The 55,039-nt window shown below is 69.0% G+C and carries 53 protein-coding genes, 1 tRNA gene and 1 pseudogene (1 of these 55 cut by a window edge); 19 read left to right on the forward strand and 36 right to left on the reverse strand.

Annotation, left to right across the window (positions count from 1 at the left end; translation table 11 throughout):
- The 3 genes and pseudogenes from ON759_RS03690 to ON759_RS03700 all read left to right on the forward strand — a co-directional run.
- Positions 1-394, forward strand: a pseudogene (locus ON759_RS03690) (hypothetical protein); the annotation flags it as partial.
- 31 nt (positions 395-425) lie between these two features.
- The gene (locus ON759_RS03695) at positions 426-2,192 is read left to right on the forward strand and encodes an ABC transporter transmembrane domain-containing protein (protein WP_271679024.1); all 1,767 of its coding nucleotides are present in this window, start codon (positions 426-428) and stop codon (positions 2,190-2,192) included.
- A gap of 5 nt (positions 2,193-2,197) precedes the next feature.
- Positions 2,198-3,226 (forward strand): NAD-dependent epimerase/dehydratase family protein, encoded by a 1,029-nt coding sequence (locus tag ON759_RS03700; protein ID WP_271679025.1) that lies wholly within the window; start codon positions 2,198-2,200, stop codon positions 3,224-3,226.
- Positions 3,227-3,292: 66 nt separating this feature from the next.
- Here ON759_RS03700 and ON759_RS03705 read toward each other — a convergent pair whose 3' ends face one another.
- From ON759_RS03705 to ON759_RS03740, 8 genes are all read right to left on the reverse strand, one after another.
- Complete coding sequence (locus ON759_RS03705; RefSeq protein WP_271679026.1) at positions 3,293-3,499, reverse strand: cold-shock protein; 207 nt, start codon at positions 3,497-3,499, stop codon at positions 3,293-3,295.
- A gap of 98 nt (positions 3,500-3,597) precedes the next feature.
- On the reverse strand, positions 3,598-4,347 hold the full coding sequence (locus ON759_RS03710) for an S-methyl-5'-thioinosine phosphorylase (RefSeq protein ID WP_271679027.1): 750 nt from the start codon (positions 4,345-4,347) through the stop codon (positions 3,598-3,600).
- A 152-nt stretch (positions 4,348-4,499) separates the two neighbouring features.
- Positions 4,500-5,057, reverse strand: coding sequence for a hypoxanthine-guanine phosphoribosyltransferase (locus ON759_RS03715; RefSeq protein ID WP_271679028.1), 558 nt, complete (start codon positions 5,055-5,057; stop codon positions 4,500-4,502).
- Positions 5,054-6,121 carry a beta-N-acetylhexosaminidase gene (gene nagZ, locus ON759_RS03720; RefSeq protein WP_271679029.1) on the reverse strand — a complete coding sequence of 356 codons (1,068 nt, stop codon included), beginning with the start codon at positions 6,119-6,121 and terminating at the stop codon, positions 5,054-5,056. Before nagZ ends, ON759_RS03715 begins: the two co-directional genes overlap by 4 nt.
- A complete protein-coding gene (locus ON759_RS03725; protein WP_271679030.1) occupies positions 6,115-6,648 on the reverse strand; it encodes a CYTH domain-containing protein in 534 nt (177 codons plus the stop codon). Before ON759_RS03725 ends, nagZ begins: the two co-directional genes overlap by 7 nt.
- A 2-nt stretch (positions 6,649-6,650) precedes the next feature.
- Positions 6,651-7,997: a 23S rRNA (uracil(1939)-C(5))-methyltransferase RlmD gene (gene rlmD, locus ON759_RS03730; protein WP_271679031.1), complete on the reverse strand. Its 1,347-nt coding sequence runs from the start codon at positions 7,995-7,997 to the stop codon at positions 6,651-6,653.
- Positions 7,998-8,090: 93 nt separating this feature from the next.
- Complete coding sequence (locus tag ON759_RS03735; protein WP_271679032.1) at positions 8,091-8,696, reverse strand: YdbL family probable chaperone protein; 606 nt, start codon at positions 8,694-8,696, stop codon at positions 8,091-8,093.
- Positions 8,697-8,710: 14 nt separating this feature from the next.
- On the reverse strand, positions 8,711-10,741 hold the full coding sequence (locus ON759_RS03740) for an intermembrane phospholipid transport YdbH family protein (RefSeq protein WP_271679033.1): 2,031 nt from the start codon (positions 10,739-10,741) through the stop codon (positions 8,711-8,713).
- Between the two features lie 33 nt (positions 10,742-10,774).
- Here ON759_RS03740 and ON759_RS03745 point away from each other — a divergent pair, with 33 nt between their 5' ends.
- Entirely contained in the window at positions 10,775-11,449 is a 675-nt protein-coding gene (locus ON759_RS03745; protein ID WP_271679034.1) for a response regulator, read from the forward strand.
- Here ON759_RS03745 and recO read toward each other — a convergent pair.
- The 9 genes from recO to rpoE form a co-directional block, all read right to left on the reverse strand.
- Positions 11,446-12,180, reverse strand: a complete 735-nt coding sequence (gene recO / locus ON759_RS03750) for a DNA repair protein RecO (protein ID WP_271679035.1) — start codon at positions 12,178-12,180, stop codon at positions 11,446-11,448. The genes ON759_RS03745 and recO overlap by 4 nt on opposite strands.
- Positions 12,181-12,334: 154 nt before the next feature.
- Positions 12,335-13,273: a GTPase Era gene (gene era, locus ON759_RS03755; protein WP_271679036.1), complete on the reverse strand. Its 939-nt coding sequence runs from the start codon at positions 13,271-13,273 to the stop codon at positions 12,335-12,337.
- Positions 13,270-13,950 (reverse strand): ribonuclease III, encoded by a 681-nt coding sequence (gene rnc / locus ON759_RS03760; protein ID WP_271679037.1) that lies wholly within the window; start codon positions 13,948-13,950, stop codon positions 13,270-13,272. Before rnc ends, era begins: the two co-directional genes overlap by 4 nt.
- Complete coding sequence (locus ON759_RS03765; protein WP_271679038.1) at positions 13,934-14,314, reverse strand: DUF4845 domain-containing protein; 381 nt, start codon at positions 14,312-14,314, stop codon at positions 13,934-13,936. Before ON759_RS03765 ends, rnc begins: the two co-directional genes overlap by 17 nt.
- Before the next feature lie 34 nt (positions 14,315-14,348).
- Positions 14,349-15,152, reverse strand: a complete 804-nt coding sequence (gene lepB, locus ON759_RS03770; protein WP_271679558.1) for a signal peptidase I — start codon at positions 15,150-15,152, stop codon at positions 14,349-14,351.
- Positions 15,153-15,306: 154 nt separating this feature from the next.
- Positions 15,307-17,100, reverse strand: coding sequence for a translation elongation factor 4 (lepA, locus tag ON759_RS03775; protein ID WP_271679559.1), 1,794 nt, complete (start codon positions 17,098-17,100; stop codon positions 15,307-15,309).
- A gap of 142 nt (positions 17,101-17,242) precedes the next feature.
- Positions 17,243-18,781: a Do family serine endopeptidase gene (locus ON759_RS03780; RefSeq protein WP_345780542.1), complete on the reverse strand. Its 1,539-nt coding sequence runs from the start codon at positions 18,779-18,781 to the stop codon at positions 17,243-17,245.
- A gap of 48 nt (positions 18,782-18,829) precedes the next feature.
- Positions 18,830-19,711, reverse strand: coding sequence for an RseA family anti-sigma factor (locus ON759_RS03785; protein ID WP_271679039.1), 882 nt, complete (start codon positions 19,709-19,711; stop codon positions 18,830-18,832).
- On the reverse strand, positions 19,708-20,328 hold the full coding sequence (gene rpoE / locus ON759_RS03790; protein ID WP_271679040.1) for an RNA polymerase sigma factor RpoE: 621 nt from the start codon (positions 20,326-20,328) through the stop codon (positions 19,708-19,710). The genes ON759_RS03785 and rpoE overlap by 4 nt, the downstream gene beginning before the upstream one ends.
- 160 nt (positions 20,329-20,488) lie before the next feature.
- On the opposite strand from rpoE, the gene ON759_RS03795 reads away from it, so the two are divergent.
- Complete coding sequence (locus ON759_RS03795; RefSeq protein ID WP_271679041.1) at positions 20,489-22,564, forward strand: 3-hydroxyacyl-CoA dehydrogenase NAD-binding domain-containing protein; 2,076 nt, start codon at positions 20,489-20,491, stop codon at positions 22,562-22,564.
- A gap of 43 nt (positions 22,565-22,607) precedes the next feature.
- On the opposite strand, the gene ON759_RS03800 is transcribed toward ON759_RS03795, so the two are convergent.
- The 13 genes from ON759_RS03800 to ON759_RS03860 form a co-directional block, all read right to left on the reverse strand.
- The gene (locus ON759_RS03800) at positions 22,608-22,964 is read right to left on the reverse strand and encodes a PilZ domain-containing protein (RefSeq protein WP_271679042.1); all 357 of its coding nucleotides are present in this window, start codon (positions 22,962-22,964) and stop codon (positions 22,608-22,610) included.
- A gap of 13 nt (positions 22,965-22,977) precedes the next feature.
- Positions 22,978-23,976: a DNA polymerase III subunit delta' gene (locus tag ON759_RS03805; protein ID WP_374379029.1), complete on the reverse strand. Its 999-nt coding sequence runs from the start codon at positions 23,974-23,976 to the stop codon at positions 22,978-22,980.
- A 2-nt stretch (positions 23,977-23,978) separates the two neighbouring features.
- Complete coding sequence (gene tmk, locus ON759_RS03810) at positions 23,979-24,638, reverse strand: dTMP kinase (protein WP_271679044.1); 660 nt, start codon at positions 24,636-24,638, stop codon at positions 23,979-23,981.
- Positions 24,635-25,708 carry an endolytic transglycosylase MltG gene (gene mltG, locus ON759_RS03815; protein WP_271679045.1) on the reverse strand — a complete coding sequence of 358 codons (1,074 nt, stop codon included), beginning with the start codon at positions 25,706-25,708 and terminating at the stop codon, positions 24,635-24,637. The genes tmk and mltG overlap by 4 nt, the downstream gene beginning before the upstream one ends.
- Positions 25,705-26,535 carry an aminodeoxychorismate lyase gene (gene pabC, locus ON759_RS03820; RefSeq protein WP_271679046.1) on the reverse strand — a complete coding sequence of 277 codons (831 nt, stop codon included), beginning with the start codon at positions 26,533-26,535 and terminating at the stop codon, positions 25,705-25,707. Before pabC ends, mltG begins: the two co-directional genes overlap by 4 nt.
- A gap of 100 nt (positions 26,536-26,635) precedes the next feature.
- Entirely contained in the window at positions 26,636-27,985 is a 1,350-nt protein-coding gene (locus ON759_RS03825; protein ID WP_271679047.1) for an aminodeoxychorismate synthase component I, read from the reverse strand.
- 55 nt (positions 27,986-28,040) lie between these two features.
- On the reverse strand, positions 28,041-29,279 hold the full coding sequence (gene fabF / locus ON759_RS03830; protein ID WP_271679048.1) for a beta-ketoacyl-ACP synthase II: 1,239 nt from the start codon (positions 29,277-29,279) through the stop codon (positions 28,041-28,043).
- A gap of 91 nt (positions 29,280-29,370) precedes the next feature.
- Positions 29,371-29,610 carry an acyl carrier protein gene (acpP, locus tag ON759_RS03835; protein ID WP_271679049.1) on the reverse strand — a complete coding sequence of 80 codons (240 nt, stop codon included), beginning with the start codon at positions 29,608-29,610 and terminating at the stop codon, positions 29,371-29,373.
- Between the two features lie 224 nt (positions 29,611-29,834).
- A complete protein-coding gene (fabG, locus tag ON759_RS03840; protein WP_271679050.1) occupies positions 29,835-30,596 on the reverse strand; it encodes a 3-oxoacyl-ACP reductase FabG in 762 nt (253 codons plus the stop codon).
- Positions 30,593-31,543 carry an ACP S-malonyltransferase gene (gene fabD, locus ON759_RS03845; RefSeq protein WP_271679051.1) on the reverse strand — a complete coding sequence of 317 codons (951 nt, stop codon included), beginning with the start codon at positions 31,541-31,543 and terminating at the stop codon, positions 30,593-30,595. Before fabD ends, fabG begins: the two co-directional genes overlap by 4 nt.
- Before the next feature lie 252 nt (positions 31,544-31,795).
- Complete coding sequence (locus ON759_RS03850) at positions 31,796-32,785, reverse strand: beta-ketoacyl-ACP synthase III (protein WP_271679052.1); 990 nt, start codon at positions 32,783-32,785, stop codon at positions 31,796-31,798.
- Positions 32,786-32,964: 179 nt separating this feature from the next.
- The gene (gene rpmF, locus ON759_RS03855) at positions 32,965-33,159 is read right to left on the reverse strand and encodes a 50S ribosomal protein L32 (protein ID WP_139715308.1); all 195 of its coding nucleotides are present in this window, start codon (positions 33,157-33,159) and stop codon (positions 32,965-32,967) included.
- A 59-nt stretch (positions 33,160-33,218) separates the two neighbouring features.
- Positions 33,219-33,746, reverse strand: a complete 528-nt coding sequence (locus ON759_RS03860; protein WP_271679053.1) for a YceD family protein — start codon at positions 33,744-33,746, stop codon at positions 33,219-33,221.
- Between the two features lie 101 nt (positions 33,747-33,847).
- Between ON759_RS03860 and ON759_RS03865 the strand changes: the two genes are divergently transcribed.
- Both ON759_RS03865 and ON759_RS03870 read left to right on the forward strand, forming a co-directional pair.
- Positions 33,848-34,213 (forward strand): hypothetical protein, encoded by a 366-nt coding sequence (locus ON759_RS03865; RefSeq protein ID WP_271679054.1) that lies wholly within the window; start codon positions 33,848-33,850, stop codon positions 34,211-34,213.
- Between the two features lie 3 nt (positions 34,214-34,216).
- A complete protein-coding gene (locus tag ON759_RS03870; protein ID WP_271679055.1) occupies positions 34,217-34,795 on the forward strand; it encodes a Maf family protein in 579 nt (192 codons plus the stop codon).
- Here ON759_RS03870 and ON759_RS03875 read toward each other — a convergent pair whose 3' ends face one another.
- Positions 34,796-36,637, reverse strand: coding sequence for a glycosyltransferase family 39 protein (locus ON759_RS03875; RefSeq protein ID WP_271679056.1), 1,842 nt, complete (start codon positions 36,635-36,637; stop codon positions 34,796-34,798).
- A 58-nt stretch (positions 36,638-36,695) separates the two neighbouring features.
- Here ON759_RS03875 and ON759_RS03880 point away from each other — a divergent pair, with 58 nt between their 5' ends.
- The 4 genes from ON759_RS03880 to ON759_RS03895 are packed head-to-tail and all read left to right on the forward strand — an operon-like array spanning position 36,696 to position 41,103.
- Complete coding sequence (locus ON759_RS03880; RefSeq protein ID WP_271679057.1) at positions 36,696-37,646, forward strand: AAA family ATPase; 951 nt, start codon at positions 36,696-36,698, stop codon at positions 37,644-37,646.
- 3 nt (positions 37,647-37,649) lie between these two features.
- Positions 37,650-38,603, forward strand: coding sequence for a DUF58 domain-containing protein (locus ON759_RS03885; protein WP_271679058.1), 954 nt, complete (start codon positions 37,650-37,652; stop codon positions 38,601-38,603).
- Positions 38,600-40,561: a transglutaminase TgpA family protein gene (locus tag ON759_RS03890; protein ID WP_271679059.1), complete on the forward strand. Its 1,962-nt coding sequence runs from the start codon at positions 38,600-38,602 to the stop codon at positions 40,559-40,561. The genes ON759_RS03885 and ON759_RS03890 overlap by 4 nt, the downstream gene beginning before the upstream one ends.
- A 56-nt stretch (positions 40,562-40,617) precedes the next feature.
- Positions 40,618-41,103 (forward strand): Slp family lipoprotein, encoded by a 486-nt coding sequence (locus ON759_RS03895; RefSeq protein WP_271679060.1) that lies wholly within the window; start codon positions 40,618-40,620, stop codon positions 41,101-41,103.
- A 7-nt stretch (positions 41,104-41,110) separates the two neighbouring features.
- Here the strand turns inward: ON759_RS03895 and ON759_RS03900 are convergent, their stop codons facing one another.
- Genes ON759_RS03900 through dnaX form a run of 4 tightly spaced genes read right to left on the reverse strand, consistent with a single transcriptional unit; the run spans position 41,111 to position 44,217 of the window.
- Complete coding sequence (locus tag ON759_RS03900) at positions 41,111-41,461, reverse strand: histidine triad nucleotide-binding protein (RefSeq protein WP_271679061.1); 351 nt, start codon at positions 41,459-41,461, stop codon at positions 41,111-41,113.
- Positions 41,462-41,487: 26 nt separating this feature from the next.
- A complete protein-coding gene (recR, locus tag ON759_RS03905) occupies positions 41,488-42,087 on the reverse strand; it encodes a recombination mediator RecR (protein ID WP_271679062.1) in 600 nt (199 codons plus the stop codon).
- Between the two features lie 46 nt (positions 42,088-42,133).
- Positions 42,134-42,454, reverse strand: a complete 321-nt coding sequence (locus ON759_RS03910) for a YbaB/EbfC family nucleoid-associated protein (protein WP_271679063.1) — start codon at positions 42,452-42,454, stop codon at positions 42,134-42,136.
- A gap of 35 nt (positions 42,455-42,489) precedes the next feature.
- Positions 42,490-44,217: a DNA polymerase III subunit gamma/tau gene (dnaX, locus tag ON759_RS03915; RefSeq protein ID WP_271679064.1), complete on the reverse strand. Its 1,728-nt coding sequence runs from the start codon at positions 44,215-44,217 to the stop codon at positions 42,490-42,492.
- A gap of 123 nt (positions 44,218-44,340) precedes the next feature.
- Here dnaX and ON759_RS03920 point away from each other — a divergent pair.
- The 4 genes from ON759_RS03920 to ON759_RS03935 all read left to right on the forward strand — a co-directional run bounded on the left by ON759_RS03920 (position 44,341) and on the right by ON759_RS03935 (position 49,773).
- A tRNA-Ser gene (locus ON759_RS03920) sits at positions 44,341-44,433 on the forward strand.
- Between the two features lie 188 nt (positions 44,434-44,621).
- A complete protein-coding gene (locus ON759_RS03925; RefSeq protein ID WP_271679065.1) occupies positions 44,622-45,596 on the forward strand; it encodes an ADP-ribosylglycohydrolase family protein in 975 nt (324 codons plus the stop codon).
- A 46-nt stretch (positions 45,597-45,642) separates the two neighbouring features.
- Positions 45,643-48,519 (forward strand): hypothetical protein, encoded by a 2,877-nt coding sequence (locus ON759_RS03930; protein WP_271679066.1) that lies wholly within the window; start codon positions 45,643-45,645, stop codon positions 48,517-48,519.
- A gap of 84 nt (positions 48,520-48,603) precedes the next feature.
- The gene (locus ON759_RS03935) at positions 48,604-49,773 is read left to right on the forward strand and encodes a hypothetical protein (RefSeq protein WP_271679067.1); all 1,170 of its coding nucleotides are present in this window, start codon (positions 48,604-48,606) and stop codon (positions 49,771-49,773) included.
- 103 nt (positions 49,774-49,876) lie between these two features.
- Here the strand turns inward: ON759_RS03935 and ON759_RS03940 are convergent, their stop codons facing one another.
- A complete protein-coding gene (locus ON759_RS03940) occupies positions 49,877-50,533 on the reverse strand; it encodes an EcsC family protein (protein WP_271679068.1) in 657 nt (218 codons plus the stop codon).
- A 479-nt stretch (positions 50,534-51,012) separates the two neighbouring features.
- Between ON759_RS03940 and ON759_RS03945 the strand changes: the two genes are divergently transcribed.
- The 4 genes from ON759_RS03945 to ON759_RS03960 form a co-directional block, all read left to right on the forward strand.
- Positions 51,013-51,363: a hypothetical protein gene (locus ON759_RS03945; RefSeq protein WP_271679069.1), complete on the forward strand. Its 351-nt coding sequence runs from the start codon at positions 51,013-51,015 to the stop codon at positions 51,361-51,363.
- Positions 51,364-51,530: 167 nt separating this feature from the next.
- Positions 51,531-52,199, forward strand: a complete 669-nt coding sequence (locus tag ON759_RS03950; protein WP_271679070.1) for a vWA domain-containing protein — start codon at positions 51,531-51,533, stop codon at positions 52,197-52,199.
- On the forward strand, positions 52,196-52,963 hold the full coding sequence (locus ON759_RS03955; RefSeq protein WP_271679071.1) for a PP2C family serine/threonine-protein phosphatase: 768 nt from the start codon (positions 52,196-52,198) through the stop codon (positions 52,961-52,963). Before ON759_RS03950 ends, ON759_RS03955 begins: the two co-directional genes overlap by 4 nt.
- 3 nt (positions 52,964-52,966) lie before the next feature.
- On the forward strand, positions 52,967-55,039 hold the 5' portion of the coding sequence (locus ON759_RS03960; RefSeq protein ID WP_271679072.1) for a hypothetical protein. It continues 576 nt past the right edge of the window; 2,073 of the gene's 2,649 nt are visible here — the first part of the coding sequence; its start codon is at positions 52,967-52,969; the stop codon falls past the right edge of the window.

Consider the following 55,039-nt stretch of genomic DNA (forward strand, 5'->3'; position numbering starts at 1 on the left):
GTTCGAGCATTTCCACGACGAGGCGGCCGGCGCGCTCGCGGCGGAGCCGGCCAGTCCGCCAGCCGCGGCGGCGGCGTCCGCGCCCGCACCGCCACCACCCGCGCCCGCGATCCAGGCCAAGGCGGCGATGCGCGATGCGCCCCCCGCCGCGCGCAACGAGGCCGAACGCGCCGCCGACGCGACCACGCTCGATACCGTCAGCGTCGACGACCCCGGCGAGGACGTGCCGCCGGCGACCATGGATTCGCCGGAAGCCCGCGAGGCCTGGCTGGAACGGATCCGCGACCTGCTGCGGCAGGGCGAGGTCGATGCCGCCAAGGCCAGCCTCGCGGAATTCCGGCGTCGCCATCCCGACACCGCGCTGCCGCCGGACCTGCGCAAGCTCGAGCGCTGATCGCAGCGCCGCCAGCGGCTACCATGCACGCATGGATTCCCCCACCCCGGCGCCGGCCAAGGCGCCCATCGGCTCCCTGCGCGCGCTGTGGCCGTTCGTGCGCCGCCATCGCGGCCTGTTCGGCGCCTGGCTGTGCGCGCTGGCGCTGTCCTCCGCCGCCTCGCTGAGCCTGCCGGTCGCGTTCCGCACGATGATCGACGAAGGGTTCCGCAGCGGGAGCGCCGGCGACATCGACCGCGCCTTCCTGCTGCTGTTCGTGGTCGCGGTGGCACTGGCGGTCGCGACCGCCGCCCGCTTCTTCTTCGTCTCCCTGCTCGGCGAACGCGTGGTCGCCGACCTGCGCACCCAGTTGTATGCGCACCTCATCAGCCTCGATGCCGGCTTCCACGACCGCACCCGCAGCGGCGAACTGGTCTCGCGGCTGACCGCGGACGTGGAGCTGATCCGCAACATCGTCGGCAGCGTGATGTCGATCGCCCTGCGCAGCACCATCACCGCGGCGGGCGCGCTGGCGATGCTGTTCGTGACCAGCCCGCGGTTGGCGGCCTGGGCGCTGGTCGGGATCCCGGCCGCGGTGCTGCCGGTCGTGCTCGGTGCGCGCCGCATCCGCAAGATCTCCCGCCACAGCCAGGACCGCGTCGCGGATGCCAATGCCCTGGCCACCGAGACCCTGGGCGCGGTCCGCACGGTGCAGGCACATGCCCGCGAGGACTACGAACGCGGCCGCTTCGCCGATGCGGTGGCCAATGCGGTGGCCACCGCGCGCAAGCGGATCGGCGCGCAATCGCTGATGACCGGGACCACGATCACCCTGTTCTTCGGCGCGATCACGTTGGTGCTGTGGTCGGGCGCGCACGACGTCATCGCCGGCCGCATGAGCGCCGGCACGCTGATCCAGTTCGTGCTGTACGCGCTGTTCGGCGGCGGCTCGGTGGCTGCACTGGCCGAGGTGTGGAACGAGCTGCAGAAGGCCGCCGGCGGCATGGGCCGGATCAACGACCTGCTGCAGGAAGCGCCGGGCATCGTGCCGCCCACGGATCCGCAGCCGTTGCCGCTGCCGGTGCGCGGCGAGATCGTGTTCGAGGACGTGACCTTCCACTACCCGCAGCGCGCCGACACCGCCGCGCTCGCCGGCTTCCGGCTACGCGTCGCCCCGGGCGAGACCGTGGCCCTGGTCGGCCCTTCGGGCGCCGGCAAGAGCACGGTGCTGTCGCTGCTGCTGCGCTTCCACGACCCGCAGTCGGGGCGGATCCTGCTCGACGGCATCGATATCCGCCGGCTCGATCCGCTGCGCCTGCGCGAGGCGATCGGCCTGGTCCCGCAGGCGCCGACGATCTTCGCCGCCAGCGCGAGCGAGAACATCCGCTACGGGCGGCTGGACGCCAGCGACGACGAGGTGCGTCGCGCCGCCGAGGCCGCCGAGGCCGATGAATTCCTCGACGCGCTGCCCGAGGGCTTCGCCAGCGAGCTGGGCGAACGCGGCGCGCGCCTGTCCGGCGGCCAGCAACAACGCGTGGCGATCGCCCGCGCCCTGCTGAAGGACGCGCCGGTCCTGCTGCTCGACGAAGCGACGTCCGCGCTCGATGCGCAGAGCGAGCACGCGGTGCAGCACGCGCTGGAGAACCTGATGGCCGGCCGTACGACCCTGGTGATCGCGCATCGGCTGGCGACCATCCTCAAGGCCGACCGCATCGTGGTGATGGACGCGGGCCGGATCGTCGCCGAGGGCACCCACGCCGAATTGCTGGCGCAGGGCGGCCTGTACGCCGACCTCGCCAGGCTGCAGTTCCTCGACTGACCGCAATGGCCCCGATCCTGGTCACCGGCGGCTCCGGCTTCATCGCCGCGCATGCGATCGCGCGGCTGCTGGCCGAAGGCCATACCGTGCGGACCACGGTGCGCGGCCCTGCGCGCGCGGACGCGGTGCTGGCGATGCTGGCGCAGGCCGGCGTCGAACCCGGGGACAGGCTGCGCTTCCACCACGCGAACCTCACCGAGGATGCCGGCTGGACAGCGGCGGTCGCCGGCTGCGCCGGGGTGCTGCACGTCGCCTCGCCCTTCCCCGAGCGCCTGCCGCGGCATCCCGACGAGCTGATCGTGCCGGCGCGCGACGGTGCCCTGCGCGTGCTGCGCGCGGCGCGCGATGCCGGCGTGCGGCGGGTGGTGCTGACCTCGTCGTTCGCGGCGGTGGGCTACGGCCATCCCGACCGCGACGCGCCCTACGACGAGGCGAGCTGGACCGACCTCGAGGGTCCCGGCATCTCGCCCTACATCGCCTCCAAGACCCTCGCCGAACGCGCGGCCTGGGACTTCATCGCGCGCGAGGGCGGCGGCCTCGAACTGTCCGTGGTCAACCCGGTCGGCGTGTTCGGCCCGGTGCTCGGCGCCGACTTCGCGACCTCGGTGCTGCTGGTGCAACGCCTGCTCGACGGCGCGTTGCCCGGCTGCCCGCGCCTGGAGTTCGGGGTGGTGGACGTGCGCGACGTGGTCGACCTGCACCTGCGCGCATTGCATGCGCCGGCCGCCGCGGGCGAACGCTTCCTCGCCACCGCAGGCGACTTCATGTGGGTGCGCGACATGGCGCAGGTCCTGCGCACGCGCCTGGGCGACGATGCGCGGCGGGTGCCGAACCGCACTCTGCCCGACTGGCTGGTGAAGCTGGCGGCCTTGGCCGATCCCGCGGTGAAGCAGATCCTGCCGGAACTCGGGCGGCGCAAGAACGCGAGCAGCGACAAGGCGCGACGCCTGCTGGAGTGGGCGCCGCGCAGCCGCGAGGACGCCTTGGTCGCGACCGCCGCGAGCCTGCGCGCGCAAGGCCTGTTGCGCGCCTGATCCCGCCCGTGGCGCAGAAAAAAGCCCCGCCAAGGCGGGGCTTCAAGATGCCTGCGCGCGCTGCGCTCAGGCGACGGGCTTGACCCCGGCGGCCTGTGCGCCCTTGGCGCCCTGCTGTACTTCGTAGCTGACCCGCTGGCCTTCCTGCAGGCTGCGGAACCCCTTCGCATCGATCGCCGAGAAATGCACGAAGACGTCTGCGCTGCCGTCCTCGGGGGAGATGAAGCCGAACCCCTTGGCGTCGTTGAACCACTTCACGGTGCCGTACTGCATGGTGCGATGACCTCTTGCGTGAGCGTTGCCGGAAATGCCGCCGCATGCGGCGGCGCGAGCGAGTATGCAACAACCGGCGACGCTTGCAACGGCGGCCGTTATCCGGCGAGCAAGGCCCCGAGCAGCGCGGGCACGCCCGCCATCGCCGCGGCCACGTTGTCCAGCACGTCCTGCAGGGTGATCACCTCGTCGACGTCCGGACCGGCACCGGCGGCCCAGTTCGCGACGATGGCGAGGCTCGCGTAGTCCAGCCCGAGCTCGCGGGCCAGGCCGGCTTCCGGCATCCCGGTCATGCCAACCAGGTCGCAGCCGTCCCGGCGCATGCGTGCGATCTCGGCACGCGTCTCCAGCCGCGGCCCCTGGGTGGCGCCATAGCAGCCGCCGTCGACGACCGCCACGCCCGCGCGCGTCGCGGCGGCCATGACCTCGGCGCGCAGCGACGGCGTGTAGGGATCGCCGAAGTCGACGTGCAGCACCTCGCTGCCCGGCTCTTCGCACAGGGTCGAAATGCGGCCCCAGGTGTAGTCGATCAGCTGGTCCGGGCAGGCCAGCACGCGCGGACCGAAGCGCTCGGTGATGCCGCCCACCGTGTTGAGCGCCAGCACGCGGCGCGCGCCGAGCGCCTTCAACGCGGCGAGGTTGGCGCGATAGTTGATCCGGTGCGGCGGCAGCGAATGCCCCTCGCCGTGGCGGGCGAGGAAGGCCACCCGCTTGCCGGCACACAGGCCGACCCGGATCGGCCCGGACGGCGCACCGTAGGCGGTGACCGGCTGGTGGGATGCGACGTCGGCCAGTGCGCCCAGCGCGTAGACGCCTGTGCCGCCGATCACCGCGAGTTCGATGGTCATCTTTTGCTCTTCCCTCGGATCACTTCGATGAGCATGCACGTGCCGGTGGCGCTTTGCCGGACTCTCGGCGACATGGATGTCGCCGAGAAGCCTACATGGACGTATTCACGGCGTGTCCGGCAAAGCGCCGCCGGCGCGGGCATGCAACGCGTTTACTCACCCAATGCGTAGATGACCGGCAGGTTGCGCCCCTGCTCGTGGAAATCCATGCCGTAGCCGAACACGTACGCATCCGGCACCTGCACGCCGACATGGTCGGCGCAGATGCCCTCGACGCAGCGGTCGTGCACCTTCTCCGCCAGCACCGCCACCCGCACTTCGGTCGCGCCCTGGTCCTCGCACCAATGCTTGACCGCGAGCAGGGTATGGCCCTCGTCGAGGATGTCGTCGGCGAGCAGCACCTTGCGCCCGCGCATCGGCGTGGCCGGCCGGTGCAGCCACGCCAGCCCGGAGCCGGTGGTCTGGCCGCGGTAGCGGGTGGCGTGCAGGTAGTCGAATTCCAGGTCCAGCCCAAGTTCGCCCAGCGCGAACGCGAGCTGCGCCGCGAACGGCAGCCCGCCGTTCATCACCGTCAGGTACAGCGGCACCTCGCCCTCGGCATAGGCCGCGCGGATCTCGCCGGCCATGCGCACGATCGCGGCTTCCAGCGTCGCGCGGTCGTGGACCACGCACGCGGTGGCCAGCGCATCCGCCAACTTCGGCGCGCTCATGCGATCCCCTCCACGCGGACGTAACCGGCATCGTTGGCGCCCGACGTCGCCGCCGCATCGGCATCCGCCACCGGCACCCCCGCCAGCCGCGCCTGCGCCACGTCGCGACGGGCATCGGCGAGCAAGGCATCCCAGCCGAGCGCGCCGCGACCCAGCAACCCGGCCAGCGCCATGGTGTCGGAACGACGACCAGCCATCGCGGCCAGGGCTTCCGGCACGAGGTCCGGATGGCAGACCGGCACCACGTCGCAGCCGGCATCGAGGTGCGCGTCGATGCGGGCCTTCACCCCGCCCGCGCCGAATGCCGCGGCCATGCCGATGTCGTCGGCGAACACCACGCCGCGGAAGCCCATGTCCTGGCGCAGGATCTCCTTGATCCAGCGCGGCGAGTAGCCGGCGGGTTCCGGCGCCACCTGCGGATAGGTCACGTGCGCCATCATCACCGCGTCGGCACCGGCGGCGATGCCGGCTTGGAACGGCACCAGGTCGAGCGCGCGCAGCGCCTCGAGCGGGCGATCGTCCACCGCCACCTCGTAGTGCGTGTCCTCGGGCACCGAGCCATGTCCCGGGAAGTGCTTGAGGGTCGCGGCCATGCCGGCCTCGTGCATGCCTTCGACGTAGGTGCGCGCGAACGCGGCGACCACCTCCGGCGCCGGCGAGAACGCGCGGTTGCCGATCGCGCGGTTGCCGCGCCCGAGGTCGACCACCGGCGCGAAGCTGAGGTCCACGCCGGTCGCGCGCACTTCGCTGGCCATCAGCCACGCGTGCTCGCGGGCCAACGCCAATGCGGCCGCGGGATCGCGCCGGTACAACGCATCGAAGCCCTGCAGCGGCGGCAGTGCGCTGTAACCGTCGCGGAAGCGTTGCACGCGACCGCCTTCCTGGTCCACGCAGACCAGCAGCGGGCGCGGCGCGGCCTCGCGCAACGAGGCGGTGAGTTCCGCCACCTGCCCGCGCGAGGCGAAGTTGCGGGCGAACAGGATCACGCCGGCGCAGGCGTCGTGGTGCAGCCACTCGCGCTCATGCGGCGCGAGCGTGTGTCCGGCGATGCCGATGATCAGCATGACGCGGGCTCCTCCAGGTCCAGGGCACGGCGTTCGTCGCCTTGCCATTGCGAATACGGGCGCGCGGCGAGCGCGAGGTTGTAGTAGCGCTGCGCGTGCGTCGCCTCCGGTCCCAGCCAGGCGGGCCGCTCGAAGGCTTCGTCGACGTCGTCCAGCTCGATCTCGGCGACCACCAGGCCGGCGTTGTCGCCGAGGAATTCGTCGATCTCCCACAGGTGGCCGGCGCGTTGGACGTAGTGCCGCCGCTTCTCGACGATGCCGCCCACGCACAGCGCGAGCAGCGCGCGCGCATCGGCGACCGGGATTTCGTAGTCGAATTCCTGCCGGCTCGGGCCCGCTTCGCGGGACTTGATGTTGAGGAAGGCGGCATCGCCCTCGATGCGCACGCGCACCGAGGCCTGCATCGCGCCGGAATCGACCATGGCCAGGTCGTTGAGGTAGCCCTGCGCCATCGGCACCACCCGCTGCGCGGCGGCGCGCCAGTCGTCGCCGACGACGAGGAACTTGCGCTCGATCTCGATGCCCATCCTCAGCCCTTCTTCGGCGGGTCGAACACCGCGATCGATTCGACGTGCGCGGTATGCGGGAACATGTCCATGACCCCGGCCTCGCGCAGGGTCCAGCCCGCCTCGTTGACCAGCCAGCCGGCGTCGCGCGCCAGCGAGCCCGGGTGGCAGCTCACGTAGACGATGCGCTTCAGGCCCTTCAGCGGCAGCTGCTTGAGCACCTCGATCGCGCCCGAGCGCGCCGGGTCGAGCAGGAGCTTGTCGAACCCCGCCTTCAGCCACGGCTGGCCGGCGAGGTCCTGCGCCAGGTCGGCGGCGAAGAACTGCAGGTTGCCCAGGCCGTTGCGTTCGGCGTTCGCACGGGCGCGCTGCACCAGCCCGGCATCGCCCTCCACGCCGACCACGGCGCCGTCGCCGCTGGCGCGCGCCAACGGCAGGGTGAAGTTGCCGAGGCCGCAGAACAGGTCGAGCACGCGCTCGCCCGGCTGCACGTCGAGCAAGTCCAGTGCCCGCGCGATCATCGCCTCGTTGAGCTTGGCGTTGACCTGGATGAAGTCGAGCGGGCGGAACAGCAGGTCCACATCCCATTGCGGCATCCGGAACGTCAGCTGCGGCGCCTCGCCCGACAATGGCTGCACCGAGTCGATGCCGCCCGGCTGCAGGAAGATCGCGAAGCCCTGTTCGGCGCCGAACGCCTCGAGCCTGGCCTTGTCGGCATCGGACAGCGGTTGCAGGTGGCGGAACACCAGCGCGGTCCGTGCCTCGCCGGCGATGAATTCGATCTGCGGGATGTCGCGGCGCGCATCCAGCCCGTCGACCAGCGCACCGAGCTCGGCCACCTTGAAGCCCAGCTGCGGGACCACGACATGGCATTCGGCGATGTCGGCGACGAAGCGCGGGTCCTGCTCGCGGAACCCGACCAGCGTCTTGTCCTTCTTCTCGACCCGGCGCACCGAGAACCGGCCCTTGCGGCGGTAGCCCCAGCTGTCGCCACGCAGCGGCGGCAACACCGTTGCCGGGGCGACATGACCGATGCGCTGCAAGTTATCCAGTAGGACCTGCTGCTTGTAGGCGATCTGCCGGTCCTCGGCCAGGTGCTGCAACACGCAGCCGCCGCAGGTGCCGAAATGCGGGCAGCGCGGCGTGACGCGGTCGGGGGACGCCGCGATGACCTCCAGCGTCTTCGCCTCGTCGAAATGCCTGGAGCGCGCGGTTTGCTGCACGCTCACCGTCTCGCCCGGCAAGGCGCCGGCCACGAACACGGTCTTGCCGGCATGCGCATCGCCTTCGGGCCAGCGCGCCACGCCGCGGCCGTCGTGGCTGAGGTCGACGATGGAAACGGTCTTCGGGGTCTGGTCGAGGCGGGCCACGGGAACGGGGACGGCGGATGGCCGCCTATTGTCGCAGATGCCGGCGCGCCGACGGCCCGCGACGGCGGGCCGCCAGGTGCCGTACCAACCGGCTTATTTCTGCTTCCAGGCGCCGCCGGACTGGTACCACCAGCCCGCCTTGGCGCTGGCCACCCACTGCCGCGCGAACACCTCGCGGATCTGCGCTTCCCACTCCGGATGGCCGTTGGCCACCGCGATCTCGCGGTACACCGCCTTGCGGTCGCGGTTGTCGTCGGCGACCGCGGCGTTCACCGCCACCCGGTCCTTCAACTCCAGCTTGCCGGCATCGCGCACCGCGACCATGCCGTCGGCGGTGAAGCCCAGCGCGCCGCTGTCGAAGCCGCCGCGCAGGCTGGCGTCGAAGCGGCTTTCCATGCGCGCCTGGATCGCCTGGATCGCCGGCGTCTTGATGGTGATGTCCGGCGCCGACTGCGCCTGCGCGCTGCCGATGCCGACCAGCATCCAAGGATCGAAATCGAAGCGACGCTCGAGCATCGCCATCCCGCCACCGCCCGCCGGGGTTTGCTTGACCTCGACCTTGTCGGCCTGGTCGATCACCTTCTCCACGAACTCGCGGGCAGCTTCCTTCGCTTCCGCCGCCGGGAAATACACATTGATCGTCACGCAGGCGCTGAGCAGCAAGGCACCTGCCACCGGGATCCCCAACCATTGCCGCATCGCATCGCTCCTCGTCATTCGACCACCGGGGCCACTTCGCCCGAACCGACCGCGCGCAGGCGTTCGACCAGGGTGGGCCAATCCACGGACCTGTTGTAGCCGACCACGTCCAGCCGCGGCAGGCCCGCACCTTGGACGATAGTAAACGCGCCCTGCCCCTGACCTTGGTGTGAATGGGGCAAGCCGGACATGCTGCAGACCTCATTGGCGAGGCGGCAGCCGATGCCGAGGCGGCGGTAGCCGAAGTCGTCGAAGAAGCCGATCAGCCGGCCCTGCAGGCTGGTCACGAACGAGGCATCGCCCACGCTGCTGATGTCCTGCACCGCGCTCTGGCTGATCCGCTGTGGGACCTCGGGCGCGGGATCGCTCTCCAGCCAGGCGTCGAAGGCGACCGGCGTCCAGTCGACCAGGCGCAGGCCGTCGATGCGGCCGTCGAGGCGGCCGGTGACGCTGCCGAAGCCCAGCACCTCGGTCAGCCGCAGCAGGTCGAGGTCCTCGAAGGTGATGTCCGCGCCGAGGCTGGGCGCAGTCCCGAACGGGCGCTCCAGCGCCAGCGAGGTGAACACCACCTGGCCGTCGAACAGTTGCATCGACAGGCCGCCGTCGAAGTCCACGCGCTCGTTGGCGTAGTGCGCGTTCGGGATCGCCCCGCTCAGGCGACCCTGGAACGCCGGCAGCCCGACCACCTGCGAGACCCGCCCGAAATCGACATCGTCGAGCACCAGCCCGAAGCGGATGTCGGCGCCGGCGTCGCCCCGCGGCGGGCGGATGACCACGTCGTGCACCGTCAGGCGGCCGCCCATGAATGGCATCCGCGCGTCCTCGCGGAACCGCAGCACGCCGTCCGCGCTGGCGAACGGCAGCCGTGCCTCGCCGAACTCCAGGCCATAGAGCTTGCCGCCATTCCAAGCGAGTGCGCTCTCCACCGCCGCGCCCGCGGAGTAGCGCAGGTCGCCTTGCAAGCCGTCGAACACGAAGCGCTGCGCGGGGTCGCGGATGTCCACGCCCTGCAGCCGGGCATCGATGCGCGACAGCCCCGCCGCGTCGACCTCGGCGGCGACCTGCAGCGCGCCATGCAGGTCGAGTTCGCCCAGCCCGGCCAGGCCCAGCCAACCTGAGAGGTAGCGCGAGCGCACCGGCGCAAGGTCGTCGCTGCGCGCATCCACGTGCATCCGGGTCAGCGCGCCGGCGGTGTCGAAGGCCAGCGAGGCAGTTGCCTGCAGGGCGGCGCCATCCCGCCAGGCGAGGCGCGGCACGCGCCAGCCGGCGCCGGTCGCGCGCCGGGCCGCGACTTCCAGCCCGATCGGCGTCTCCGGCAGGGCCACGTAGGTATTGCCGGCGAGCAGCTGGCCACCGCGGAGCTGGCCATCGACGTCGACCGCCGCGGCGTCGGCAGCGCTGCGATAGCGGATGGCGAGGTCAGCGCCCACGCCTTCGGCGGCGATGCTGGCATCCGCCGTTTCCAGCGCCACGTCGCGCAGCCGCAACGGTCCTTCCACGCGCAGCGCGCCGCCGCTCGGCGCAGTGACCAGCAGGCGCCCGGCCAGCGTGCCGCGGTTCAAGCGGGCGTCCGCCCACGCCTGGGCGACGAGCGCCTGCACCCATGCCACCGGCACCTGCCGCAGGTCGAGGGTAGTGAGGTCGGGGCTGGCCGCATCGCGTTCCAGCGCCACCCGCGCGCCACCCCGCGACAATGCCGCGTGCGTGCTCGACGCATCGAACGCGACCTCCAGTTGCAGCGGCGCGCCGTTGCCGGCACGCAATGCGCCCGCGCAGCGCCAGCCGGCATCCTCGGCGCGGCGGAGCGGGCAGCGCCAGTGCAGGTCGCGCCAGCGGTAGCCGAGGTCGGCCGCATCCGCCCGCGCGACCCATACCTGCAAATCGCCGACCGCCGCATCCGCAGGCCAGTCCACGCGCAGGCGGACCTCCTCGAGCGTCGCGACCGGGGTGTCGACCCGCGCGATGCGGGCCTGCATCGTCCGCGCGCCGGCCAGCGCGGGCACGAGCAGTGCCAGGCAGGCCAGTAAGATGGGGATGCGCCGCATGCCCGCAGCATACCCAGCCCGCCGGAGTCCGCGATGAATCCCCGCCTGCCCTGCCTGCTGCTGGTCGAGGACGACCCCGTGAGCGCAGCATTCCTGCGCGATGCCGCGGCCACGTTGCCGGCCCGGGTGGTCGGCGCCGGCACGCTCGCCGAGGCCATGGCCGAAGCCGCCGCCACCCGATTCGACCTGTGGCTGGTCGACGCCAACCTGCCGGACGGACGCGGCGAATCGCTGCTGCAGGCGCTGCGCGCGTGCGGCGATGCCACGCCCGCGCTCGCCCACACCGCAGCCGCCGACGCGCCGATGCGCGAACGCCTGCTCGCGGCGGGGTTCGCCGACGTGCTGTGCAAGCCGATCGGCGTGCCCGACCTGCATGCCGCGCTGCTTCGTCACTTGCCGGGAGCCCCCGGCGCGCCGGCCTGGGACGACGAGGCGGCGCGTACCGCGCTCGGCGGCGAGCAGGCGCACGTCGACGCCTTGCGCGCGCTGTTCCTGCAGGAGTTGCCCGGCCAGCGCGAGCGGATCAGGGCCGCGGCCGCGACGGGCGACCACGCGGCGATGCGCGACGCGCTGCACCGCCTGGTCGCCAGCTGCGGCTTCGTCGGTGCGGCGCGGCTGGCCGAGGCCGTGCGGGCGTTGCAGGCATCGCCCGGCGATGCCGACCGGCGGCAACGCTTCGATGCGGCAGCCGGCGCGCTGCTCGACTAGTCGCCGGGCGCTGGCGCCAGCCGTGCCAGCGTGCCGAGCATGTCCCAGGAGGCGAGACCGCGCCCGCCGAGGTGGTGCAACAGGACTGCGCGCATCGGCAGGCGCAGGCTGGCCAGGTCGGCGGCCGGCGGCGGCTGGTCGGCGGCCAGCGCGAGCAGGGCCAGGCCGGTGGCGCTTTCGCGGCGCTCGCCGGCGCGTTCCCCCAGTACGCGGCGCGGGCCGTGCTCGGCCTCCAGCCGGTAGCGCGCCGCGGGATCGATGCCGGCGCCGTCGCCGTCGCACTGCCATTCGAAGCCCAGGCCGAGCGCCTCCAGCAGGTCGCGCTCGAAGCGACGCAGCAGCCAGGCCAGCGGCTCGCCGGCGCGCAGGCGTTCGCGCGCGCGCGCATAGGCCAGGTGCAGTTCCGGCTGCGGCGCCAGGCGCGGCGACAGACGCAGGCAGAGTTCATTGAGGTAGAAACCGGCCATCGCCGCATCGCCCTGCAACAGCGGCGCGGCATCGACCGCCTCCGCGGAAGCCAGTTGCGCGAGCTCGCCCCGCTGCACGGCATCGAAGCGGATCGACTGCAGCGGTTGCAGGGCGGCGCGCAACACGTGGCGCTTCGGTCCCTGCACCCCGCGCGCGACCAGGCCGACGCGGCCGTGCCCGGCGCTCAGCACTTCGACCAGCAGGCTGGTCTCGCGCCAGGGGCGCGCATGCAGGACGAAGGCGGGTTCGGCGGCGTAGCGCATGCCCGATCGCTAAAACCCGTTCACGATCCGTCGCGAGCGATGGCAGGCGGCCAGTGGCGAATCGCAGGAAGCGGAGTGGATGTGCCGATCCACGGGCATTCCGAGCATCGCACGCTGGCCGTATGCCGAGCGCAGCAGGCGCGTGAACGGGTTTTCAGTCGTGGTAGCCAAGCGCGCGCAGTGCCGCCTCGTCGTCGCTCCAGCCTTCGCGCACGCGCACCCACGTCTGCAGGAAGACCTTGGCATCGAACAGGCGCTCCATCTGCTGGCGCGCGCGGCTGCCGATCTCGCGCAGGCGTTCGCCGCCCTTGCCGATCACGATCGCCTTCTGGCCCTCGCGCTCGACCCAGACCACGGCGTCGATGCGGTACATCACGCCGGCCCTGGGCGAGGGTTCCTCCTCGAACTTCTCGATCTCGACCGTGGTCGCGTACGGCAGCTCCTCGCCGAGCTGGCGCATCAGCTGCTCGCGCACCAGTTCACCGGCCAGGAAGCGCTGGCTCTTGTCGGTGATCTCGTCCTCGCCGTACATCGGCGCCGCCTCGGGCACCAGCCCCAGCAGCGTCTGCACCAGCGCGTCCAGACCGCTGCGCTTGAGCGCCGAGAGCGGGTGCACCGCGGCGAAATCGCGGCCCTCGGCGACCTGCGCGATGAACGGCAGCAGCGCGCCCTTGTCCTTGATCCGGTCGACCTGGTTGACCACCAGCACCACCGGCAGGCCGGCATCGCGCAGCGCGTCGTAGGCCAGCCCGTCCTCGGCGTCCCAGCGCCCGGCCTCGATCACCAGCACGGCCGCGTCCACGCCTTCCAGCGCGCCGCGCGCCGCGCGGTTGAGCATGCGGTTCATCGCCTTGCCCGAGCGCCGCCCCTGTTCGCCGTGGATGCCGGGCGTGTCCACCAGCTGCAGCTGCCCGCCCGGGAAGGTGGCGATGCCCAGCAGGCGGTGCCGGGTGGTCTGCGGGCGGTTGGAGGTGATGCTGACCTTGGCGCCCACCAGCGCGTTCACCAGCGTCGACTTGCCGACGTTGGGACGGCCGATGACCGCGATCGCGCCGCTGCGCTGCGCGCCGGCGGCCTGGGGTTCGTCGTTCATGCTTCGATGATCCGTAATGCGGCGTCCGCCGCCTGTTGTTCCGCCGCCCGGCGCGAGCTGCCCTCGCCCTCGGTGCGCACCGGCGGTTCGTCCAGTGTGCAACTGGCGCGGAAGATGCGCGCGTGGTCCTCGCCCCCTTCCTCGACCACCGCGTACAGCGGCAGCGGCTTGCCGCGCCCCTGCAGCCATTCCTGCAGGCGGGTCTTGGCGTCCTTGCCGACCTTGTTCGGCGGCGGCAGCGCCTCGATCATGCCCGCGAACCACGGCAGCACCACGTCGCGGCAGGTCGCGAAATCGCTGTCGAGGTAGATCGCGGCGACCAGCGCCTCCACCGCATCGGCGAGGATCGAATCGCGGCGGTGCCCGCCGGTCTTCATCTCGCCGGGCCCCAGCGCCAGCCGCGGCCCGAGGTCGAGCTGGCGTGCGATCGAGGCCAGCGCGGATTCGCGCACCAGCTCGGCGCGGGCACGGGTCAGTGCGCCTTCGTCGGCCTTGGGCCAGTATCGGTACAGCGCCTCCGCGACAAATTGGTTGACCAGCGCGTCGCCGAGGAATTCCAGGCGTTCGTTGTGCGGGCTGCCGGCGCTGCGGTGGGTCAGCGCCTGCGCCAGCAACGCCGGATCGCGGAACGCATGCCCGCCGGGCGCCCGCGCCCCGGCTTCATTCGCCGCCGGCACCACGCGCCATCACTTGCTCGGCATGGAACTTGCCGACCACGTCCAGGTTGGCGATCAGGGCTTCGCGGCGCTCGTAGTCGACCAGCAGGTCGTAGCCGGCATCGGTCGTTTCGATCTTGAGCATCTCCGGCTTGATCACGGAGACGTAGTCGATCTGCATGTGCCGGGCGAAGCTCGCGCGGATCTTGTCCTTCGGGGCGTTGGCCAGGTCGGCTTCCTTGGCCATGCTGGCCAGCGCCTTCTTCACCGAATAGAACTCGATGTACATCGGGACGATCTTCATCGCGCAGTAAGCCAGGAGGATCACCACCGACAGGGTGATCAGGAACCCGAGCATGGTCATGCCGCTTTGCAGGCGCTTCATCGTGGTACTCCCCTCTCCGTTCGTCCAACGTGGCTCAAGGAATCCGGCTGCCGATGCGCGAGGCATCCACCCAGCGGTCGGCGCTGCTGTCGAAGTTCATCCAGACCAGGAACGCCTTGCCGCGCAGGTTGGCCTCCGGCAGGAATCCCCAGAAACGGCTGTCCTCGCTGTTGTCCCGATTATCGCCCATCACGAAGTAATGCCCCGGCGGGACGATCCACTCCCCTTCGCCCTGCCCTTGCGGGAGGAACGCGACATCGGGGTGCTCCAGGACAAAATGCGGACGTCCCGGCAGGCCTTCGGTCAATTCGGTGGCGCCGGTCGCATCGGCACCCTGGCCCACGCCCTGGTAGATGCGCTCCACCCGGTACGGCAGCCGCTTGCCGTTGATGCTGACCTGGTTGTCGTGGTACGCGACGGTATCGCCCGGGACGCCGATGACCCGCTTGATCCAGTCCTCGCGCGGATGGTGCGGCGGCCGGAACACGACCACGTCGCCGCGCTCGGGCTCGCCGATGTCGATGAACTTCTTGTTGGTGATCGGCCAACGCAGCCCGTAGGCGAACTTGTTGACCAGGATGAAGTCGCCGATCAGCAGCGTGGGCATCATCGAACTGGACGGGATCCGGAACGGTTCCGCGATGAAGCTGCGCAGGCCGAGCACCAGCACGAGGATCGGGAAGAACGCCTTGGAATAGTCCACCAGCACGGGCTCGCGCGCCGGCTCCAGCGGCCCTGCCGCCACCGCGCGCCGCTTCGCCAGGACCAGCTTGTCCAGCAGCCACACCAGCCCGCTCAGCGCGGTCAGCACCACCAGGATCGTCTCGAACCACACCATCATGCCGCGTCCTCCTGAAACCCCCGGCCCTTCCGTGGGGTCGCCTCGCACCTGGAGGCCGGCGGGCGCCCACCCGCCACGCGGGGGCTGCCCATGCCCGGAGTGTAGCCCGCCGCCGGCATCCGGCCGCGGGGCACCCCGTGGCGCGCCGGCCCTACTTGTTGTCGACCTGCAGCACGGCGAGGAAGGCCTCCTGCGGGATCTCCACCCGCCCGACCTGCTTCATCCGCTTCTTGCCTTCCTTCTGCTTCTCCAGCAGCTTCTTCTTGCGCGTCGCGTCGCCGCCGTAGCACTTGGCCAGCACGTTCTTGCGCAAGGCCTTGACCGTGGTGCGGGCGATGATCTGCGCCCCGATGGCGGCCTGGATCGCGACGTCGAACATCTGCCGCGGGATCAGGTCCTTCATCTTCTCGGTCAGCTCGCGCCCGCGACGGTCCGCATGCGAGCGATGCACGATGATCGACAGCGCATCCACCTTGTCGCCGTTGATCAGGGTGTCCACGCGCACGAACGGGCCGGCCTCGAAGCGCAGGAAGTGGTAGTCCAGCGACGCGTAGCCGCGGCTGACCGACTTCAGCTTGTCGAAGAAGTCCAGCACCACCTCGGCCATCGGCAGTTCGTAGCTCACCTGCACCTGGCTGGCCATGTAGGTGATGCCGACCTGGACCCCGCGCTTCTCCTCGCACAGCTTGATCACGTTGCCGATGTAGTCCGGCGGGGTGAGGATGTTGGCGCGGATGATCGGCTCGCGGATCTCCTGCACCATGTTGACCGGCGGCAGCTTGGCCGGGTTGTCCATCGGCACGATGCCGCCGTCGGTCTTCAGCACCTCGTAGACCACGGTCGGCGCGGTGCTGATCAGGTTGAGGTCGTACTCGCGCTCCAGGCGCTCCTGCACAATCTCCATGTGCAGCATGCCGAGGAAGCCGCAGCGGAAGCCGAAGCCCATCGCCTCCGAGCTCTCCGGCTCGAAGCGCAGGGCTGCATCGTTGAGGCGCAGCTTCTCCAGCGCCTCGCGCAGCGCCGGGTAGTCCTCCGCATCCACCGGGAACAGGCCGGCGAACACGCGCGGCTGCATCTCCTGGAAGCCCGGCAGGGGCGCCGGCGCGGGATCGTTGGCGAGGGTCAGGGTGTCGCCGACCGGTGCGCCGTGCACGTCCTTGATCGATGCGGTGATCCAGCCCACTTCGCCGGCGGACAACTTCGGCAGCACCTTGCGCTTGGGCGTGAACACGCCGACCGCGTCGACCTGGTGGGCGCGCCCGGTGCTCATCACCAGCATCTTGTCGCCGGGCTTGAGTTCGCCCTGCATGACCCGCACCAGCGAGACCACGCCGAGGTAGTTGTCGAACCACGAGTCGATGATCAGCGCCTGCAGCTTGTCGGTGTCGCGCGGGACCGGCGGCGGGATGCGCTGCACGATGGCCTCGAGCACGTCGCCGACGTTGAGCCCGGTCTTGGCCGAGATCGCCACGGCATCGGCGGCATCGATGCCGATCACCGCCTCGATCTCCTCCTTCACCTTGTCGATGTCGGCGGTGGGCAGGTCGATCTTGTTCAGCACCGGCACCACTTCCAGGCCCTGCTCCACCGCGGTGTAGCAGTTGGCGACGGACTGCGCCTCCACGCCCTGCGCGGCGTCGACCACCAGCAGCGCGCCTTCGCAGGCGGCCAGCGAGCGGCTGACCTCGTAGCTGAAGTCCACGTGGCCCGGGGTATCGATGAAGTTCAGCTGGTAGGTGGTGCCGTCCTTCGCCTTGTACGGCAGCGACACCGACTGCGCCTTGATGGTGATGCCGCGCTCGCGCTCGATCGGGTTCGAGTCGAGCACCTGCGCCTCCATCTCGCGGTCCTGCAGGCCGCCGCAGAGCTGGATGATGCGGTCGGCCAAGGTCGACTTGCCGTGGTCGACGTGGGCGATGATCGAGAAGTTGCGGATGAACCGCATGGCGTCGGGCTGCATGGGGACGTGCTGTGCGAATCTTCGGGGGGCTGCGCCGGCCGCGCGGGCGGCTGGCGTCCAGTCAACGGAACATTATCGCACAGCGGCGCCCCCGCCCCGTCCGGGCCAGGGCGCCGAGGCCGGGCGGTCAATCCTCGCCCGGCGTAACGGTGAGGTACTGCGTGCCGCCGCCACGGCGCACCAGCAGCATCACCGGCTTGCCGGCGCCGGCCGCGCGCAATTGCGCGTCCAGCGCGGCCACGCTGCCGACGTCGTTGCGGCCCACCGCCAGGATCACGTCGCCGGCGCGGAGGCCGGCCTCGCGGGCGGCGATGCCGTCGACCCGCGCGACGCGCACGCCCTCGCCGGGCTGCAGGCCGAGCCGGCTGCGCTGCTGCGCATCGAGGTTCTCGCCGATGATGCCGAGCGCATTCGCCGGCGCCGCGGCCGGCGCGCGCGGGGCCAGCTCGCCCGCGTCCGGATCGTTCGCGGCGGCACGCTCGTCCAGCGCGTTGAGGGTCGCGGTCACCGTGCGCGGCTTGCCGTCGCGGATCAACTCGATCCGCACTTTCGCGCCCGGCGCCATCCCGCCGATGATCGGCGGCAGGTCGCTGTACTCGTTGATCGGCTGGCCATCCACGCTGCGGATCACGTCCAGCGCGATGATCCCCGCCTTCTCCGCGGGGCCGCCCGGGACCACGCGCTTGACCATCGCGCCGCGATCGTCTGGGAGGTTCAGCGCACGCGCCTCGTCGCGGCCCATCGGCTGCATCTCGATGCCCAGCTGCCCGCGGGTGACCTTGCCGGTGGCCTTGAGCTGCTGCACGGCGTTCATCGCCACGTCGATCGGGATGGCGAAGCTCACGCCCATGTAGCCGCCGGAATTGCTGAAGATCTGCGAATTGATGCCGACCACCTGGCCGCGCGTATCCAGCAGCGGGCCGCCGGAATTGCCGCGGTTGATCGCCACGTCGGTCTGGATGAAGGGGACGTAGCGCTGGTTGGCGTAGGGATTGGCGCGGCCGACCGCGCTGACGATGCCGGCGGTCACCGAATGGTCCAGCCCGAACGGCGAGCCGATCGCGACCACCCACTGGCCGGACTTCAGCGCCTTGGAGTCGCCGATGCGCAACGTGGGCAGCCCGCTCGCGGCGATCTTCAGCAGGGCGACGTCGGACTGCTCGTCGCTGCCGACGACCTTCGCGGTGAACTCGCGGCGGTCGGCCAGGCGGATGCGCACGGTATCGGCGCCATCGACCACGTGGTGGTTGGTCAGCACGTAGCCGTCTGCGGAGATGATGAACCCGGTGCCCTGCGACACCCCGCGCGGGCGCGCGCCGCCCTCGGGCATGCCCGGCATAGGCATGCCGGGGCCGAAGAAGCGGCGGAAGAACTCGGGCACCTCGTCATCGTCCGGCGCATCCGGCACCTGCGGCTGCGCGCGTTGCGCGGTCGCCGCCGGCTTGCCGCCGGCTTCCGCCTCGACGCTGACCACCGCCGGTCCGACCCGGTCCACCAGCAGGGTGAAATCGGGCAGCCCCGCGACCAGTTCCGGCGCCGGCGCGGCGGCCTGCGACTGCGCATGCGCGGAGGAGTACCAGCCGGCGGTGCCGCCGGCGGCGACCGCCAGTGCGGCGGAGAGCAGGACGGGGCGGAGCAGCGCGGCACGCGGGGTGTCGACGGGCATCGTGGGATCCTCGTGGGGTGCGAATCGTGGAAATGCGGCGACGCCGTCTCAGGGACGCGGGGCGTCCTCGGCAGGGCTCGCCTGCGAGGCTGGGTCGTCCTGCGGCGCGGCCTCGGCGAGGGCGGCATGCGGCGCCGGCAAGCCGGCCAGCGCGGGCGGTGCCGCGAACGGATTGCCTTCGGACAACAGCGCACGCGGGGCGTCGCCGAAGCCCACGGCCAGCCCCTCGTTCGCGTACTGCGGCAGGATCGTGCGCGGCCAGGGCTTGGCCACCAGCTCGGTGGCGGGCGCCGGGACCTCGGCGACCAGGGCGGGGACTGCGGCATCGGGGCGGGCGCCCTGGCGCGGACCGGCACCGACGGGACGGCGGGACTCGCGCAGCGGGCGCGCGACGGCCGCCACGGCGGTGGCTGCGGCAAGCGCCTGTTGCGCGGCGCCCTCCCCGGATGCGCCACGATCGGGGGCGTGCACCGGTGCCGGGGCGGGATCGGCCACCTGCGTGGTGGCCACCCGGGCCGGGATCGACACGCCGGCGGGGGTTGCATCGGGTGCCTGGCGGGCCATCAGCGCAACCATCGCCAGCGAGGCGGCCATCGCCCCGCCCACGCCCCAGCGCACCCAGGACGGCGCGGTGGCATTGCGCGCGGCAGGCATCGCGACCGGCGGCGCGTCGTGCAGGGCGGCGGCGACGCGCGCGGCGAAATCGGCAGGCAGGCGCTGCGCGGGAGCGAGCCCGCGCAGGGTTTCGCCGGCGATGCGCCAGCGTTCCCAACATCCGGCGAGGGCATCGTCGTGCCGCAGGCGGCGCAGCAGGAAACGGGTCTGGTCAGCCGGCAGGGCGCTGTCCATCAGCGCCGACAATTGTTCGCGGCTGCTCAGTTGGGTGAGGTCGTTGGCGGCGTGGTCGGTGTTCATGTCGGTCGCTTTCATGCGTGCGAACGCTTGCGGGCGGTGTCGTCCTGGTCGAGCAGCGGCTTCATCCGTGCATCGATGGCCTCGCGGGCGCGGAAGATGCGGGAACGGACGGTGCCGATGGGGCAATCCATGCGCTCGGCGATCTCCTCGTAGCTCATGCCTTCCACTTCGCGGAAGGTGATCGCGTCGCGCAGTTCGGGCGGCAGTTCTTCGACCGCGCGCAGCACCGTTTGTTCCAGCTGCTGGCGCATCAGTTCGCGCTCGGGGGTGTCGTTGTCGCGCAGGCGCAGGCCGGACTCGAACTGCTCGGCATCCTCCAGCTCGATGTCGTCGGCGGGCGGGCGGCGGTTGTGCGAGACCAGGTGGTTCTTGGCGGTGTTCACCGCGATCCGGTGCAGCCAGGTGGAGAACTGCGCGTCGCCGCGGAACCCGCCGATCGCCCGGTAGGCGCGGATGAAGGTGTCCTGCGCGACGTCCTGCACTTCCGCCCAGTCATGGATGTAGCGCGAAATGAGCGCACCGACCCTGTGCTGGTACTTGCGCACCAGCAGGTCGAAGGCGGCGCTGTCCCCGCGCTGCACGCGGGCGACGAGATCCTGGTCCAGCGCTTCCGACACGTCATCCTCGGCCATCGCGTGCCGGTCCCCCGTTGGGCCCGGCGTCCGGGCGTTGTGACCATCCTGCGCCGCGGAAGTTCCCGCGACCGTTCCTACCTGAAGCCGGTTTGACACGTATTCAAGTGCACGCGGGCTAGGATACGGGTTCCTCCATACTCCTCCGGATCGTACGCCCATGGCCGACGCCTCCGCCGCGCGCTTCGATGGCCTCCGTCTCCGCCACTGGCGCCCCGAGCCGCGCCCCGATGGGGTGCTGGTGCTGTACTTCGACCGCGCCGATGCCGCGGTCAACGCGTTCTCGCAGGACGCGCTGCTGGAACTCGCCGCGGCGCTGGAACGGATCGCGCTGGATCCGCCGAAGGGCGTGGTCGTCGCCTCCGGCAAGGCCAGCGGCTTCATCGCCGGCGCCGACCTCAAGGAATTCCAGGAGTTCGATCGCAAGGGCACGGTGGACGACGCGATCCGCCGCGGCCAGGTGGTGTTCCAGTCGCTGGCCCGCCTGCCCTGCCCCACCGTCGCGGCGATCCACGGCTTCTGCATGGGCGGCGGCACCGAAATCTCGCTGGCCTGCCGCTACCGGGTGGCGAGCAACGATCCCTCCACCCGCATCGGCCTGCCCGAAGTGCAGCTCGGCATCTTCCCGGGCTGGGGCGGCAGCGCCCGCCTGCCGCGCCTCGTCGGCGCGCCGGCGGCGATGGACATGATGCTGACCGGCCGCGCGCTGTCGGCGAGCGCCGCCCGCGGCATCGGCCTGGTCGACAAGGTGGTCGAGCCGGCGAACCTGGTCGACGCGGCGGCAACGCTCGCGTTGCGCGGCACCACCCGCCCGTTCAAGCAACGCGTGCTGGGCTGGGCGACCAACACCCTGCTCGCGCGCAAACTGCTGGCGCCGCAGATGACCAAGCAGGTCGCGCGCAAGGCGCCCAAGGCGTTCTACCCGGCGCCGCATGCGCTGATCGCGACCTGGGAACGGGCCGGCGGCAAGGGCCTGCAGGGACGGCTGGATGCCGAACGCCGCGCGGTAGTGAAACTCGCCGGCACGCCCACAGCGCGCAACCTGATCCGCATCTTCTTCCTCACCGAGCGCCTGAAGGCGCTGGGCAAGGGTGACCCCGGGATCGCCCGCGTCCACGTGGTCGGCGCCGGCGTGATGGGCGGCGACATCGCCGCGTGGGCGGCCTACAAGGGCTTCGAGGTCACCCTGCAGGACCGCGAGCAGCGCTTCATCGACCCGGCCCTGCAGCGCGCGCAGGCGCTGTTCGAGAAGAAGGTCAAGGATCCGGCCAAGCGGCCGGCGGTGGCGGCGCGACTGAAGGGCGACCTCGCCGGCGATGGCGCGGCCACCGCCGACCTGGTGATCGAGGCGATCATCGAGAACCCCGATGCCAAGCGCGCGCTGTACGAAACCCTCGAGCCGCGGCTGAAGGCGGATGCGCTCCTGACCACCAATACCTCGTCGATCCCGCTGGTCGAGTTGCGCGAGCACATCGACCGCCCGGCGCAGTTCGCCGGCCTGCACTACTTCAACCCGGTGGCGCAGATGCCGCTGGTCGAAATCATCCACCACGACCGCATGGCGCCGGAGACCGAACGCCGGCTCGCCGCGTTCTGCAAGGCGCTGGGCAAGTTCCCGGTGCCGGTCGCAGGCACCCCGGGCTTCCTGGTCAACCGCGTGCTGTTCCCGTACATGCTCGAAGCCGCCACCGCCCATGCCGACGGCATCCCCGGCGCGGTCATCGACAAGGCCGCGGTGAAGTTCGGCATGCCGATGGGGCCGATCGAACTGCTCGACACCGTGGGACTGGACGTGGCGGCCGGCGTGGGCAGGGAGTTGGCGCCGTTCCTCGGCCTGCAGGTCCCGGCGGCGCTGGGCGGGGTCGAGGCCGGCAAGCGCGGCAAGAAGGACGGCCAGGGCCTGTACGCCTGGAAGGACGGGAAGGCGGTCAAGCCCGAGGTGCCGGCAGGCTACGAGGCGCCGGCCGACCTCGAGGACCGGCTGATCCTGCCGCTGCTCAACGAGGCGGTGGCCTGCCTGCACGACAGCGTGGTCGCCGATGCCGACCTGCTCGATGCGGGGGTGATCTTCGGTACCGGCTTCGCGCCGTTCCGCGGCGGCCCGATCGCGCACATCCGCAGCGTCGGCCCGGACGCCCTGGTCGCGCGGTTGCAGGCGCTGCAGGCCACGCACGGCGAGCGCTTCGCCCCGCGCCCGGGCTGGGACAACCCGGCCCTGCGCGAAGCCAATCCCTGAGGTTGGCCGCACCCTGTCCGTCGCCGCACACGCGGCAGCGGCGTCACATCGTCTGGGTCGGCTGCTCGGCGCTGAGGGTACCCGCCAGCACGGTCTCGATCTTGCCCCGCACCGATTCGCCTTCGGCGGTGTCCGCGAACTGCACGCCGATCCCGGCTGTGCGGTTGCCCTGGGCACCGGTGGGCGTCACCCAGCAGACCTTCCCGGCGACCGGCAACCGCTCGGAGGAATCCGGCAAGGTGAGCAGCAGGAAGACCTCATCGCCGATGAAGTAGCGCCGCGTGGTCGGCACGAAGATCCCGCCCTGCCGGATGTACGGCATGTACGCGTTGTACAGCGCGGCCTTGTCCTTGACCACCAGCGACAGGATGCCTTGCCGCGCGCCGCCCGCTCCACTCATGCGCCAGTCCCCATCAGTTGCTCCATGCCACCAGCCCCTCGGCGACGGCGAGGTCGGCGCGCACCGTGGTGCGCAACAACCCACGCGCCCGGTTGGCGGCGTCGAATCGCGCGGCCAGCCTGCGGGTTCGCACCGGATCGGTCAAGCCCGAGGCCTCGCGCAACGCGAGGTCCGCCAGGTGCTGCAAGCGCTCCGCAGCGCGCCCGTCGGCCACCCAACGCGCAGCCAAATCCACGGCGGCCGCCTGGCCGCGCTGCAGGGCCTGCGCATCGGCGGCGACCTCGCGCCGCAACGCCAGCCCATCGCCCGCGAGCCAGGCATCGGCCAGCCCCGGATCGCCGCGCGCCGCATCCAGCGCCTCTTCGGCCAAGGCCTGCGCATGCCCGCGGCCACGCAGCCAGGCCAGCGCCTCGTCGCGTGGCGGCAGGCGCAGCTCGAGGCGTTGGCATCGGCTGCGGATGGTGGCCGGCAAGCGCGCGGGATCGGCGCACAACAGCCACAGGTAGCGGCCCGGCTGCGGCTCCTCCAGCGTCTTCAGCAAGGCGTTGAAGGCGTTCCAGTTGATCGCCTCCACTGGATCGACGATGACGATCTGCGCACCGCCGAGCTGCGCGGTCAGGCCCAGCTTTTCGGAGATCGCGCGGACCTGCTCGATTACCAGCTCGGTGCGCGGTTTGCCGGTTTTCTGGTTGACCTCGTGGCCGACCAGCAACAGGTCGGGATGCGCGCTGTGGCCCCAGGGATGCGCGGGCATTCCATCCGGCCGCACCTCCATCGGGTCGTACTGGGCGCGGCTGGCGAACAGGTGGCAGGCCTTGCAGTGGCCGCAGGGTTCACCGTCGGCCTGCGGTGCCTGGCACAGGACGCGTTGGGCGAGGCGTTCGGCGAGCACGCGCTTGCCGATACGGGCGGGGCCGACGACCAGCGTCGCGTGGCCGAAGTGCCCGGCATCGATCGCCGCGCAGGCCTGGGCGTAGGCGCGCTGCTGCCAGGGCGCGAGCGGCGGCAGCAGGCTCATCGCAGCCCCGCGCGGTAACGGGCCAATGCGGCGACGGCCGCCGCGGCGACGGCCTCCGCGGCCGGGCTGGCATCGATCACCTCGACGCGATCCGGATGCGCCCGTGCGCGGGCGAGGAAGCCCGCGCGCACGCGTTCGAAGAAATCGTCGCGTTCGCGCTCGATGCGGTCGGGGCCGGCGCCCCCCAGCAGGTCGCGGCCGCGGGTGCGTTCGCGCCCGTGGGCGACGCCGAGGTCGAGCAGCAGGGTGAGCCCGGGTTCGATCCCGACCACGCGCCGTTCGAGTTCGGCGATGAAGCCCTGGTCCAGGCCACGCGCATGGCCCTGGTAGGCATAGCTCGAATCGGTGAAGCGGTCGCTGACCACCCACGCGCCACGGGCGAGCGCCGGCAGCACCACCTCGCGCACGTGCTGCGCGCGCGCGGCGAACATCAGCAGCAATTCGGTCTCCGGTGCCGCCGGCTCGTGCGAGGGATCCAGCAGCAGGCCGCGGATCCGTTCGGCCAGCGGGGTGCCGCCGGGCTCGCGGGTCGACACTACCTCGAACCCGTCGGCCACGAGCGCGTCCCGCAATGCGCGCAGCACGGTGCTCTTGCCCGCGCCTTCGCCACCTTCGATGGTCAGCAGGCGCGATTCCCGCCGCAGTCCGCCGCTCACTTCGGCGCCGCCTCGCGCTGTTGCGCGCGGTAGCGCTGCACATAGGCGCGCACCGCCGCGTTGTGCGCGTCCAACGACGCGCTGAACACGTGGCGGCCACTGCCATCGCCGACCGCGACGAAGTACAGCGCATCGCCGGGTGCGGGGCGGGTGGCGGCCCGCAGCGCGGCTTCGCCCGGCATCGCGATGGGCGTCGGCGGCAGGCCGGCGCGGGTGTAGGTGTTGTAGGGCGTGTCGGTGGTGAGGTCGCTGCGGCGGATGTTGCCGGCATACGCCGCGCCCATCCCGTAGATCACGGTGGGGTCGGTCTGCAGGCGCATGCCGGTGTGCAGGCGCCGCACGAACACGCCGGCGATGGCCGGGCGTTCCTCGGCGATGCCGGTTTCCTTCTCCACGATCGAGGCGAGGGTCAATGCTTCGTCGGGCGAGCGCAGCGGCAGGTCCTTCGCGCGTGCCTCCCACGCCGCGGCCAGCGCCTTCGCCATCGCCGCATGCGCGCGCCTGAGCACGTCCAGGTCGGTATCGCCGCGGACCCAGGCATAGGTCTCGGGCAGGAAGCGCCCCTCGGGGTGCTGCCCGGGCTGGCCCAGGGCACGCATCAGCGCGGCATCGTCCAGCCCGGCCGCCTCCTGCCGCAACTCGGGCACCTTGGCCAGGGCGCGACGCAGGTCGCGGATGTTCCAGCCTTCGACGATGGTGAAGTTGCGCCGCAGGACCTTGCCGTCGCGCATGGCCAACAGCAGCGCACGCGGGGTGGTGCCCGCATCCAGCGCGTACTCGCCGACCTGCAGGCGACCGGCCGCATCCAGCTCGCGCGCCAGCAACTGCCACTGCAGGCGCTCGCCGGTGTCGACGCCGGCGTCGCGCAGCTTGCGCAGCACCGCGTCCAGCGAATCCCCGCGCGCCACCACCAGGCTCGACCCGGCCTTGATCCCGTCCAGCGCACCGTCGGCGAAGCCGCGCTGCCGTTGCCAGGCCCATGCACCGGCCAGCAATGCGACCACCACGACCAGCAGGAGGAAGCGGCGCAGCGCCCCGCCCGCCGGCACACGTCGCGCGCGCCGGCTCATGTGCCCTGCCCTGCCTCGGAAAACATCGGGAATGCCATCGCCAACCGTTCCTGGATCCTGTCCACCGCCGCATCGCGCACCCATCGGCGCGCGCCCAGCGACGCGACCGGCAGGATACCGCGCACCGCGTTGCACAGCGCCAACGCGTCGGCATCGTCCAGCGCTTCGCGCGCGACCGGCGCCTCTTCGACCAGGCCGGCGTCCAGCAACCAGCCGCGCAGCACGCCCGCCACCCCGCACCGCGAAACGGCGGGCGTGGTCCAGCGCCCGCCCTGCAGCACCAGCAGGTTGGCCGCGGTGGCGCAGACCGGCGCGCCTTCCATGTCGCGCATCAGGCCCTCGTCGCAGCCGGCGCGCTCGACCTCCCCACGCGCCAGCACCTGCTCCAGCCGGTTGCAGTGCTTGAGGCCGGCCAGGGCCGGCTGGATCGCCAACCGGGTCGCGCAGTCGTGCAGCTGCAGCGCGCCCGGCAGCGGCGGCGGCAATGGATGCCGGGACAGCGTCCACGTCGGGACCGCGTCGGCCGGGGGCGCGTAACCGCGTCCGCCATCGCCGCGGGTCAACAGCAACTTGAGCACCCCGCCATCGACATCGCCCGCGAACGCCAGGACCTGCGCTTCGAGGAAGCCCAGCTCAGGCACTACGATGCCGAGCCGTCCCGCCCCATCGCGCAACCGCGCCAGGTGCCGCGACCACAGCGGGATGCCGCCGCGATGCACGCGCATGGTTTCGAACAGGCCGTCGCCATAGGCGAGGCCGCGGTTGGAGGACGCCACGGACGCCTCGCGCACCTGGCCGACGAACACGGCGGATGCCGCGGGGTTCAACGCAGTCGCTCCCCGATACTCGCTTGGTGCGTCGAACCCCGCGGCATCCGCTTCCGGTTGCCGGGGCTTGATGCTGCAATGCTGGTCGCGGTCGCGGGCCTCATTCGACCCCCAGGGCGCGCAGCATCCCGCGTGCCTTCGCCCGCGTTTCCTCGAGCTCGCGCTGCGGGTCGGAGTCGATCACGATGCCGGCGCCGGTGCGGAAGCGCAGCGCCGTGCCTTCCGCTTCCGCGCTGCGGATCAGGATGTTCAGGTCCATGTCGCCCGCGTCCGACAGCCAGCCCATCGCGCCGGTGTACGCGCCGCGACCGACGCCTTCCAGCTCGGCGATCACCTGCATGCAACGCACCTTCGGGCAGCCGGTGATGGTGCCGCCGGGGAACACCGCCGCGATCACCCGGCCCGGGGTCGCGCCCGGGAGCAGCTCGCCGCGCACGTTGCTGACGATGTGGTGCACGTGGGCATAGCTCTCGACCGTCATCAGCTCGTCGACGACCACGCTGCCTGGCGTGCACACGCGCCCCAAGTCGTTGCGCTCGAGGTCGATCAGCATCACGTGCTCGGCGCGCTCCTTGGGGTGGCCGACCAGCTCGCGGATGCGCGCGGCATCGTCGTCGCCCGGAAAGCGCGGCCGGGTGCCGGCGATCGGCCGGGTCTCGACCCGCCGACCCTGCACCGACACCAGCCGCTCCGGCGACGCGCTGACCACGCTGCCATGCGCGGTGCGGAAGATGCCCGCGAACGGCGCCGGGTTGTTGCCGCGCAGGCGCTGGAACAGCGCCGCCGGATCCAGCGGCGCATCGAAGCGCGCGCGCCAGCCGCGCGAGAGGTTCGCCTGGAAGACATCGCCGGCGGCGAGGTAGTCGAGCACGCGCGCGACGCCGTCGAGGAACCGTTCGGGCGCGTCTTCCCCAACCGCCCGCGGCGGCTGCCAGGCGGGCAAGGCCGGCAGCGCCATCGCGCGGACCGCATCCGCCTCGATCCGCGCCAGCCAGCCCGCGTCGCCGGGCGATGCCACGGCGCTGCATGCCCCGCTTTCGCGATCGTGCAGGACCGCGGCCGGGCACCGCAGCGCGACGGCGACCGGCAACCCGCCCTCGGCGTGCGGGAGCGCGAGCACGGGTTCCACTTGGCCCGCGAGCTCGTAACCCAGCAGCAACGCCCAGCCGCCGTCGAACGCACGTCCGCCCACCGCCTCCGGCGACCCGCGCCGGGCCTGCCACTGCGCATCGAGGACCGCGAGGAAGTCGCCGCCGAGCACCTCGCCGGCCAGGCTGCGCACGACCCCGTCGCGATGCAGCGCGAAGCCCTCGCCGGCGTGCGCCAGCAGCAGGTCGCGCCGGCCATGCGCCCCGGTCGCGCTGGATTCCAGCAGCACCGGATAGCGCGCCGGGTCGAGCCGGTGCAGGTCGAGCAGGTCGAGTCCCGCGGGGAGCGGTCGGGCGGTCATCGGCGGAGGGCAGCCTGTCCCGCGCTCCCCTGTGTCGCAAGGGAGGACGCGGGCATCAGATCCGCTTGAACACCAGGGTGCCGTTGGTGCCGCCGAAGCCGAACCCGTTCGACACCACGACATCCACCTTCGCCTCGCGCGCTGTGTTCGGCACGTAATCGAGGTCGCAGCCCTCGCCGGGCTGTTCGAGGTTGATGGTCGGCGGGATGATCCCGGTTTCCAGCGCCTTGACCGAGTAGATCGCCTCCACGCCGCCGGCCGCGCCCAGCAGGTGGCCGGTCATCGACTTGGTGGAACTGACCATGGTCTTGTAGGCGTGGTCGCCCAACGCACGCTTGATCGCCAGGGTTTCGGCGACGTCGCCCAGCGGCGTGCTGGTACCGTGCGCGTTGAGGTAGCCCACGTCCTCCGGGTTGATGCCGGCATCGCGGAAGGCCATGGCCATGCAGCGCGCGGGTCCCTCGCCGTTCTCGCTGGGCGCGGTCATGTGGAAGGCATCCGACGAAGCGCCGAAGCCGGCCAGCTCGCAGTAGATGCGGGCACCGCGGGCCTTGGCGTGCTCGTACTCCTCCAGCACCAGGATGCCGGCGCCGTCGCCCAGCACGAAGCCGTCGCGGCCGGCGTCCCACGGACGCGAGGCACGGGCCGGGTCGTCGTTGCGGGTGCTCATCGCCTTCATCGCGCAGAAGCCGCCCATCGAGGTCGGCGAGCTGCCGCGCTCGGCGCCGCCGGCGAACATCACGTCGGCGTCGCCGTACTGGATCATGCGCAACGCCATGCCGATCGAATGGTTGGCGGTGGCACAGGCGGAGACCGCCGAGAAGGTCGGGCCCTTGATCCCGGTCATCAGCGAGAGCTGGCCCGGGAGCATGTTGATGATGGTGCTGGGGATGTAGAACGGGCTGATCTTGCGGACCCCGCCCTCGTGCAGCTTGATCGCGGTCTCCTCGATCCCCCAGATGCCGCCGATGCCGGCGCCGATCAGCGCGCCGATGCGCTCGGCGTTGGCCTCGGTGACCTCCAGCCCGGCGTCGTCCTTCGCCATCAGCGAGGCGGCGATGCCGTAGTGGATGAAGTGGTCCATCTTCTTCGCGTCCTTCGGGTTCACCCAGCGGGTGACGTCGAAGTCGCGGATCTCGCCGGCGATGCGCGTCGGGTAGGTGCTGGCGTCGAAGCCGGCCACCGGGCCGATGCCGGAGCGGCCGTTGGCGATGCCGTCCCAGTTGCTGGCCAGGTCGTTGCCCAACGGCGAGACGATCCCCATCCCGGTAACCACGACGCGACGCTTCGACATGACGGCTCCTCGATTCGATTTCGGTATTGCGGTGCTGCAAACGCGCGGGGCCGCATCCGCGGCCCCGGCGTGGCGACGCACGACAGGCGGGTTACGCCTTGACGTGGGCCTTGATGTAGTCGATCGCGGCCTGCACGGTGCCGATCTTCTCGGCTTCCTCGTCCGGGATCTCGCACTCGAACTCTTCCTCGAGCGCCATCACCAGCTCGACGGTGTCCAGCGAATCCGCGCCCAGGTCGTCCACGAACGACGCGCTGGTGGTGACGTCCTCTTCCTTGACGCCCAGTTGTTCGACGACGATCTTCTTGACGCGCTCTTCGATGCTGCTCATGTGGGTTGCTCCTCCCGGAAATCGGGTCGATGGTTAGTTTACGTGAAAGCCGGCCGGCAATTGCCGGCCGGGGAACTTGGGAGTGCCGCTGGATTGGCCGTCGCGAGCGATGGCGATCCGGGGGTGGACGGAGCGCAGCAACCGCAGTGTACGTAGGTGTACATGAGGATTGCGAGCACCGCCCGCACCCGGAGCGCCGAGCGCAGCAGGCCAGGCCACGGCACTCATGGCATGTACATCCCGCCGTTGACGTGCAGGGTTTCGCCGGTGATGTAACCGGCATCCGGGCCGACGAGGAAGGCCACGGCGCGGGCGATGTCGGCCGGCTCGCCGAGGCGGCCCAGCGCGATCTGGCCGAGCATGGCGTCCTTGGCGGTCTCCGGCAGGTCGGCGGTCATGTCGGTGGCGATGAAGCCGGGCGCAACGACATTCACGGTGATCCCGCGCGACCCGATCTCCTTCGCCAGCGACTTGCTGAAGGCGATGATGCCGGCCTTGGCCGCGGCGTAATTGGCCTGCCCGGCGTTGCCGGTGACCCCGATCACCGAGGCGATGTTGACGATGCGGCCCTTGCGCGCCTTCATCATCCCGCGCAGCACGGCCTTGGAGGCGCGGTAGACGCTGGTCAGGTTGGTGTCGAGGATGGCTTGCCAGTCCTCGTCCTTCATCCGCATCAGCAGGTTGTCGCGGGTGATGCCGGCGTTGTTGACCAGGATCGAGATGTTGCCGAACTCCGAGGCCACGGCATCGACCAGGGCCTCGATCGCTCCGGCCTCGTTGACCTCGAGCCGGCGCCCGTGGCCGCCGGCGTCGGCGAGCCGGGCAGCGATCGCCTGCGCGCCGGCGTCCGAGGTCGCGGTGCCGATCACGGTGGCGCCCAGCGCGGCCAGGTGGTCGGCGATCGCCGCGCCGATGCCGCGCGAGGCACCGGTGACCAGCGCAACCTCACCTTTCAACGGGGCGCCCTGCGGCGGTTGTTCGCTCATGCCTTCCATTCCTCGATGGCGCCGGCGAAGTCGGCCGGCGTGCCCAACGCGCGCGCGTCGAGCGATTTGTCGATGCGCTTGGCCAGGCCGGCCAGCACCTTGCCCGGGCCGCATTCGCCGACCCGACCCACGCCACGCGCGGCCAGCGCCTGCACGCAGGCGGTCCATTGCACCGGCAGGTAGAGCTGGCGGACCAGCGCATCGCGGATGTCGTCCAGGCTCGCGTGCACCGCGGCATCGACGTTCTGCACCACCGGCAGCGCCGGCTGCGACCACGCCATCCCGGCCATCGCCTGCGCCAGCCGGTTGGCGGCCTCGCGCATCAGCGGCGTGTGCGACGGCACGCTAACCGCCAGCTTCACCGCCTTGCGCACGCCCTGCGCCTGCAGCAGCGCGAGCGCGCGATCCACCGCTGCCGCATCGCCACCGATCACGATCTGGCCGGGCGAGTTGTAGTTGGCCGGCACCACCACCTGCGCGCCGGAGGCTTCGACGCAGGCCGCCTCGACCACGGCGTCGTCCGCGCCGAGGACCGCAGCCATCGCGCCGACGCCCGCCGGGGCGGCTTCCTGCATCAGCTGCCCGCGGATGCGCACCAGGTGCGCGCCATCCTTCAAGGACAGTGCGCCCGCTGCGACCAGCGCGGTGTACTCGCCCAGGCTGTGGCCGGCCAGCACGGACGGCTGCTTGCCGCCCTGCGCCTGCCACAGGCGCCACACCGCGATGCCCGCCGCCAGCAAGGCCGGCTGGGTGTATTCGGTGCGGTAGAGCATCTCGTCCGGGCCGCCCTGCGACAGCGCCCACAGGTCGACGCCGGCACCGTCCGAGGCTTCCTCGAACGTCGCCTTGACCGATGGATGGAGTTCCGAGAGTTCGGCCAGCATGCCGACCGATTGCGACCCCTGGCCGGGGAAGACCAGGGCGAGTTGGGCGGGGGTATCGCTCACGCGGCATCGGGCGCGCGAACGCCCGCAGGATCAAGGGATGCGCATGATACGAGCAATTGCTCTAGCGCGTCTGTACCGGGGCGTATTGGGCGTTTCCCGGCGACACCCAGCCGGGTTCGACGCGGGGGCCGTTGCGAGCGATGGCGATTCGGGCGCGCGCGGAGTGCAGCAACTGCAGTTGACGTGGGGTCGATGAGGATCGCGAGCACCGTACGCGCCCGAAGCGTCGAGCGCAGCCGGCACCGGCCGAAGTCAGTAGCGCAGCAGCGCCGAGCCCCAGGTGAAACCGCCGCCGAAGGCTTCGACCAGCACCAGCTGGCCGCGCTGGATGCGTCCGTCGCGGACCGCCTGGTCCAGCGCCAGCGGTACCGAGCCCGAGGAGGTGTTGCCGTGCTTGTCCACGGTCACCACCACCCGCTCCATCGGCATGTCCAGGCGCTTGGCCGTCGCCTCGATGATGCGCAGGTTGGCCTGGTGCGGGACCAGCCAGTCCAGCTGGTGGCGATCCAGGCCGTTCGCGCTCAGGGCTTCGTCGACCACCGAATCCAGCGCCTTCACCGCATGCTTGAAGACCTCGTTGCCGGTCATCAGCACGCGCACGCCGGCGTTCTGCTCCTCCGGCTTGAAGCCGACCGAGACGCCCACCGGGTTCCACAGCAGTTCCTTCTTGCCGCCGTCGGCGTGCATGTGGGTGCTGAGGATGCCGGTCTCCGCATCGGCCTTGAGCACCACCGCGCCGGCGCCGTCGCCGAACAGCACGCAGGTGCCGCGATCGTTCCAGTCCAGCATCCGGGTCAGGGTCTCGGCGCCGACCACCAGCGCGGTCTTCGCCGCACCGGAGCGGATGAACTTGTCGGCGATGGTCAGCGCGTAGATGAAGCCGGAGCAGGCCGCGTTGACGTCGAAGGCCGGGCAGCCGGCGGCGCCCAGCTTGTGCTGCAGCAGGCAGGCCGAGGAAGGGAAGATCAGGTCCGGCGTGGTGGTGCCGAGCACGATCAGGTCGAGGTCGGCGGGGCCGACGCCGGCCGCTTCCATCGCGCGCATCGCGGCGTGGTAGGCAAGGTCCGAGGTGGTCTCGCCCTCGGCGGCGACGTGGCGCTCGCGGATGCCGGTGCGGGCGACGATCCACTCGTCGCTGGTGTCCACGAACTTGGCCAGGTCGGCGTTGGTCAGCACCTTCTCCGGCAGGTAGCTGCCGGTACCGGCGATGCGGGAATGGATGCGACCTTCGGGCTGGCTCATGCACGGACTCCTGGCGAGCCCCCTCGCCGGGGGCGACCCGTCACGATAGCGCGACGGACATGCGGCCGGCCAACCCCAGGGGCGGCGGCCTGCGGGAAACGCGGGATGCAGAAACGCCAACGGCCGCGCCAATGGCGCGGCCGGGCGTCATGCGGTAACCCTGGCCTTGCGGCCGCGGCTCACTCCTCGTCGACGACCTTGGTCTTCGGCGCGATGACCTGCTTGCCGCGGTAGTAACCATCGGCGGTCACGTGGTGGCGCAGGTGGGTCTCGCCGCTGGTCGGATCGGTGGCCAGCTGCTTGGCGGACAGGGCGTCGTGGGCGCGGCGCATGCCGCGGCGGGACGGGGAGACTCGGGACTTCTGGACGGCCATGGGAACAACTCCAAAGAAAACGTTTCAGCGACTCAGCGCGATATTGTCGCACCTTTCTCTCAAGGGGAATGCCCCTTCTTGAGGCCCGCCAGCGCCGCGAACGGACTGGCCTGGGCGACTTCTTCCGCGGTCGGCGCAAACTCGCGTTCGACTTCCTCCACGTCGGCGGACACCGGCACCACCGGCAACGCCAGGATCAACTCGTCCTCCACCAGCTCGGCCGGCTTCAGCATGCCGTCGTCGGCCACCAGCAAGGCCTCGTAGCCGGGCGGCAGCGCGACTTCGTCGGCCTCGTCCCGGATCAGGCCGAGGCGTTGCGACAGCTGCACCGGCAGCACGAACCGACGCAGGCTGCGCTGGCATTCCAGCGGCAGGCCGGCCTCGACCTGCAGTTCCACGAAGGCGACGCCGAGCGCATCGGTGCCGAACTCCATCGTGTAACCGACCTCGCCCTCGGCATCGACCAGGCCGTCGCGCAGGCGCGCCATCGCAGCCAACGGGATCCTGCCTTCGAACACCTTGCGGGCCGCCACCATCCGCCAGGCGTCCACGGCTTCGGGCACGCGGCTGTTGGAGGGGCTGGACATAGCCGGAAAATGTTACTCGCCAAGCAGTTAGGTGTCAAACCGGGCCGCCCCGGGCGACATGCCGATTGCCGCCCCTGAGGCGACTGGCGCAGACTCGCCGGGTGAAGACGACCCTCCTGCTGCTGTTGCTGGCCCTGATCGCCTCGCTCGCGTGGCTGGCCTGGCGCCGGCTGCGCGGCGAGCACCCGCGCGCGCGCGCCATCCGCGAGGTGCTGGACGCGGCCGATGCGCTGGAAGCCCGCCTGCGGGTCGCGCGTGGCGAGATCGAGGCGGTCGCCGGCGACCACCAGAACCCGGTCCAGGGCGCGATGCGCGACCTGCTGCGCCAGCGCCTGTGGCTGCGCGACCATGCGGCGGATGCCTCGCTGGACCAGTTGCGCAGCGTGCGCGGCTCGCTGGATGCCGCCCGCGGCAGCCTGGAGCAGCAACTCTCGCGCATCGACCGCGCCCGCGCCGGCAAGCCCTGAACGATGCCGACGCTGGTCCTCGCCTCCACCTCGCGCTATCGCCGCGATTTGCTCGCGCGCTTCGGCCTGCCCTTCGACACCTCCCGTCCGGAGGTGGACGAAACCCCGACCCCCGGCGAGCGGGCGGACGCGCTGGCGGCCCGACTGGGCCGCGCCAAGGCGCTCGCGGTCGCCGCCGGCCTCGACCACGCTGCCTGGGTGATCGGCTCCGACCAGGCCGCGGAAGTCGAGGGCCGCCTGTTGGGCAAGCCCGGTGGGCGCAACGCCGCGATCGCGCAATTGCAGGCGATGCGCGGCCGGCGCGTGCGCTTCCACACCAGCATCGCGCTGGCGAACGCCGACGGCCGCGTGCTGGAGGCGCTGGACCTGACCGAAGTGGCGATGCGCGACCTCGACGACGGCGAAATCGCCCGCTACGTGGACGCCGAGCAGCCGTTCGACTGCGCCGGCAGCTTCAAGGCCGAGGGCCTCGGCATCACCCTGTTCGATGCCATCGAGAGCCGCGACCCGACCGCGCTGATCGGCCTGCCGCTGATCGCCACCGCCCGGCTGCTGCGCCAGGCCGGCTTCCGCCTGCCCTGATCAGCGAACCTCGACCACCTGCGCAGGCCAGTCCTCGACGCTGCCGTCGCGGCCATGCAGGCGCAGGCCCAGCCAGTGCCGCCCCGTGGCGACGCCCTCGACGCGCCCGTGGAAGCCGACGCGCGGATGCGCGGGATCGCGGCTGACCTTCCAGAACGCGGCGACGCCCGGATTCGCATCCCCATAGGCCATCCGTGCTGCCGCCATGCCGTCCACGGTGACCTCGACGCCGCGCAGGCCGACGCCGTCCTTGAACGCCCAGCCGGTGACATCGAAGCCGCTGCCGACCTCGGCGCCCGGCGTCGGCGCATCGACGAAGGCGAGCGCGGGGGTGGTGCAGCCGCCCGCAGGGCGTGTTGCCGGCAAGCGGAACAGCAGGAAGCGCTGGCGCCCGTGGTCGATGTTGAGGACCCGCGGCGGCGGCAACGGCCCGACCTGCCGGCATAGCGCGTGGTAGTACGCCAGCAGGTCGCGGAAGGGCACGTCGTTGGCGCTGGCGACGAGCAGGATCGGTCCATTGCCGAGGGCTTCGCGCGTATCAACGGTCAGCCTCCACAGCGCAAGTTGCGGCGCCCGTCCATGCTTGTGGTTGAGGGGATGATCGATCACCGGGATCCGCGCATCGCCGCGCGCAAAGCCCAGCTCGGCACCCAGCTTGAAGTCGCCCGCCAGCAGCCGCGTGCCGGGCGGCATGGCGCGCAGCGTGGCATCGACCTCGCGCGCCAGCACGTCCCAGCCGGCGAAATTGGTCGGATGGAAGTTGCGTGACGCCGCTTGCGCCCGCACTGCGGGCATCGAGGCTATCGCGTAGTAGCCCAGCACCGCGGCCAGGCCCAGCCCGGCGGTGGCCCACGCGGCGATCCGCCAGCCGCGCGCCCAGCTCGCCAGCACCGCGGGCAGCAGCGGCAGCAGCGCGACGTAGCCTGGCAGCGGCCAATGGAAACTCACCCGCTCGCGATCGGCGACGAAGCCGAGCGCGAGGAAGCCGACGACCACCAGCGACCCGCACGTCGCGAGGTAACGGCGTGCAGGTTGCTGCGCGCGCAGGCCGCGCCACGCCGCGATCCCCATCGCCACCAGCAGCAACGGCGTGGCGAGCGCGAGTTGCATCCGCCCGAGGCGCAGGCCTTCGCGACTGAACTGCCACGGGTGCCGATCCAGCAACTGGAAGCGCAGGCCGGCGTCGGCGTGATCGAGGTTCCAGGCCAGCAGCGGCCACCACGCCAGCGCACCGATCGCGATCGCGACCCAGGCCAGCGGATGGCGCAGCACGCGACGCCCCTCGGCGGACGCGAGCAAGGCGATGCAGCCGATCGCGATCACCGCCGCGAAGCGATAGTGGGTCAGCCCGCCGATCGCCAACCCCAGCGCAAGTTCCAGCGCCGCGGCGGGAGTGACCTCGCGCAGCAGGCGCAGGCTGGCATCCAGGCACAGCACGGTGGCGAACAGCAGCGGCACGTCCGGCAGGGCCATCAGTCCTAGCGACCCGGACAGCGGCAGCAAGACCGCGAGGCTGCCCGCCTGCCAGCCGCGGTCGGGATCGACCTCGCGCGACGCCATCCGCGCGACCAGCCACGGGATCGCGGCACCGATCAACAAGAACGGCAGGCGGAGGGCCAACGTGCTGCCGGATGCCCACGCATCGCCGATCCGTGCCAGCCACGCGGTCATGCCCGGCAGGTCGGAATACGCCCAGGCAAGGTGGCGGCCTTCCTGCCAATAGAAGGCCTCGTCGACGAACAGCGGCAGGCGCGCGGCCAGCGCCAGGTTGACGAGGCTTGCACAGGCCCACAGCCACAAGAACCTGCGCCTGGCGGCTTGCACCCCGGTTGAATCCAGCATCCGCCGCGACCTCGTACACTGCCTCGGACCCGACCAAGGCGACGCCGACTTGAACGACATGCCCGCTTCCACGGCTTCCGACGCGATCCTAACCGATGCGCTGCGCGCGGCCCTGCGCGATGCGCAGGCGCAGGTGAACACCCTGGTGCTGGGCAAGCCGCAGCAGGTGCGCCTCGCCTTCGTGGCCTTGCTCGCGGATGGGCACCTGCTGATCGAGGACCTGCCGGGCCTCGGCAAGACCACGCTGGCGCATGCGATGGCGGCGACCCTGGGCCTCGGATTCGCGCGGGTGCAGTTCACCTCCGACCTGCTGCCGGCGGACATCCTCGGGGTGTCGGTGTACGAGGCGCAGGCGCGGCGCTTCGAATTCCACCCCGGCCCGGTGTTCACCCACGTGCTGCTGGCCGACGAGATCAACCGCGCCCCGCCGCGCACCCAGAGCGCGTTGCTCGAGGCCATGGCCGAGCACCAGGTCAGCCTGGACGGGCAGACCCGTCCGCTGCCAGACCCGTTCCTGGTGATCGCCACCCAGAATCCCGTGGACCTCGCCGGCACCTATCCGTTGCCGGATTCGCAGCTCGACCGCTTCCTGCTGCGGCTCGCGCTTGGCTATCCCGACGAGGCCGCCGAACGCGCCTTGCTCGCCGGCAGCGACCGACGCGACCTGATCGCGCAAGCGCCCGCCCTGCTCGATGCCGACCGGGTGATCGCGTTGCGCCGCGCGGTGCTCGGCGTGCACGCCAGCGAACCCTTGCTGGCCTACGTGCAAGCCCTGCTCGCACGTAGTCGCAAGCAACCCGGGATCCGGGTGGGCCTGTCCCCGCGCGCGGGGCTCGCATTGCTGCGCGCGGCGCGCGCGCACGCGCTGCTGCTGGGACGCGACCATGTCGTGCCCGAGGACGTGCAGGCCTTGTTCCCCGCGGTCGCCGAACATCGCCTGGTCGGAGATGGCGACGCCCAACCCGCGACGCTGGCCAAGCAGATCCTCCACGCCGTCGCCGTCGACTGAGCCATGCGCGCGGCCTTGCGGAGCAGGATGCAGGCGCTGACCCGGCCGCGCGCGCCCGAGTCTCTCCCGGTGCGCCTGGATCGGCGCCGGGTCTACGTCCTGCCGACGGCGACCGGGCTGTTCTTCGCGTTGTTGCTGGGCACGATGGGGCTGGGCGCACTCAACTACAACAACAACCCGGCGCTGCTGTTGGCATTGCTGCTGGCGGGTGCGGCGCAGGCAAGCCTCTTGTTCGCGCACCTGCAGCTGTCGGGCGTGCGGATCGAGGCGGTCGCCGCGGAGCCGGTGGCCGCCGGCGAGCCGCTGTCCTTGCGGATCGCGCTGGGGGCTGGCGACGCGCGCCAGCGCCGCGACCTGCAACTCCGGCATGGCGACGAGGTCGTGCATGCGAGCTTCGACGCGTCGGGCACCACGGCTGAATTGCGCCTCCCCACGTCGCGGCGCGGGCTGATGCCCTTGCCGCGCCTGGAGTTGCGCACCGTGCAGCCGCTTGGGCTGGCGCGCGCATGGGCCTATGTCTGGCCCGCACAGGCCACGTTGGTCTACCCCGCCGCGGAACCGCATGCGCCGCCGCTGCCGGCCGCATCCACCGGCGAAGGCCGCGCGCGCGACGCCCGGGCCGGCGACGACCTCCACCACCTGCGCGGCTACCGCGCCGGGGACGCACCGCGCACGATCGCGTGGAAGGCCTCCGCGCGCCGCGACAGCCTGTTGGTGCGCGAATACGAACAGCATCGTCGCGACCACCTGCAGCTGGACTGGAGCGCCACCGAAGGACTCGCGTACGAGCAGCGCATCCGCCGGCTCGCCCGCTGGGTCGATGATGCTGAACGCGAAGGCCGTCGCTACGCCCTGCGCCTGCCTGGCACGGCCCCGATCGCGCTCGGGCTCGGGCCGCTGCATCGCCACCAGTGCCTGCGCGCGCTGGCGATGATGCCCGCGGAGACTCCGGCATGACCGCGACGGCGCCGCACATGCCCGCCGCCAGCCGCCGCCACGTCCTCGCCGCCGCGGCGATCTGCCTGCTGCCGCTGCTGCTGCAACTGCCGCTCGCGCTGGGCCTCGGCTTCGGCGCATCGGCGTTGCTGGTGACCGCCGCCGCATGGCGCCGGCCGTTGCCCGCACTGCTGCGGATCCTGCTCGGGATCACCGCCATCATCGCGGTGGCCGCGACGATGCACGGCATCGGCCGCGATTCCGCCTGCGGCCTGTTGGCTGGCATGCTGGCGCTCAAGCCCTCGGAAACCTTCAGCCTGCGCGATGGCCGCAGCCTGCTTGGGTTCGCGCTGTTCGCACCCTTCGCGACCTTCCTGCTCGACCAGGGCCCCTTGAGCCTGGCGCTCGCGCTGCTGGCGGTGGTTGCCGTGCTGTCGGCGCTGCGTCGACTCGCGGGGGACGAATCCGGGGGATCGAATCGACCCCAGGCATCGGCGCGGCCAGGGTGGCGGGACTTGGGGGAAATCGTGCGCTTGCTGGGGCTGGGGCTGCCGCTGGCGCTGGCCGCCTTCTGGTTGTTCCCCCGGCTGCCGACACCGCTGTGGGGCTTGCCAGACCGGGCAGTCGCAAAGCCCGGCCTCTCGGACACGATGACGCCGGGCGGCTGGCTGGACCTCATGAGCGACGACAGCCCGGCGGCCCGCGTCCAGTTCTTCGGCGCAACCCCCGCGCGGGCCGAGATGTATTGGCGTGGGCCGGTGCTGTGGGACTTCGACGGCGCGACCTGGCACCAACTGCGGTGGGACGCAGGGGCCGGCGCGGCCGAAATGCAACCAGGCCATGCGCGCTACGACTACCAGCTCGACATGGAGCCGACCGAAGGCCGGGACCTGGTGGCGCTCGACCTGCCATTGCAGGCACCGCCGGGAAGCGCGTTCGCCCTCGGCCACAGCCTGCGCGCCGAACGCAGCCTGGACAACGTCACCCGCTGGCGCCTGCAATCCGCGCCCCCCTCCGCCTTCCAGCCCGCGCTCCCGCCGGCCTTGCGCATGCGCGCCCTGCTCCTGCCACGCGGGTTCAATCCGCGCACCGTGGCCATGGGCCGGGCCTGGCGCCGGGAGGCCGGCCACGATGCGGACGGTCGCGCGGACGCGGCGCTCGTTGGCCGCGCCCTGGCGATGATCCGGCGGGACTTCGCCTATACCCTCGACGTGCCGCTGGCCGGGCGCAACGAGGTCGACGATTTCCTGTTCGAGCGCCGGCAAGGCTACTGCGAGCATTTCAGTTCCGCGTTCGCCGTGCTGATGCGGGCCGCGGGCATCCCGACCCGCGTGGTGACGGGTTACGCGGGGGGCTACCGCAACCCGATCGGCGACTACTGGGTGGTGCTTAACTCCGACGCCCATGCCTGGAACGAGGTCTGGCTGCCGCGCCGCGGCTGGGTGCGCGTCGACCCGACGGCCGCCGTGGCACCGGAACGCGTCTTCGATACCCTGGCAGATCGACGCCCCGGGCGAATCGGTGCCTTCGACGGGCTGGTCGGGATATTCGACGCCAGCGATTGGCTGCGCCGCGGCTGGAACGACTTCGTCCTGGGCTTCAATGCGCAGCGGCAGCAGCGCATGCTCGATCCGCTGGGCCTTGCCGGGATCGGCGGGCGCGGCCTGGTGCTCTTGTTCGCCCTGGTGGCCGGGCTGGCGATGGGATGGATGGCCTGGTGGCTTGCCCGCGGCGAGCGCGAGCGCGACCCGCTGCTGCGGGCCTGGCACCGGCTTGGCGAGCGCTACGCGCGGATCGGCCGCGCACGCGACGCGCATGAACCCGCGCAGGCCTGGGCGGATCGTGTCGCCGCCGACGTGCCCCGTGCCGGCATCGACCTGCGCACGCTCGGCCGGCGTTTCTCCGCGGCCCGCTACGCCCGCGTCGAACCGGCGGTGGTGCGTGCGCTGGTCCGCGACCTGTCCGCCCATCGCCCGTGACGCGCCCTTGACCCACCGGGCCTAGACTGGCGCCACCCCCAGCCCGAGGATTCGCCATGACCCATCGCCTCGCCGCCACCAGTTTGGCCCTGGCCCTGCTCGCCGGCTGCGCCACCCAACCGAAACCCCTCCAAGGCAGCTTCGAATCCCTGAGCGCGCATGATGCCGTGGTCGGCGATCACGCCGGCGCCACCGTCCGCTGGGGCGGCCGCATCATCCGCACCGAGCCACGACCCGACCGCACCTGCTTCGAAGTCATATCCACGCGCCTGGATGCCGAAGGTCGCCCGGTGTGGGCAAGCGACGACACCTGGGGTCGGTTCATCGCCTGCCGTACCGGCTTCTACGACCCCGCGCTGTTCGAACCCAAGCGCGAAGTCACCTTCACCGGCCGCATCGAAGGGTACGAGGAACGCAAGGTCGATGGCTACGTGTACCGCTTCCCGCGGATGGCCGCCGATGTCGTCTACCTGTGGCCGGTGCGCGAACGGGTGCGGGTGGTGACCAGGCCGTCGCCGTGGGGCTGGCCCTGGGCCTGGTGAGTCGCGCCTAGCCGGGCGTGCCGAAGCGACCGAGCGGCGCGCCCGCGAGCAGGTGCAGGTGGATCTGGAACACGGTCTGCCCGCCATCCCCGTTGCAGTTCATGACGATGCGATAGCCGTCCTCGGCGAAGCCCTGCGCCTTGGCGTAGCGCGCGGCGGCGGTCGCCAGCCGGCCCACCACCACGGCGTCTTCCTCCGGCACGTCATTGAGCGTGGCGTAGTCGCGCTTCGGCACGAACAACACGTGCACCGGCGCCTGCGGGGCGATGTCGCGGAAGGCGAACAGGTGCGCGTCCTCGTAGACCAGCTGCGCCGGTATCTCGCCGCGCTGGATCTTGTGGAAGATGGTGTCGTGCATCGCGGGGTCGCCTCCTGCCGGCGTTGTCATGGAAGGATGTCGCTGCGGCTGCCGAACGCGTGCGACAGCGTGCCGCGGTCGACGTATTCCAGCTCGCCGCCCAGCGGCACGCCATGCGCGAGCCGGCTGGCGCGCACGCCATGCGCGCGCGCGAGTTGCGCGAGATAGTGCGCGGTCGCCTCGCCCTCGACCGTGGGATTGGTGGCGACGATCAGCTCGACCACCTCGCCTTCGGCGAGGCGCTTGCCCAGCCGGTCCAGCCCGAGCTCGCCGGGACCGATGCCGTCCAGCGGGCTCAAGCGTCCCTGCAGCACGAAGTACAACCCGCGATAGCCGGTGGCCTGCTCGATCGCCAGCCGGTCCGCCGGGCTTTCGACGACGCACAGCAGGTGCGCGTCGCGCGCGCTGCTCCCGCATGTCGGGCACACCGGGTCCTCGCTGAAGTCGCGGCAGCGTTCGCAATGGCCGATCCGCGCCATCGCCTCGGCCATTGCCTCGGCGAGCCGGCGCCCACCCTCGCGCTGGCGTTCCAGCAGGTGGTAGGCCATCCGCTGCGCGGACTTCTGGCCCACGCCCGGCAAGACCCGCAGCGCTTCGATCAGTTGTTCGAGGAGTGAAGTCGTCATCGCGCCAGGCCCTCGACTTCGCTTGGCGAAGGCGGGGGAGCAAGACTCAGAACGGCAGCTTCATGCCCGGCGGCAGCGGCATCCCCGCGGTCGCCGAGGCCATCTTGGCCTGCGAGATCGCGTTGATCTTGTTGACCGCGTCGTTGAAGGCCGCGGCGATCAGGTCCTCGGCCATCTCGGGATCGGCCAGCGCAGCGGGATCGATGCGCACCCGGCGGCAATCCATGCGGCCGCCGAGGGCCACGCTGACCATCCCGCCGCCGGCATGGCCCTCCACCTCCAGCGCCGCCACTTCCTCCTGCGCGCGCTGCATGTCTTCCTGCATCTTCTGCGCCTGCTGCATCAGCTGGGCGATGTTTCCTCGCATGGTCGTCCTCGCATTGGGCGGTCGTCCGCCCCGGGTCAATTCTCGCCCAGCGGCCGGATGGTGTCGTGCAGGATGCGCGCACCATGCACCTCGACCAGCCGCTGGACGTGGGGGTCCGCCGCGAAGCCCTGCTCCGCCTGCGCCTGGCGCGACTCGCGCTCGCGGGCATGGCGCACGCGGGCGGTGTCGCCGCGCGGCTCGCCGGTCTCGAAGCGCAGCTGCACGCCACCGCCGAGCATCGATGCCAGCGCATCGCCCAGTTGCAGCACCAGGCTCGGCGACTTCAGGTGTTCGTCGCCCGGGGCCAGCGACAGCCGCAGCACGCCGTCGTGGTGGGCGACGAACGCGGCATGCTCGGCCAGCAGGCGCACCGGCCCGCGCAGGCTGCTGCGCGCCACCAGCGACAGCCAGTGCTCGGTGTCGGTTACCAGCAGGCCGCCCGCCTCGGGCGTCGACGGCATGGGCGGCACCACGGCCTCCGGCTTGGGTGCGGGCGCCACGCGCGGCTCGGGTGGACGCTCGGGACGCGCAACGAGATCGGGCGCCGGCGCGGACAGCGCTGCACGCGCGGCCTCTGCGGCACTCCCTCGCGCGGGGCCGCGTGGTGGCGTGTCGCCACGCGCAGGCGCAGGCGAGGACGCCGGCATCGCCGGCTGCTCGCGGGCGCTGTCGGCGGGGCGGAACGCCAGCATCCGCAGCAGGGTCATCTCGAAGCCGGAACGCGGGCTGGGCGCATGCTGCAGGTCGCGACGCCCATGCAGGGCCATCTGGTACCAGAGCTGCACCAGTTCGGGACGGAGCGCGGTAGCGAGCGCGTCGACCTCGACGGCATCGTGGCCGACGTCGACCCCCGGCACCAGTTGCCGGACCTGCACCCGGTGCAGCGCCTCGCCGAGCGCATCCAGCACGCTGCCCCAGTCCGGCGAGAACTCGGCGAGCTGGGCGGCTTCGTCGAGCAGGCGGCCACCATCGTACGCGGCCAACGCGTCGAGCAGCGCCTGCACGCGGTTGCGATCGACCGTGCCCAGCATCGCGGCGACGGCGGCGCCCTCGAGGCGGCCACCGTCGGTGCCGGCACCGCAGTAGGCGATCGCCTGGTCGACCAGCGACAGGCCGTCGCGCAGGCTGCCGTCCGCCGCGCGGGCCAGCTGGCGGATCGCGTCGTCTTCGGCGGCGATGCCCTCGGCGGTGAGGATCTTCGCGATCTGCCCGCGGATCTGGTCCTCGTCGAGGCGCTTCAGGTTGAACTGCAGGCAGCGGCTCAGCACCGTGACCAGCAGCTTCTCCGGGTCGGTGGTCGCGAACAGGAACTTGACGTGCTCCGGCGGTTCTTCCAGCGTCTTCAGCAGCGCGTTGAACGCCGGCTTCGACAGCATGTGCACTTCGTCGATGAGGTAGACCTTGTACTTGCCGCGCGACGGCATGTACTGGGCGTTCTCGATCAGCTCGCGGACGTTGTCGACGCCGGTGTTCGAGGCCGCATCGATCTCCAGCAGGTCGATGTAGCGGCCAGCGTCGATCGCGCGGCAGGTCTCGCATTCGCCGCAGGGATCCGCGCTGGTGCCCTGCTCGCAATTCAGCGACTTCGCGAAGATCCGCGCGATCGTGGTCTTGCCGACGCCGCGGGTGCCGGTGAACAGGAAGGCATGGTGGACGCGGCCACTTTCCAGGGCATTGGTCAGGGCACGGACCACGTGCTCCTGGCCGACCAGTTCGGCGAAACGCCTGGGGCGCCACTTGCGGGCAAGCACGAGGTAGGACATGCCCCATTCTGCCATGCACGGACTTTCGCCCGCCCGACCCGCCGCCGGGTTTCTTGTGGCGGCGCGCGCCGACGGCTAGAATTGCCGGCTCGGCGGCGCAGGAGGCGCCGTCCGACACCTTCCGGAGAGGTGTCCGAGTGGTTGAAGGAGCACGCCTGGAAAGTGTGTAAGCGTCTAAACCGCGCTTCGGGGGTTCGAATCCCCCTCTCTCCGCCAGTTATCTAGTGATTACAACGGTTTCAGCGGTGTCCGCTGATCGTTTCTACCAAAGAACCTACCAAAGGCGCAGCCGCTTGGCCGCGCCTTTGGCGTTTCTGGGCCAGCTTGTTCTGGTTTGGGAGCATTTGTGAGGCTTTGGGAGCCCAATCAGTCCCAGATCTCACTGGATGCGACCCGACTTCGCCATGATGCTGCTTCAGCGACAGGGGGCGATACGGATGGCGACAGCGAGTGTCGATCGGCAGCAGCGGGTGTCCGGCGGCCTGATAGGGCTGCTGGTCGGTGATGCGCTGGGCGTCCCGTACGAGTTCCACCCACCCGAGTCCATTCCACCGGCAGATCTCATCGAGTTTTCCCCGCCACCGGGGTTTCAGCGGGCACACGTTGGCGTACCGCCCGGGACCTGGAGCGATGACGGCGCCCAGGCTCTAGTCCTCCTCGATAGCCTCCTGGCATGCGACGGATTGGATCTGGCGCACTTCGCTGGCGGACTACGCCGTTGGCTGCTCGAAGGCTTCTACGCCGTCAACCGATCGGTTTTCGATATCGGAGCGCAGACAAGCACCGCCCTCAATCGCCTTGGCGCGGGCATCCCGCCCGAATCCAGCGGGCCGTCGGACGAACGCCACAACGGGAATGGCTCGTTGATGCGGGTGCTGCCCCTTGCCCTCTGGCATCGTGGCGATGACCGGGAGCTGATGGCGTTGGCCGCTCGCCAGTCTCTGCCCACCCACGGTCACCCGCGTTCACAGGTTGCGTGTGCGTTGTACTGCCTCTGGGCCCGTGCCGCTCTGGAACGGCGTCCCGATCCTTGGTCATCCGCGGTGAGCCGCTTCCGAAACCATGGCGGCTTGGATCTATTCCCCGGTGCCGAGGTCCAGCTGGTCCTTGATCCCGGTAACGCCGCGTCCGCCCGGGGAACGGGCTATGTGCTGGATACGTTGTGGTCTGCCAAGGAGGCGGTTGAGGGCACGACAAGCTTTGAGGCCTGTGTGCGCCATGCGGTGACATTAGGGCACGATACGGACACGACTGCAGCGGTGGCGGGGGGAATTGCCGGGCTGCTTTACCGGACCGATGGAATTCCGGGTCGCTGGAGGGATGGCTTGCGCGGTCGCGATCTATTTGAGCCACTTTTGGCACAGCTGTGTGATCGATGAATTTGAGTATTTGAGATAGGAATTCGGGAGCTGATCGAGGCGCGTGATGGATATCCAGTCCAGAAGTAGTTCCGCTACTCCCACGACGGTGCTGGATTATGCGGCCGCCGTCCAGCGTGTCGTCGGCGGCCAGTTCACGAGTCGTTTTTCCGAGGACGGACAACAGGCTTTTGCTTCGTTTTACGGCGCACCATTCTTCGCCCTCTCCCGGTTGGCGCCCGAAGTCATCGAAGCACTTGGCGCCAATCTGCTGGTAATTTCGGCTGATCCTGGCATCGCTGATGATGGCGGTCGTTGGCTTTCCTTGTATGCGAAGGTTCACAAGCCCGCTCAGAAGTTCAATCTGACAGTTTGTGTTCCTGGCAAGCCGCGTGCGGGTAAGGCTCCAAAGCCATTGCTCTTTCAGCCGCCTCAACAAGTGCTCATGAAAGATTGGAGCAAGCACCTAGAGGCATTGGATGAATCCCCCGATGTGCTGATCTACCAACCCCCTAGCTTGGAAGATCTAGAGTCTGCGGCGGGCAAGTTCAGCCGATTTTCCCCCGGCAAGAAATTACTGGTGTCTTGCAACAGCCTTGCTGACGTATCGATTGCACGATCGTTGTTGAAGCTGCGTGGCTTTGAAGCTGGGGAGGTTCTTGCGTTCCAGGCGAGCCAGGGCGATGTTCAGCATCATGCGCCGGGCGCATGGTGGTTCTCAGCGATGATTCCTTCGTTAGGTGATTTGAAGGCGCCTGACGATGGAATTGTTGATGACCTGAGAATGGCCCACCGCGTGTTCATTGGCCACCTTGGCCCCGTCCGTAACCGCGCGGCATGGAACTCAGTCGCTGCGGTTTATGCCACTAGGTCGTCGCCGAATGTTGAGGGAGCTGCGGTTTGCTCCGTACTCACATTGCCCGATGGCGGAATCTGCCTTGACACAGGGCGTTTTTTTTCGAGGTCAAGTGCTAGCGGGGATACTGAGTTTCACTGGGAGGATGCACCAGCTGTAAGTGCCGACTTGCTGGCGTCTGTTCCCTGTGAGGATTCGACGCGGACCCCATACGAAGATCGGCTGGCGCTAATGCTCTGGCTAGGGAGGGCTGTGCGAGAGGGGGCACGAGATAGTAGCTCGTCGCTGTTGTCAGAGGGCTCGGAGATCGTCGGTGAGGCTCATGATCTTGAGCTAAAGGGTCCTTCAAAGCTTAAGTCTCACGACTATGTGGATGAGCCCTGTGATCCCGCTCAGGATGCGAATTCAAACGAGGCCGTAACGTCTGTCTCGTCTTCTGAAATGCCAGCGAGGCCACGGCTTTCGCGAAGCGCTGGGACTGTAAACGTGCTGGCATTTGCCGCGATGCTTGGCGAGCCTGGGGTGAGTTCTGCGGGGTCCTTCGAGAGTGCCAAGAAGGATGTTCTTCAATGGCTCTCCAACAAGGGCTTTAAATCACTAGATTCGGTTTCAAATCAACACGCTGAACATGCCGATGGCGAAGTCACCATTGAGACGGACGGTCAAGGCATCTGGGCGATGCGATTCGATGATCGAAAGTCGATGGCAGATGGCGCCATCTGGCGAGTCGAAGTCACTCTGCTTGGAGTTGGCGCGTCTGCCATAAGCGTTCGAATGGCCCAGGTCCGTAGCACTGAGGAAGCGCCGCCGCCCGTCGCGAGCGGTGTGCCGGGTGTCGTATCAAAGGTTGCCCAGCATATTGGCCTGCAGGATGCGGGGGTTGCGCTGGTAGATAGCGCAAAACGCTTAAGAAGTGCCAACGACGGAGCGTGGTTCAGTCGCCTGCTGCTCAATCCGCATCGAGGGCAACCGGTTATTGTCATTTCTGGAAATGTTGATGCATCCGCTGATCGGTTGGCAAAGCGCCTTGTGGGCGTCGCGCATGTCCTGCAAGTCGATAAGCCGATTTCTGATGGATTGATCAGAAATTTTGGGCGAGACCGTTCCGTGTTTGGAAATGCGGTTCGGCTATATCGCCCTGGCTTTACTGCAGATGCCGATCCCTTTCAGCATCCTCTGTGGGTTCTAAAGGGGCCCGCGCTACCGAAATGGCTTGCAGACGAGCTATTTGAGCACGCTTGTTCGATCAGTCTTGAGATCGGAGATCTTGAGGAGCGCGCGCCGTCCTTTCACTCCATAAGAAACTTGCTTGCTGAAGGTCGACTCGCCACGTCTGAGCAACGTTTGGTTGAGTTGCGGCAAGAGGCCGAGAGCATTGCATCTACCGCAGAGGAAAAAATCGGGCGTCTGCAGGCGATCAACATGGAGCTCGAAGCGTCACTTTTGGAGCAGAAGGCCAGGAATAAATACTTGGCTGAGCAGCTGACACAGGCCGACCAAGAGCTTCAAGCCACCAAGCTCGAGCGCACCAGCGCGCTCGAAGAGGTTCGACGGCTCAAATTCAAGCTCAGCAATCAATGGAATGGGGTTGAAACAGGGTACTCGGAGAGCGAGGAGCAGGTGGAGTATCCAGAGAGCTGGGACGATCTGGAAACTTGGGTCGAGGTGTACGGACAGGAAAGACTTGTCCTTCATCCCAAGGCAGCCAAAGCGGCGCGTGAATCTCCTTTCAAGGACATTCCGTTGGCATATAAGGCGATGGATTACCTGGTTCGCTACTACATCCCAATGCGAACGAGGAGCTCGGACGATACCGATGCCTACCAACGCAGCAAGCAGGCACTTGCCGAGATTGGATTGGAAGAGTCAGACGTCGGCACGGCCGACGAGATCAAGCGCTACAAGAAGGAATACAAGCGGCAGTACGATGGTCGGGAAGTCACATTGGACAGGCATCTGAAGCGTGGGGTTGGCTTCGGTGGCGACTTCCAGTTCAGGATGTACTTCTACTACGACGACGTGGCCAAGAAGGTGTTGGTGGGGCACATGCCAACTCATTTGACGAATCGCTTGAGCCATAACGGCTGAACTTGCTCTACAAGGGGTTGGTGCGCTGTATCGGCGAGTGGGAAATTTGAATAGCTGCGTTAACGCGGAACTGGGGCGGGCGTAATGACAATTTTCGGAAGGCTGCTAGGTAATGCGGCAATCAGTGCGCGATTGCTGATTTCAGGGCTGGCCGCCAGCCAGGCATTCTTGATGCCTGGTATCGCAGCAGCGAACTGCGACAGGCCCGCGTATCAGCAGTGCATGCACTTGCAAGCTGACGTTGAGGGCATGGCAAGGGCTGGCGATGCCCGTTACTTGGGCAGGAGTTTCGGAAACAAGGATATCCAGTGCACGACTGCCGCCGACTTGGACGCGGCGAAACAGTTGATTAGCGATTGCGCAACGCGGGGAGAATGGACGAGCAGCATTCAGGTCGCCGATGCGCAATCCATCCTTGTGCAAGTTAACTTGCCGCGCCTTCCGCCCGAATCTCCAGTTAGCGTTCCAGAAGATGCTCAAGCCGTCGTTCGCCCACAGGGCGACATCTTCAACGACGATTCAACCGCACCTCCTGCGGAGGGGATTGATAGAGATCCGTCCATTGGCCCTGATTCAGCGCCCTTGTCAGCGGTTACCGAAGGCATACCGGAGCGCACCATTCCCGTGGCACCGCCCGTCAATAGCGGCTCAATGCAATCCCAGGCCTACTCACCTCAGGCCGAAAGCGCCCCTGCCAGCAACAATTCGGTCGAGACTGCCCCGGCAGCTCAGGCACGCGAGTCCAGAGACTTTTCGCCGCTGTTTTGGGGGATCGCGATTGCCTGGCTGATGCTCGTCATATGCGGGATCGTTGCAGGCTGGAACCAGAAAATTGTTGTGTTCCGGAACTACGATGACTTGGCGATGATGTTCTTCATGCTCGCGGTTCCACTGCTCACCGTCTGGATGGGGAGGTACGGCGGAATCTTCGCGATTGTGTTCTTCATTTCGCTGCTTCTCTGGGCGTCCATCAGGACTTGGAGAGACCAGTCCCCGCGCAGTATCTGGGCGTTTGCGCTTGCGTTGATCACGAAGCTCTCGCTCGGAATCCTGTTCGTGAATTCCCTTTGGACCGTGATTTCCCCCGGAGGCAAGACCCAACTGGCTAGAGCGCGGGCACGCGCTTCAGCACTCGGAATGCTTGCGATCCTGACGCCAATCGTGATGAGGCTGGTGCGCGACCATGAGGGGATCTGGTCACCTCGAAATGTGCTGACTCCGTATCAACGTCGCCGCAGCGGTCTTTCGTCATGACGAGAAGAGCAACGCCTTCCAATCAGCGATCTTGCGACCACCGACGCCGCGGTCAGCAATTTCCAAAGCGTTGTTGGTAAGGCGGAATGCGGTATTAGAAGATCTATCGCCCGGATGCGCGAATGGTTGGGTTCGTGGTAGTAACGAACGTGTCCCGGGCAACATTACCCACGACATTCGTCGTTACAGAGTCGAAGGTGGCGCCCACGATGCCGCCAATCAATGGCACGGCCTTCCCAAGATTGATTGCGCCCTTTTCGCCAAATTTCGTGAACAGTCGGAATCCAACCGCTTGATTGATCTTAGTGATGGTCTTGCCGCTGATGTTCTTGATGGCGTTCTCGGTCAGCTTTCTGCCGACAACAATGCCTACGTCCTTGAGGATGTCTTTGGCGGCGTTTCCGGTGAGGCACGCATAGGCCATCGTCTTGATGCGGTCGTCGCGGATGTCGTGCTCGCCGATGTGCGCGATCGCGGCAATCATGCGCAGTTGAACATACATGACACTCGCGATGTTCGCGGGAACGGTGACCGGCATCGTGATGATGCCGCCGAGGCCGGTTAGGAACCCTGAAGTGCCGGCCTTGGCGTTCTGCCAACGAATCAGCGAGTTCGCCTGGCTAATCTTGCAGTCGCCAGCTTTCATATAACTTTCGGCGAGTTCCTGAGCTGAGTCGAATCCTGGGATTCCGCCCAACGCCCTGTCATAGGCCCAATCGAGCGCGCCCATGACCTTGCTTTCCGTGAGTTTCGAGTCCATGCCTGCCCCTTTCCCGTCAGGCCAAACGTACCAGAATCCGATGAAAGCAAGCGGGCTAGCCAAGGGCGACGCGCGCGCGGATATGCGGGCCCCAGGCATGGACACAGAAGCCACGAGCACGGGCTGCAGGGGGTGAGGTTGTCGCCCTGCGGATCTCATCGCAAAAAGGACTAGAGGCGAAGTCGTCGCAGGGTGCTTGACATCCAAAGTTGGCAAGCAACACACTCCAGAGACGAGCAACGGGGATCCAGCGCTAGGGGGGGCGCTAGGTGGCTACTCGAACAGGGCGATCTTGAGCTGTCCTTAAGGACAGCGATGCCCTTGGACGAAATTTCTGTTGGACTTGCCCGCGTCGGCGCGGCGCTTGTCATGTCTGATCCGAAAGTCGCGTTGACCTTTCTGTGTCGCCAGGGTTGGCGAGTAGCCCCCTGCGTTAGCAGTACGCGAGTAGTCGATGGCCTAGCAGCTCAGGGGGGAGGATGCCGCTCTACACAGAAAAGGAAATGCAGGAAGCGCAATCCGCAAATGCGCTCGGAGCGCTGGTTTTGCTGGTCCTGGCGCTCGCCTTCCTCAATGCTCCTGGCATGGTGTTGCTCGGCTTTGCCAGGGGTTCCTTCGATCTCGCGTTGGACACCGGACAGATGTGGGTGTTCTCGATTGTCGCGAGCTTGGCGTTTCTCTTTGGCTTCAGGATGACCACAAAGCAATGGTCTGACGCGGGGCTTATCTATCTCGTCACCTGCGTCGCGGTTGCGGTCGTCATGCTGTTGTGTAGTTTCGGTTTCAAGGCCGAGTTTCCCGGTCGCTATCTCTCGTATTTCCTAGGGTGAACGAAGCAGAGGCCTGGTGCGAACAGCACTGCGCTCTGACGTGGCCTCCCAAGGTGTTGTTCCTCGTATCGCCAAACAAATACGGATTCCTTAGCCAGTCCAGCAACTGACTGGAATCGACGCATCGCTTTTTTGGACTTTTAGCAAAGAACCACTGGGAGAAAGGCATGTCAGAACTGATTCCGGATGTTTCCCTCATCGATAACGCGGAGGAGCGCGTTCCCGTTGTGTTGGTGCTGGATTGTTCCGGCAGCATGGGCGGTGAGCCGATTGCAGCGCTCCAGCAAGGGTTGGCCGCGATGGACGCTGACCTGAAGGGGGATCCCAAAGCAGCCAGGTCCGTGCGAGTTCTGGTTGTGCAGTACGGTGGAGATGATGAGGTGGAAGTCGGCCAGTGGCAGGACGTGATGGATTTCGCTCCTCCCCGACTGGTGGCGAATGGCAGGACTCCGACAGGCAGCGCGATGCAGCGCGCGCTCGACGAGATCGAGAGCCAGAAGGAAGAGTTGCGGCGCAACGGCATCGCCTACAAGCGCCCCTTGATCTACCTCATGTCTGACGGTGTGCCCACTGACGACTTCGAAGGCGCAAGTGCCAGGAGCCTTGCGGCCGAGGCTGCAAACAAGGTGGCGATCTTCCCCATCGCGGTGGGGGATGACGCCGATCAGGAGATCCTGTCCAAGTTCAGTGCACGGGGTGCGCTGCACCTTGATGGCTTGAACTTCAAGGAGCTGTTCCTCTGGCTCAGCGCGAGCGTCAAGGTTGTGTCGCAGGCTGCGCAGGGTCAAGCCGTACAGTTGCCCCCGACCAGCTCCTGGGCGTCCACGACCGTATGAACTGGAAAGTCTTCGAAGCGGTCGCTACAGGGACATCCCACCTCGAACGCATGACGGCATGCCAAGATGCATGCCGTACATGGACTGGTGGAGATGGCTTCCTTGTTGCCGTGGTCTGCGATGGTGCGGGCTCGGCATCCTTGAGTGAGATCGGATCGCGCATCTGTTCCGATGCGGTGGTGGAGCGCATTGCCAGTTGCTTGGGCGAGGAACTCGAAGAAGGCGCGGACGCACTTCAGCTGGTCAAGGACCAACTTGAAGCGTCGATCCAGCACGCGAGGGAGCGAATTGAAGATGCGGCATCCGAGAAGGGCGTAGCTCCCCGTGACTTGGCCTGCACATTGGTAGGCGTTGTCGCGAAGGCGACCGGTGGCGGCTTCTTCTTCCACGTGGGTGATGGCGCCGCTATCGTCCATATGGCGGATGCGTCGATCGCTCCCGTCGTTTCCCGACCCGAGAATGGCGAGTACTCGAACGAGACCTGGTTCGTCACCCAGTCCAACTGGCTCGACCATCTACGCTTGACGGATTTCGCAGGTGAGATCCGCTGCATTGCCGTGATGAGCGATGGGCCGATGCCATTCGCGCTTACGAAGGATCAATCATCCCTGTTCCCGGGCTTCATCGATCCAATTGAGGACTATCTGCGGAAGAATTCGGTCGAGGACGGGAACCGAGGGTTGCTTTCGATCCTGACGAGCGAGCGTACAAATTCCATCACCAACGACGACAAGACGTTGGTGCTGGCGTTCTTGGAGAGTTGAACGATGGCGACATCGCAAGCCCTGGAGCTGATATCCCAGGGCAAGTCCAAGAAGATCACGTTGGGCAGCAAGATTGCGGCAGGTGGCGCGGGCACGGTTTATGGCCTGCAGGGTGACCCGCTGACGGTCATCAAGCTCTACCACGACACGATGGCCCCGAAGGACTTGGCACAGGCAGAGCGCCAGGTCAGTGCGATGGTTGCATCGCCGCCCACGCTTCCGCCCTTCCAGTACCAAGGACGGAACTACGTCCAGATTGCATGGCCGAGCGGTGTGGTTCGGCGAGCCGGCAGGTTCGTTGGCTTTGCGATGCCGGCTTTGGAGCTGAATCGAACGCGATTGCTCGAGTTTCTGCTCTCCGATCGTCAGGCGTCGCAACAGGGGCTGCGATCCGACATGGGGACTCGCGTCACCGTTGCGAGGCAGTTGGCCGGGGTGGTCGCGGCTTTGCACGAGAGAGGCCACTGTATTGTTGATCTGAAGCCTCAAAACCTAAGCTATTACCCGGATACGCTGTACATGGCGGTCCTGGACTGCGATGGCTTCAGCATCTCCGATAGTACAAGTGGGGCCCGCTATCCCGCGCCCATGTACACCGGTGAATATCTTGCACCGGAGTTCCAAACACCTGGCGGCAATCCGAACTCGGATCCGGTCGCGCAGGATCGGTTTGCGCTTGCCGCCATCGTGTTCCAACTTCTCAACCACGGTGATCATCCGTTCTCCGGTGTCATCCGTGCGGGACTCAGTGCGGATATGCCAGAGCGCATTTCGCGAGGCGACTACCCCTACGGGCGGACCGCGAATGCAAACTGCACGCCGCGGCCGTCCAGCACCCATTTCTGCCTCCCTGGCGAACTGCTCGATTGCTTTGAGCGTGCGTTCCAAGGAACACCTTCTGGACGCCCAAGCGCACAGGAGTGGGCGGCAAGGCTAGAGAAATACGCGACCCGCACTAGTGGGAACATCGTTCCCTGCACGCGAGATTCCGCGCATCTTCATTTCGCAGGATTGCAGTGCAGCCGTTGCCTGCGCGAAGGCAAGATCGCCAAGGGGGGAGGACAGAAGCCCTTGCCTGCCCCGCGGCCTGTGCCACGTGCAGCCCCCGCGAAACCGAGCTCACAGAAGCCTGCGCCGCCACCGACGCGCGCACCGGCACCCAGCAAGCCGAAGACACAAGGGGCGGCGCCTCCTGCCGCGCAAAGTTCGGGTCCGGTATTGACGACACCGACGGTGACTCCACGAGCCCCAGGTGCGGACAAGTCAGGTTTCGGATCCGTGATCCTCAAGATCGTGGGCGTCACGGCGGTTGTCGGTACGCTGGTCGTCGGCGCGCTCATGTTCGGCGTTGGAAGGAAAGCCGATGCGGGACCGACCGTTCCGGATGGGGCACCTCCAGCTGCCGTCGCGCCGGAAACCGCGCTTCCCGGCAGCCAGGCTTCGGGGGGGCTCGGCGTTGACTATTCGATTGATGGCTCCGGTGTAGTTGCGCAGATCCTCTCGGACGGGTTCTATCGAAAACCGAAGAAATTGTTCCCGCTGCAAGGTAACGAGCTTCTGAAAGATGGCGTCTATCTGGTCATAGAGAATGAAACGATTGCGATCTGTCCGCCTGCGGGCAATTGCTACGCAGCGCAGAGGATCCTTGGAGATGGTGACTCTCCCGTTCGATACGCGAACTGGGACCAGAACTGGATGGTGGTGATTGCCAACGGGCTGTCCGGAAATGCGCCTGCATTGAAGGGGGATCTTGCTGGTCGGTCAACTGCGACGATTCCGCCCAACACGCCAATGATCGCTTTTGCCGCAAAGTCACAAGGCGAGGTTGGGTCGGCGACGACGTTCATGCGGTTCCGCGTGGAGGAACTGCCGGCTTCAAGTACTTCTCAAGATGGCGCCAGCATTGCGTTGGCGCAGCCTGGCGCGACGGCACCTAGCCAGCGAGAGGCTGCATCGACAATCCTCGCAATGCCGAAGACGCTCGCCGCAGTCTGGTCCGGGGACACGACCTTGTCGGTGTATGCACAGTCGTCTGCGGACGATATTGCCGCGGGTCTCTGCGAATCCTGGCGTAGC

The organism is Thermomonas mangrovi (genome assembly GCF_028201335.1).
Lineage (GTDB): Bacteria > Pseudomonadota > Gammaproteobacteria > Xanthomonadales > Xanthomonadaceae > Thermomonas > Thermomonas mangrovi.

What these genes read in the sequence shown, in the direction of transcription:
- ON759_RS03695 (WP_271679024.1), top strand. Translation starts at nt 426, where the DNA reads ATGGATTCCCCCACCCCGGCGCCGGCCAAGGCGCCCATCGGCTCCCTG.
- ON759_RS03700 (WP_271679025.1), top strand. Translation starts at nt 2,198, where the DNA reads ATGGCCCCGATCCTGGTCACCGGCGGCTCCGGCTTCATCGCCGCGCAT.
- ON759_RS03705 (WP_271679026.1), bottom strand. Translation starts at nt 3,499, where the DNA reads ATGCAGTACGGCACCGTGAAGTGGTTCAACGACGCCAAGGGGTTCGGC.
- ON759_RS03710 (WP_271679027.1), bottom strand. Translation starts at nt 4,347, where the DNA reads ATGACCATCGAACTCGCGGTGATCGGCGGCACAGGCGTCTACGCGCTG.
- ON759_RS03715 (WP_271679028.1), bottom strand. Translation starts at nt 5,057, where the DNA reads ATGAGCGCGCCGAAGTTGGCGGATGCGCTGGCCACCGCGTGCGTGGTC.
- nagZ (WP_271679029.1), bottom strand. Translation starts at nt 6,121, where the DNA reads ATGCTGATCATCGGCATCGCCGGACACACGCTCGCGCCGCATGAGCGC.
- ON759_RS03725 (WP_271679030.1), bottom strand. Translation starts at nt 6,648, where the DNA reads ATGGGCATCGAGATCGAGCGCAAGTTCCTCGTCGTCGGCGACGACTGG.
- ON759_RS03735 (WP_271679032.1), bottom strand. Translation starts at nt 8,696, where the DNA reads ATGCGGCAATGGTTGGGGATCCCGGTGGCAGGTGCCTTGCTGCTCAGC.
- ON759_RS03740 (WP_271679033.1), bottom strand. Translation starts at nt 10,741, where the DNA reads ATGCGGCGCATCCCCATCTTACTGGCCTGCCTGGCACTGCTCGTGCCC.
- ON759_RS03745 (WP_271679034.1), top strand. Translation starts at nt 10,775, where the DNA reads ATGAATCCCCGCCTGCCCTGCCTGCTGCTGGTCGAGGACGACCCCGTG.
- recO (WP_271679035.1), bottom strand. Translation starts at nt 12,180, where the DNA reads ATGCGCTACGCCGCCGAACCCGCCTTCGTCCTGCATGCGCGCCCCTGG.
- era (WP_271679036.1), bottom strand. Translation starts at nt 13,273, where the DNA reads ATGAACGACGAACCCCAGGCCGCCGGCGCGCAGCGCAGCGGCGCGATC.
- ON759_RS03765 (WP_271679038.1), bottom strand. Translation starts at nt 14,314, where the DNA reads ATGAAGCGCCTGCAAAGCGGCATGACCATGCTCGGGTTCCTGATCACC.
- lepB (WP_271679558.1), bottom strand. Translation starts at nt 15,152, where the DNA reads ATGGTGTGGTTCGAGACGATCCTGGTGGTGCTGACCGCGCTGAGCGGG.
- lepA (WP_271679559.1), bottom strand. Translation starts at nt 17,100, where the DNA reads ATGCGGTTCATCCGCAACTTCTCGATCATCGCCCACGTCGACCACGGC.
- ON759_RS03780 (WP_345780542.1), bottom strand. Translation starts at nt 18,781, where the DNA reads ATGCCCGTCGACACCCCGCGTGCCGCGCTGCTCCGCCCCGTCCTGCTC.
- ON759_RS03785 (WP_271679039.1), bottom strand. Translation starts at nt 19,711, where the DNA reads ATGAAAGCGACCGACATGAACACCGACCACGCCGCCAACGACCTCACC.
- rpoE (WP_271679040.1), bottom strand. Translation starts at nt 20,328, where the DNA reads ATGGCCGAGGATGACGTGTCGGAAGCGCTGGACCAGGATCTCGTCGCC.
- ON759_RS03795 (WP_271679041.1), top strand. Translation starts at nt 20,489, where the DNA reads ATGGCCGACGCCTCCGCCGCGCGCTTCGATGGCCTCCGTCTCCGCCAC.
- ON759_RS03800 (WP_271679042.1), bottom strand. Translation starts at nt 22,964, where the DNA reads ATGAGTGGAGCGGGCGGCGCGCGGCAAGGCATCCTGTCGCTGGTGGTC.
- mltG (WP_271679045.1), bottom strand. Translation starts at nt 25,708, where the DNA reads ATGAGCCGGCGCGCGCGACGTGTGCCGGCGGGCGGGGCGCTGCGCCGC.
- ON759_RS03825 (WP_271679047.1), bottom strand. Translation starts at nt 27,985, where the DNA reads ATGACCGCCCGACCGCTCCCCGCGGGACTCGACCTGCTCGACCTGCAC.
- fabF (WP_271679048.1), bottom strand. Translation starts at nt 29,279, where the DNA reads ATGTCGAAGCGTCGCGTCGTGGTTACCGGGATGGGGATCGTCTCGCCG.
- acpP (WP_271679049.1), bottom strand. Translation starts at nt 29,610, where the DNA reads ATGAGCAGCATCGAAGAGCGCGTCAAGAAGATCGTCGTCGAACAACTG.
- fabG (WP_271679050.1), bottom strand. Translation starts at nt 30,596, where the DNA reads ATGAGCGAACAACCGCCGCAGGGCGCCCCGTTGAAAGGTGAGGTTGCG.
- ON759_RS03850 (WP_271679052.1), bottom strand. Translation starts at nt 32,785, where the DNA reads ATGAGCCAGCCCGAAGGTCGCATCCATTCCCGCATCGCCGGTACCGGC.
- rpmF (WP_139715308.1), bottom strand. Translation starts at nt 33,159, where the DNA reads ATGGCCGTCCAGAAGTCCCGAGTCTCCCCGTCCCGCCGCGGCATGCGC.
- ON759_RS03860 (WP_271679053.1), bottom strand. Translation starts at nt 33,746, where the DNA reads ATGTCCAGCCCCTCCAACAGCCGCGTGCCCGAAGCCGTGGACGCCTGG.
- ON759_RS03870 (WP_271679055.1), top strand. Translation starts at nt 34,217, where the DNA reads ATGCCGACGCTGGTCCTCGCCTCCACCTCGCGCTATCGCCGCGATTTG.
- ON759_RS03875 (WP_271679056.1), bottom strand. Translation starts at nt 36,637, where the DNA reads ATGCTGGATTCAACCGGGGTGCAAGCCGCCAGGCGCAGGTTCTTGTGG.
- ON759_RS03880 (WP_271679057.1), top strand. Translation starts at nt 36,696, where the DNA reads ATGCCCGCTTCCACGGCTTCCGACGCGATCCTAACCGATGCGCTGCGC.
- ON759_RS03885 (WP_271679058.1), top strand. Translation starts at nt 37,650, where the DNA reads ATGCGCGCGGCCTTGCGGAGCAGGATGCAGGCGCTGACCCGGCCGCGC.
- ON759_RS03890 (WP_271679059.1), top strand. Translation starts at nt 38,600, where the DNA reads ATGACCGCGACGGCGCCGCACATGCCCGCCGCCAGCCGCCGCCACGTC.
- ON759_RS03895 (WP_271679060.1), top strand. Translation starts at nt 40,618, where the DNA reads ATGACCCATCGCCTCGCCGCCACCAGTTTGGCCCTGGCCCTGCTCGCC.
- ON759_RS03900 (WP_271679061.1), bottom strand. Translation starts at nt 41,461, where the DNA reads ATGCACGACACCATCTTCCACAAGATCCAGCGCGGCGAGATACCGGCG.
- recR (WP_271679062.1), bottom strand. Translation starts at nt 42,087, where the DNA reads ATGACGACTTCACTCCTCGAACAACTGATCGAAGCGCTGCGGGTCTTG.
- ON759_RS03910 (WP_271679063.1), bottom strand. Translation starts at nt 42,454, where the DNA reads ATGCGAGGAAACATCGCCCAGCTGATGCAGCAGGCGCAGAAGATGCAG.
- dnaX (WP_271679064.1), bottom strand. Translation starts at nt 44,217, where the DNA reads ATGTCCTACCTCGTGCTTGCCCGCAAGTGGCGCCCCAGGCGTTTCGCC.
- ON759_RS03925 (WP_271679065.1), top strand. Translation starts at nt 44,622, where the DNA reads ATGATGCTGCTTCAGCGACAGGGGGCGATACGGATGGCGACAGCGAGT.
- ON759_RS03930 (WP_271679066.1), top strand. Translation starts at nt 45,643, where the DNA reads ATGGATATCCAGTCCAGAAGTAGTTCCGCTACTCCCACGACGGTGCTG.
- ON759_RS03935 (WP_271679067.1), top strand. Translation starts at nt 48,604, where the DNA reads ATGACAATTTTCGGAAGGCTGCTAGGTAATGCGGCAATCAGTGCGCGA.
- ON759_RS03940 (WP_271679068.1), bottom strand. Translation starts at nt 50,533, where the DNA reads ATGGACTCGAAACTCACGGAAAGCAAGGTCATGGGCGCGCTCGATTGG.
- ON759_RS03945 (WP_271679069.1), top strand. Translation starts at nt 51,013, where the DNA reads ATGCCGCTCTACACAGAAAAGGAAATGCAGGAAGCGCAATCCGCAAAT.
- ON759_RS03950 (WP_271679070.1), top strand. Translation starts at nt 51,531, where the DNA reads ATGTCAGAACTGATTCCGGATGTTTCCCTCATCGATAACGCGGAGGAG.
- ON759_RS03955 (WP_271679071.1), top strand. Translation starts at nt 52,196, where the DNA reads ATGAACTGGAAAGTCTTCGAAGCGGTCGCTACAGGGACATCCCACCTC.